Source organism: Pseudomonas sp. 57B-090624 (genome assembly GCF_003234055.1).
Classification (GTDB): Bacteria; Pseudomonadota; Gammaproteobacteria; order Pseudomonadales; family Pseudomonadaceae; genus Metapseudomonas; species Metapseudomonas tohonis.
Map to the genome: position 1 here is coordinate 1 of NZ_QKRU01000059.1, position 44,287 is coordinate 44,287.

A 44,287-nucleotide genomic window follows, 5' to 3' on the forward strand; every position below is an offset into this window, starting at 1 on the left:
GCGGCAACCTGACCCTTGAAAGTGGCGGTGCCATCACCTTCGAAGCGGTGAAGGACATGCACCAGGAGAGCCATGAGAAGAGCAAGAGCAGCTTCGTGTGGAACTCCATGGAGGGCAAAGGCAAGACGGATGAAACGGTCCTGCAGAGCCAACTGATCGCTCAGGGCGAGATCGCCATCAAGGCTGTCGATGGACTGAAGATCGATATCAAGGAGATCAACCAGCAGAGCGTCAGCCAGACCGTCGATGCGATGGTGGCTGCCGACCCGCAATTGGCATGGATTAAAGCGGCTGAACAGCGTGGAGATATCGATTGGCGGCAGGTCAAAGAAATCCATGACTCCTTCAAATACAGCAACTCGGGGCTTGGGGCAGGAGCCCAGCTAGTAATCGCGATCGTTATGGCAGTAGTTGTTGGGCCGGCTGCTGCCTCAGCTGTTGGGGGGGGGGTTGGTGGGGCTGCCGTGGGTGCGGTTGCCTCCTCAGCAGCTACCAAGGGAACCGTAGGCATCATCAACAATCGAGGCAATCTGGGGGCTACACTCAAAGATGTCACATCAAAGGAAAGCCTTAAGGATTATGCAGTTGCCGGGGCGACGGCAGGTCTGACTTCAGGCCTCTTCGATAAGCTGTTTGGTACCGAGACAAACCCTTTCACTAATAAGGTCAATAATGTTGATCTGGGAACCCTAGAAGGGATTGGAAACTTTGCAGGTAATCAGCTAGCCCAGAGCACTACCGCAGCAGGGCTCAATAAACTAATGGGGCGTGATGCCTCGTTCAAGGACGCTTTACAGACCGCTCTCTACAATACATTGGCCGCAGCCTCGTTCAACGCTTTAGGGGACTACACCAAGGGAAAAATAGCTGACGGCTCACCGCAGAAGATTGCTATTCACGCTGTTGTAGGTGGCTTGCTTAGTAAGGCGACTGGCGGCGACTTCAAGACTGGCGCAATTGCGGCTGGCGCCAATGAGGCTCTGGTAGTTCAGCTTGATGCTTTGGTGAATAGTGATCCCAAGCTGCTGGCAATGTCATCCCAGCTCGTCGGTGTGTTTGCAGCGGCAGCTGTTGGGGGAGATCTTGAGAAAGGTGCCTGGGTGGCACAGAACGCGACGCAGTATAATTTCCTCAATCATAAGGATGTAGAGGAGCTTAAGGAGAAAGCTGGGGCTTGTGATGGTGACAATTCGTGTGGTGAGTTGGATCGTGAGGCTCGCGAGCGCAGTCTGGTTAATCATAAGCGTTTGCTGGAATGCACAAGTGTAGGAAATTGTGCTGAAGTTCGAGCAGAGATAGATGCCGGCTCTAAGGCTATAGATAGCTTGGAGAGCCAGTTGCCAGACGGTGCTGCTAGTAAAATTCTTCGGTCTTATACGTTCATTGGGGGGGATAATCTTAATGATTGGACTCTCGCTGGTCAGTTGCACCTAGACTATATTTCTCAACTCTATTTCTCTAATGATCCTCGATGGATGGGAGAGGCTTCGAAATTTACAGAACAAACTGGCTTCAACCCATTTGGGATCAATCCCCTTGCGCTTAAGGGACTGAGTAAAGGTAGTACCGCCGGAACCAAGGCCGATATCGTCGAGCCATCCGGCTCCAAGGCTTCAGTAGGATCAACGACTCCGAAGTGGGATAATGCAGTTTCACGGGCGGATGGGGACTTCGGCCCAATAAACCAGCCATCGAAAAGCACAAAGGTTCCTGCGTTTTTCAACCCGCAGCAGTCGGCAATCGGGGCTCTGAGTAATGGGCGGATTCATATAAATGATTTGAAGAGTTTGGTCCCGCCAGGCTCACCTGATGGCTTTAAGCCATCGGCGACCATCTCAGATGGTAGTAAATTTAACTATATGATTGGAGGGCAGAAAGTTGAGATAAAATGGCATTCTCCGGATGCGAATGCTGCCGTCAAATTTCCAGGTTCAAACTCGGGATCTGGCTGGACTGCACAAATAAAAATTGGTGGGAAGCTTTTGGGGCAAGACGGGAGGCTTTACAGAAAAGCCTCCAATGAAACGCACATACCAGTAGATTTTTGATCATGAAAAATTCTGAATATTACCGGTTGTTACCCGAGGGAATGGCACCTGAAGCTGTTCGTCATGAAATCGAAACGCTTCTACAGACACAAGGTGATATGGAAGTGCTCCCGTTCATGGAGGCGCTTGACGAGTTGGCTGATCGCCAATGGCATACATATTCTTTATTGCCAGAGCCGCTGAAATCTCGTGTCGAACAGTTGATCATCTTATGTTGGCGAGACCAGCCAGAAGTAACCGATTATGCCTTGTCGATCGTATCTAAATTAGGACTGGTAGAAGCCTGGGAATTTCTTCTAGGGCTTGATAGGCAGGTGATGTCCATTGCCAGTCGAGAGGCAATTGAGGAGGCAGAAACTGAGATGTCCTCAACGATTGCGGATCCCTACAGTGGTATGCGTTGAGCAGGTGGATCAGCTTTCCCTGTCCTCCACTCTGATAGCGGGGTGAGTGGCTGCGGCTTGGCCAGTACGGTCAATCTGCTGCTGGGTTCTTGTGTCTGTTTCGCTGAGTAGTTCGACGAGCTCGTTTGAGCGCCTGCAGCTAAGCCCTCTTGCCTCATCATAAAAAAGCCCGGCATCCGCCGGGCTTCGTCATTTCAGAGGAACCGTTTCAGCGAGATATCAACGCCGCCGTTCCCGCCGCACCGAACAGCCCGGCGCTGACGCGGTTGAACCAGGTCTGGCCCTGGCCGGAGCGCAGGTAGCGGGCGGCGGCGTGGGCGCTGAGGCCGTAGAAGAGTTTGCAGGCGAGGTCCAGCACGGCCCAGGTGGCGATCATCACCGAGAGCTGGCCCAGCAGCGGGCGGTCGGCGCTGATGAACTGGGGCAGGAAGGCGGCGAAGAAGAGGATGTCCTTGGGGTTGCTGGCGGCGAGGCCGAAGGCTTTCCAGTAGAGGGCGCGGAAGCCCGGGTTGACCGGTTGCTCCTCGGCCGCCACCGGTTTGGCGGCGTTGCGCGATTGCTTCCAGCTCTGCCAGGCGAGGTAGAAGAGGTAGAGCGCGCCCACCAGCTTGAGTGCGCTGAACAGTTGCTCGGAGGCCAGCAGCAGGGCGCCGAGGCCGAGCGCGGAGGCGGCGAGCAGGCCGGTGGCGGCGCTGACGCCACCGAGGAACGCAGGCAGCGAGCGGCGGATGCCGTAGTTGAGGCTGTTGCTGACCATCAGCAGGGACAGGGGGCCGGGGATCAGGATCACCACCAGCGCGGCGCTGCTGAACAGCAGCCAGGTTTCCAGGCTCATTCGCTCGTCTCCGGGAAATGAAAAGGCCCTGGCGCTTCAGCGCCAGGGCCTTGGGGTGTTGCGGAGCGAGCTTACAGGAAAATGAACTTGGCGACGAAGATGGCGCAAAGTGCATACAGGCTGGGCGATACCTCGCGGTATTTGCCGGTGCAGGCCTTCATCACCACGTAGGTCACGAAGCCCAGGGCGATGCCGTCGGCGACCGAGAAGGTCAGCGGCATCATGATGACGGTGACGATCGCGGGGATGGTTTCGGTGTGCTCGTCCCAGTCGATGTGGGCCATGCCGCCCATCATCAGCATGGCGACGTAGATCAGCGCGCCGGAGGTGGCATAGGCGGGGATCATGCCGGCCAGCGGGGCGAAGAACATCGCAGCGACGAAGAGGATGCCGACGGTGACGGCGGTCAGACCGGTGCGGCCACCGGCGGCGACGCCCGCGGCGCTTTCCACGTAGCTGGTGACCGGCGGTACGCCGAGCACGCCGCCGAACACGCTGGAGGCGCTATCGGCCTTCATGGCCTTCGACAGGTTCTCGATGCGGCCGTCTTCCTTCACCAGGTTCGCGCGCTGGGCCACGCCCATCAGGGTGCCGGCGGTGTCGAACATGTGCACGAAGAGGAAGGCCAGGATCACGCTGATCATGGTCACGTCGAACGCACCGGTGATGTCCATGGCCATGAAGGTGGGCGCCAGGCTCGGCGGCATGGAGAAGACGCCGCCGAACTTGACGATGCCCAGGCCGACGCCGATCAGGGTGACGGTGAGGATGCTGATCAGGATGCCGCCGAACACGCGGCGGTATTCCAGCACGGCGATCATCAGGAAGCAGATCGCGGCCAGCAGCGGGGCGGGGGAGGTCAGGTCACCGATGTGCACCAGGGTGCTGGAGTTCGGTACCACGATGCCGGCGGTCTTCAGGCCGATGAGCCCGAGGAACAATCCGACCCCCGCGCCCATGGCGAAGCGCAGGCTGCTGGGGATGCTGTTGAGCAGCCATTCGCGGATGCGCGAGAAGGTCAGGATCATGAACAGCACGCCGGACAGGAACACCGCGCCGAGGGCGATCTGCCAGCTGTAGCCCATGGTGTTGACCACGGTGTAGGTGAAGAAGGCGTTGAGGCCCATGCCCGGTGCCAGGCCGACCGGCCAGTTGGCGTACAGGCCCATCAGGAAGCAGCCGAAGGCGGCGGCCAGGCAGGTGGCCACGAAGGCCGCACCGTGATCGATGCCGGCATCCGCCATGATGTTGGGGTTTACGAAGATGATGTAGGCCATGGTGATGAAGGTGGTGAGGCCGGCGGCCAGTTCGGTTCTCACGGTGGTGCGGTGTTCGGTCAGCTTGAAGAGGCGTTCAAGCAGGCCTTTGGCGGGAGGGCTCGCAGCGTACGTTCCTTGTTCTTGTTGTTTGGTGCTTTCCACAGCAGGTACCTCTCATTTAGTTGTTTTTAGCTGTTCGGCCGGCTGGTTACCTGGGTCCCTTGCGCAGCGAAAAGCCTGAGGTTTGGTGCCTCACGGGGCAGTGCGAGTTTTCTGACTTTTGGGTCAAAAAGTACGCAGTCGGATTATGTGTTTGTGTACAAAAAAGTCAATTAATGTTTGTCGGCTTGTGTGCAGCTTTTTGGGGGCATAGACTGCGCGAGCTGGACTGACCGGTAAGACCACAACAACAAAGCCTCCGGATCTCGCACAAGGGCGTAGCCGCGCCAGCGCTCCGGGGGCACCGCAACGGAGATTCCCCCCATGCTCAAGTGGTGCTCGCGCTCGATATTCCTGCAGGTCGTCATCGGCCTGGTCATCGGCATCCTCTGCGGTATCGGCTTCCCCGAGTTCTCGGCGCAGCTCAAGCCCCTGGGCGACGGTTTCATCAAGCTGATCAAGATGCTCATCGCGCTGATCGTGTTCTGCGTGGTGGTGAGCGGCATTTCCGGCGCGGGGGACCTGAAGAAGGTCGGTCGCATCGGCTTCAAGGCGGTGGTGTATTTCGAGGTACTGACCACGGTGGCGCTGCTGATCGGCCTGCTGGTGGCCTATGGCGGCGGGCTGGGGGTGGGCGCCAACATCGACCTCGGCCAGTTGCCGGCCGGCGATGCTGCGCTCTACACCTCGCGCACCGGCGACCTGCACGGGCCGGTGGACTTCGTCATGGGGCTGATCCCGGCGTCCGTGATCGGCGCCTTCGCCAGCAACGACATTCTCCAGGTGCTGCTGTTCTCGGTGCTGTTCGGCTGTGCGCTGAACCAGGTGGGCGAGGCGGCGTCGGGCGTGGCCCGGCTGATCAACGAGATGAGCCATGTGATCTTCCGCATCATGGGCATGATCGTGCGCCTGGCGCCCATCGGCGTGTTCGGTGCCATCGCCTTCACCACCAGCAAGTACGGGGTCGACTCGCTGCGCCACCTGGGCGGCCTGGTGGTGGTGTTCTATGCCACCTGTGCGGTGTTCGTGCTGCTGGTGCTGGGGACCGTGCTGCGGGTTGCCGGGCTGCGCCTGTGGCCGTTCCTCGGCTACCTGCGCGAGGAGCTGCTGATCGTGCTCGGCACCGCTTCTTCGGACGCCGTGCTGCCGCAGATCATGCGCAAGCTGGAGCACCTGGGCATCCGCAGTTCCACGGTTGGCCTGGTGATCCCCACCGGCTACTCGTTCAACCTGGACGGCTTCTCCATCTACCTGACCCTGGCCATCGTCTTCATCGCCCATGCCACCGGCACGCCGCTGGCGATGAATGATCTGGTCACCATCCTGCTGGTGTCGCTGGTCACCTCCAAGGGCGCCCACGGCATTCCCGGCTCGGCCCTGGTGATCCTCGCCGCCACGCTCGCGGCCGTGCCGGCGATCCCCGTCGTGGGCCTGGTGCTGGTGCTCTCCGTGGACTGGTTCATGGGCATCGGCCGCGCACTGACCAACCTGATCGGCAACTGCATCGCCACTGTGGCCATCGCCCGTTGGGAAAAGGACATCGACCTGGGTCGCGCCCGCAGCGTGCTGGCGGGCGAGCAGGGCTTTGCGTTCAAGGACCGCCTCGGCGCCAAGCCGACGGCGGATTGAGAAGGGTGTCGCCGGGCTGCATCATGCTGCGGCCCGGCCTGCCTGGTCCGGCTTCACAAGGAGGAAGGAACAGTGAACAGCTCATCGACCCTGGTGGGGTCCATCGTCCAGTCGCTGCGCGAGTCCATCGAGCAGGGGCGCTGGGCCGTCGGCGAGATGCTCCCGGGCCAGCGCGAACTGGCCGAGCAGCTGGGCATCAGCCGCCCCTGCCTGCGCGAGGCGGTGACGGTGCTGGAAACCCTCGGCATGGTCCGCTCGCTGCCCGGCAAGGGCGTCCAGGTGATGGGGCGCGAGGCTGCGGAACTCGCCATCACGGCGCCCCGCGACCACAGCATCGAGGATGTGATCCAGCTGCGTTATGCCCTGGAGCCCTTCATCGTCGGCCTGGTGGCGCAATCGATCGCATCGAGCGATCTCGACCGCCTGCGCCTGCGTCTGATGGACCTGCGCGATGCCGCGGAGGACGACGACATGGATGCCTTCGTCGAGGCCTATATAGGCTTCCATCAATTGCTCGGTTCGCTGACCACCAACCCCATCTTCCAGTCCCTGGTCACGCAGGCGGGGGCTGCGTTGGCCCGCAGCGATGCACTGCTGCGCCAGCGCGGTGACGAATTGCAGGAACGGGTGCGCGAGCACGAGGCCCTGGTACAGGCCATCCGCCGGCGCGACAGCCTGCTGGCCTCCTCGCTGATGCGTGACCACCTGGTCGCCGAGGGTCGCCGGATGGGGTTGCGCCTGGAGCTGCCGGAGGGTTCTAGGGCCCTGTAGGCGGGAGTCTGGGCGGGGTGGCAGTGCCTTTGTTCGGGCGGATTGTGTACAATGCGCACATTTTTCCGAGGCTTTCCCCGTTGGACGCTGGCAATACGATGCCGACTCAGCGTAGTGTCAGCCCTATTCCCGCTTTCGAATCCTTCTACGTGGGCCCCCATGAACGACGTTGAACACAGTTTGAAGAAGCCGCCGCGTGCCGCCAAAGGCACGCGCAATGGCACCCAGGATGAAGTCGTCTACGCACATATCTTCGAAGCCATCCTCGAACAGCGCCTGGCTCCGGCCACCAAGTTGAGCGAAGAGGCCCTGGGCGAGATCTTCGGTGTCAGCCGCACCATCATCCGCCGTGCCCTGTCGCGCCTCGCCCACGAGGGCGTGGTGCTGCTGCGTCCCAACCGTGGTGCCGTCGTGGCCAGCCCGGGGGCCGAGGAAGCGCGGCAGATCTTCTACGCACGTCGCATGATCGAGCGCGCCATCACCGAGCTGGCTTGCGTCAACGCCACCCCCGAACAGATCGCCGGCCTGCGCCAGATGGTCATCGAGGAGCGCGAGTGCTTCGCCCGTGGTGACCGCGGCATGGGCATCCGCCTGTCCGGCGAGTTCCACCTGAAGCTGGCCGAGGCCGCTGGCAACTTCACCCTGCTGGGTTTCCTGCGCAGCCTGATTTCGCAGACCTCGCTGATCATCGCCCTGTACGAGAGCAACAGCCGCACCCATTGCTCGGACGAGGAGCACGACAAGGTCATCGACGCCATCGAGTCGCATAACGTCGAGGTCGCCGTCGACCTGATGATGCGCCACATGGACAGCGTCGACGCCAAGCTCAACCTCGAAGGCGAAACCGCCTCCGATGACCTGCACGCGGTGTTCTCGCACCTGCTGCAGAGCAAGAAGAAAAGCACCCGCGCTTCCTCACGCAGCGCCTGAGCAGGGTGTGATGAAGAAGCCCCGCGAATGCGGGGCTTTTTTGTGGGCGGGTGGTTGGGTAGGTCGGGTGCAACTCGACGGTTTGGCACGGCGGCACCCGGCTTCTGTGAGAGCGGCTTCAGCCGCGAAACAGGGGACAGGTTGCTGGCTTCATCGCGAATGAATTCGCTCCCACGAGGTGGGCATGCGTGTGGGCTGGAAGGTCGCTTGGTGGATGAAAAGAGCGCCATCCACCCTGCACACCGGTCAGCTCCGTAGGGTGGGTGAAACCCGCGTGGCTCCAAGCAAGAGCCCGGATTGCACCCGGCCTGCCACGGCACGGCGCCGCAGGTTGGCGCCGAGCGTAGCGAGGCCCAACGCAGCGATGCTGGGCGGCGTTGCAGGTGCTTCACGTGGGAGCGGCTTCAGCCGCAAAAGATCCGCCGCCACGGGGTTGCGCGTGGCCGGATGTCCCATCGAGTGAATTCGCCCCCACGGGGCCGCGTAGAGGTGGTGCACAAAGAAAAGCCCCGCATGGGCGGGGCTTTCGGGGGCAGCGTTGGATCAGTCGCGGCGGTGCACGGAGCGGCCGGCGGCGAAGGTTTCCTTCACGCTGCGGTCGTCGCCGAGGATGGTCAGGGCGAAGAGCTTCTCCTCGATGGTCCTGGCCTGCTGCATGCGGTAGGCGATCAGCGGGGTGGCCTGGTAGTCGAGGACCACGAAGTCCGCGTCCTTGCCGCTGGCGAAGTTACCGATCTTGTCGTCCAGGTACAGCGCGCGGGCGCCGCCCAGGGTGGCCAGGTACAGGGACTTGAACGGGTCGAGCTTCTTGCCCTGCAGCTGCATGACCTTGTAGGCCTCGTTCAGCGACTGCAGCTGGGAGAAGCTGGTGCCGGCGCCGACGTCGGTGCCCAGGCCCACGCGCACGCCGTGCTCTTCCAGCTTCTGCAGGTCGAACAGGCCGCTGCCCAGGAACAGGTTGGAAGTGGGGCAGAAGGCCACGGCCGAGCCGGTTTCCGCCAGGCGCTTGCACTCGTCGTCGCAGACGTGGACGCCATGGGCGAAGACCGCGCGCGGGCCGATCAGCTTGTAGTGGTCGTACACGTCCAGGTAGCCCTTGCGCTCCGGGAACAGCGCCTTCACCCATTCGATCTCCGCCTTGTTCTCGGAGAGGTGGGTGTGCATGTACAGGCCCGGGAACTCGCCGAACAGCTGGCCGGCCAGGGTCAGCTGCTCCGGGGTGCTGGTCGGCGCGAAGCGCGGAGTCACCGCGTAGTGCAGGCGGCCCTTGCCGTGCCAGCGCTCGATCAGCTCCCGGCTGTCGGCGTAGCCGCTTTCCGGGGTGTCGGTCAGGTAGTCGGGGGCGTTGCGGTCCATCAGCACCTTGCCGGCGATCATGCGCAGGTCCAAGGCCTCGGCGGCTTCGAAGAAGGCGTCGACCGACTGCTTGTGCACGGTGCCGAACACCAGGGCGGTGGTGGTGCCGCTGCGCAGCAGTTCCTTGAGGAAGATGGCCGCCACGTCGGCCGCGTGGGCCTTGTCGGCGAAGGCCTTCTCGGTGGGGAAGGTGTAGGTGTTCAGCCAGTCCAGCAGCTGTTCGCCGTAGGAGGCGATCATGCCGGTCTGCGGGTAGTGGATGTGGGTGTCGATGAAGCCGGGGGTGATCAGGGCGTCGCGGTATTCGCGCACTTCCACGCCCTTGAGGCCGGGCAGCAGGTCGGCGGCATGGCCGACGCGGGCGACCTTGCCGTCCTCGATCACCAGCACGCCGTCCTCGAAATACTCGTAGGACTGCTCGACACCCACCTCGGCGGGGTCGGCGATGCTGTGCAGGATGGCGGCGCGATAGGCTTTTGCAGGGCTGGTCATGTTGAATCTCGTTCTTTCGTGATCTTGATGCCCCGTGTCGGGGCTCCGCGCAGGCGAGCACCGAGCCGAGGTGGCCCGGTGTCCTCCTGCATGAATCCTGGTGTCAGGCCTGTTCGCGGCGGGAAGAGGGCACCAGTTTGGCGACTGTTTCCCTTTTCTTCACGTCCTGGCCTTCTTCCTTCTGACCGAAGGTGGCGTTGTAGGTGGCGATGATCTCGCCGGCGATGGAGATGGCGATCTCCGCAGGCAGCTTGCCCTTCACCTCGGCGATGCCCATGGGGCAACGCATGCGCTGCACGGTTTCCGGGGCGAAGCCGCGGTCGCGCAGGCGGTGTTCGAACTTCACCCGCTTGGTCTTCGAGCCGATCAGGCCGTAGTAGGCGAAGTCATTGCGCTTGAGGATGGCCGCAGTGAGCTCCAGGTCGAGCTGGTGGTTGTGGGTCATGACGATGAAGTAGCTGCCGGCGGGCATGCGCTCGACCTCATCGACCACCTCGTCATTGATCACCTTCTCGACACCGGTGGGAATGGACGCCGGGAACTCGTTCTCCCGCGAGTCGATCCAGCGCACCTTGCAGGGCAGGCTGGCGAGCAGCGGAGCCAGGGCACGGCCGACGTGGCCGGCCCCGAACAGGGCGATATGTGCCTGGGGCTGGCCCATGGGCTCGAACAGCAGCACCGTGGCACCGCCGCAGCACTGGCCGAGGCTGGCGCCCAGGCTGAAGCGCTCCAGGCGGGTGTCCTGGGAACGGCTCCGCAGCATTTCGCGGGCGATCTCCATCGCCTTGAATTCCAGGTGGCCGCCACCGATGGTCTCGTAGATGCGGTCATCGCTGACCACCATCTTCGAGCCGGAATTGCGCGGGGTGGACCCGCGCTCTTCGATGATGGTCACCAGCACGCAGGCGTCCCCGCGTTGCTGGAGTTCGGCCAGGGCGCTGATCCAGCTCATTTGCTCAACCTCCAGGTACGCAGGGGCTTGGCGGAGCGCGACAGGCGCCAGACATCCTGCTCCGGGCGGCGCAAGGCGTCGGTCGGCTGGGCCGGTGCGGCCTGCTGTTCCGGGGTTTCGCGGCTGAAGGCGGGTTGGCTGTTCATCTCGGCTCCCGGCCCGCCGTCAGGCGGGCTCTACCTGGCTGGCAGCGGGCTTGTTGGCCGCCTGCTGCAGCTTCTTCATCTGCTCCACGCCCCAGAGCACGCGCTCCGGCGTGGCCGGTGCGTCTATGGCCGGCTGCGCCTTGTAGTCCGCCAGGCTGGCCACGGCGTCCTTGAGCGCACACCACACGGCGATGCCGAGCATGAACGGCGGCTCGCCCACGGCCTTGGAGTGGAACACGGTCTGCTCGGGGTTCTTGCGGTTCTCCACCAGCTTGACCCGCAGGTCCAGCGGCATGTCGGCGATGGCGGGGATCTTGTAGCTCGCCGGGCCGCTGGTCATCAGCTTGCCCTTGGCGTTCCACACCAGCTCTTCCATGGTCAGCCAGCCCATGCCCTGGACGAACGCGCCCTCCACCTGGCCGATGTCGATGGCCGGGTTCAGCGAGGCGCCGACGTCATGCAGGATATCGGTGCGCAGCATCTTGTATTCGCCGGTCAGGGTGTCCACCAGCACTTCCGCACAGGCAGCGCCGTAGGCGAAGTAGTAGAAGGGGCGGCCGGCGGCCTTCTCGCGGTCATAGAAGATCTTCGGCGTGCGGTAGAAACCGGTGCTGGAGAGCGAGATCTGGTTGAAGTAGGCGAGCTGGATCATCTCCTCGAAGGAGAGGAAGTGATCGCGCACGCGCACCTGCTCGTTGCGGAACTCGATGTCTTCGTCGGTCACCTTGAAGTGGTTGGCGAGGAAGTCCACCAGGCGCTTCTTGATGGTCTCGGCGGCGTTCTGGGCGGCCTTGCCGTTCAGGTCGGTGCCGCTGGAGGCAGCGGTCGGCGAGGTGTTGGGCACCTTGTCGGTGTTGGTCGCGGTGATCTGGATGCGGCCGATGTCCACCTGGAAGACCTCGGCCACCACCTGGGCGACCTTGGTGTTCAGACCCTGGCCCATCTCGGTGCCGCCGTGGTTCAGGTGGATCGAACCGTCGGTGTAGATGTGCACCAGCGCGCCCGCCTGGTTGAGGAAGGTGGCGGTGAAGCTGATGCCGAACTTGACCGGGGTCAGCGCCAGGCCCTTCTTCAGCACCGGGCTCCTGGCGTTGAAGGCGCGGATTTCTTCACGGCGCCGGGCGTATTCGCTGCTGGCCTCCAGCTCGGCGGTCATCTCCTCGAGAATGTTGTGCTCGACGGGCTGGTAGTAGTGGGTGACGTTGCGCTCGTCCTTGCCGTAGTAGTTGGTCTTGCGCACCTCCAGCGGGTCCTTGCCAAGGTGGCGCGCGATCACGTCCATGATCTCTTCGATCACCACCATGCCCTGCGGCCCGCCGAAGCCGCGGTAGGCGGTGTTCGAGGCGGTGTTGGTCTTGCAGCGGTGGCCGTTGATGGTGGCGTGTTCGAGGAAGTAGGCGTTGTCCGAGTGGAACATCGCGCGGTCGACGATGGAGCCGGAGAGGTCCGGCGAATAGCCGCAGTTGCCCGCCAGCTCCAGCTCGATGCCGGTGAGCAGGCCGTTGTCGTCGAAGCCGATGTCGTACTCGGCATAGAACGGGTGGCGCTTGCCGGTGATGGTCATGTCTTCCATGCGCGGCAGGCGCATCTTGGTCGGGCGACCCGTGAGGTGCGCGATCACCGCGCACAGGCACGCCGGGCCGGCCGCCTGGGTTTCCTTGCCGCCGAAGCCGCCACCCATGCGGCGCATGTCGATGACGATCTTGTGCATGTGCACGCCCAGCACCTCGGCCACCAGTTTCTGCACTTCGGTGGCGTTCTGCGTGGAGGTGTAGACGATCATGCCGCCGTCCTCGGTGGGCATCACCGAGGAGATCTGGGTTTCCAGGTAGAAGTGCTCCTGGCCGCCGATGTGCAGGTTGCCCTGCAGGCGGTTCTTCGAGCGCGCCAGGGCGCTGGCCGAGTCGCCGCGCTTGTGCTGGTGGCTGTCGAGGACGAAGTGCTTCTTGCGCAGCGCGTCGACCACATCGAGCACCGGCTCCAGGTCCTCGTACTCGATGATCGCGGCCATGGCGGCCTTGCGGGCGGTTTCCAGGCTGTCGGCGCCGACCGCGAGAACGACCTGGCCGACGTACTCGACCTTGCCGTCCGCCAGCAGCGGGTCGCCGGCCACGACCGGGCCGATGTCCAGCTGGCCGGGAACGTCCTCGGCGGTGATGGCGATGGCCACGCCGGGGAAGGCGTAGCAGGGGGTGGTGTCGATGCGCAGGATGCGGGCATGGGCGCGGTCGCTCATGCGGGCATAGACGTGCAGCTGGTTGGGGAATTCCAGGCGGTCGTCGACGTACACCGCTTCGCCGGTGACGTGCTTGGGCGCGCTCTCGTGCTTGACGCTCTTGCCGACGCCGGTGGTGATGTCGGCGCGGAACAGCGCGGCCAGTTCTTCCTGGGATTTGATCTTGTGGTGGTTAGACATGCTCTGTGCCTCCAACGTCTGCTGCGCCCGCGTGAACGGTGATGGGCGCGATGTGCAGATTAAGCCTGCGGTGCTGCGCTTCCTGGCCAGCAATTGCCGGGATCGGCGCTTGGTGCGCGACATGCTTGAGATCACACATAGGCAGTCACCCGGGTTTCGACCTCGGGGGCCTGCAGTTCGAGGAAGAATTTGCGCAGCAGGTTCTGCGCGGCCAGCAGGCGGTATTCCTTGCTGGCACGGAAGTCGGTCAGCGGGGTGAAGTCCTGGGCCAGGGCCTCGCAGGCACGTTCGATCACGCCGGGGTACCAGGCGGCGCCCACCAGCGCGGCTTCGCAGGCGGCGGCGCGCTTGGGAATGCCGGCCATGCCGCCGAAGGCGATGCGGGCTTCACGCACCACGCCGTCCTCGATCACCAGGTTGAAGGCGGCGCAGACGGCGGAGATGTCGTCGTCCAGGCGCTTGGACACCTTGTACGCGCGGAACGCCTGGTTGGTGCGGGCGCGCGGCACGAGGATCTTCTCGATGAACTCGGCTTCCTGGCGCACGGTGACCTTGTAGTCGAGGAAGTACTCGTCCAGGGGCAGGGTGCGGGTCTGGTTGCCCTTGCGCAGGACGATCCTGGCGCCGAGGGCGATCAGCAGCGGCGGGGCATCGCCGATGGGCGAGGCGTTGCCGATGTTGCCGCCGAGGGTGCCCTGGTTGCGGATCTGCAGCGAGGCGAAGCGGTGCAGCAGTTCGCCGAAGTCCGGGTACTCGCGGGCCAGGGCGTCGTAGCAGTCGGAAAGCGCGGTGGCGGCGCCGATCTCGATGAAGTCGGGGCCGATCTCGACGCGCTTCATGGCGTCGATGTGGCCGACGTAGATCATCACCGGCAGCTCGCGGTGGAACTGGGTGACCTCCAGGGCCAGGTCGGTGCCGCCGGCCAGCAGGCGGGCCTGCGGGTTGGCGGTGTAGAAGTCGGCCAGGTCGGCGACGGTCAGCGGCACCAGGCAGCGCTTGTCACCGCTGTTGAGCTCGGCGGTCTCGCGCGGGGCGATGGCCTGGAGCTGGGCGACGGTCTGGGCCTCGAAGGCGTCGAACTGGTCCGGCTGCTTCTGGCAGCAGGCCTGCTCGGCGGCGTCGATGATGGGGCGGTAGCCGGTGCACCGGCACAGGTTGCCGGCCAGGGCTTCCAGGGTCTGGGCCTTGTCGTAGCCATCGCTGTTCTTCTGCAGGGCGAACAGCGACATGACGAAGCCGGGGGTGCAGAAGCCGCACTGGGAGCCATGGCAGTCGACCATGGCCTGCTGCACGGAGTGCAACTGGCCCTTGTGCTTGAGGTCTTCCACGGTGATCAGCTGCTTGCCGTGCAGGGACGAGACGAAGGTCAGGCAGGAGTTGAGGGTGCGATAGCGGATGCGATCCCCCTGCAGCTCGCCGACGACGACCGTGCAGGCGCCGCAGTCGCCCGAGGCACAGCCCTCTTTGGTTCCGGGTTTGGCCAGGTGTTCACGCAAGTAGTTGAGCACGGTGACGTTGGGATCGAGATCGCGCTCGGTGCGCAGCTCCCGATTGACTAAAAACTGGATCAAGGACGACCTCCAGGCACTTTATTGTTTTTACGAGGGCTCGTATGGCGGCGAATTTAGAATCCCCTGACTTTCTGGTCAATAAATATTTGACCCAAAAGTCAGAAAATCTTCACGCCAATGGGCTATGAAGCCGGCGCGCCCGCTCTGGCACGGCAAAGTTGCTTAATCCGTGCCAGTCATCTGCAAGTGTAGAAACGCCGACGCCCCCATGCGGGGGCGTCGGTCGAAAGGTCGGGCGGGACAGAGGTCAGGCGGCCTGCTGCGACTCCGTCAGCTGGTGCTCCTCGCCGGCGTAGTAAGCGCGTACGCGGGGGTCCATCACCGCGCGCCAGAGCGGGGGGATCAGCGCCAGGACGATCATCCCCGCGTAGCCGTTGGGCAGTTGCGGGCTGTCGTCGAAGTGGCGCAGCACCTGGTAGCGGCGCTTGGCGTAGGCGTGGTGGTCCGAATGGCGCTGCAGGTGGAAGAGGAACAGGTTGGTGAGCAGGAAGTTGCTGTTCCAGGAGTGCGCCGGGCTGGTCCGCTCGTAGCGGCCGTTCTCCAGCTTGCGCCGGTGCAGGCCGTAGTGCTCCACGTAGTTGACGATCTCCAGCAGGGTGAAGGCCATGGCCGACTGGCCGAGGAAGAACAGCACGCCGAGCCAGCCGAACGCCAGGCCGAAACCTGCGGTGAAGGCTGCACTGATGGCGTACCACCAGATCAGCTCGTTGCGCCAATGCAGTGCAGGCAGGCCCTTGCGCTTGAGGCGCTCGGCCTCCAGGTGCCAGGCATTGAGGAAGTTGTGCTTATAGGCATGGGGCAGGAAGGCATAGAGGCTCTGGCCGTAGCGGGAGGAGGAGGCGTCCTCGGGCGTCGACACATGGACGTGGTGGCCACGCACATGCTCGACCTTGAAGCCCCCGTAGCAGACCGCCGCCAGCAGCAGGCCGCCGGCGTTCTGCTCGATCTTCGGGTCCTTGTGGATCAGTTCATGGGAGACGGTGATGCCGATGGCGCCCATCACTGTGCCCACCGAGAGCAGCCAGCCGAGGCGGCCGACCCAGTTCCAGTCCTCGTGGTGGATGAAGACCCAGCCGCTCCAGGCCAGCATGCCCAGCAGCAGCGGCACGGTGGCCAGGCTCAGTACCTGGTAGTAGTCCTGGCGCTCCATCTCCGGCACCTGCTCGGCTTCGTCCGGGTTGGCCGGGTCGCGGCCGACGATGGCGTCGAGGATCGGGATCACCCCGAAGACCACGGTGATCACCAGCCAGGGCCACGCATTGGGATGGCTGCTGTCCAGCGACCAGTAGAAGCTCATGGGGATCCCGGCAATCGGGATCAGCCAGATCCAGTAGCCGACCTTTTTCAGGGCGAGCATCCAGTTGGAAGGCAGGCGTTCGAACATGGGTGGTCTCCGCGTCGAGGTGGGTGGGTTCTTGTAAGATTGTCAGACAATCGTGCGCCTCCCAGCCTCGCCCGGCGACCGACCTTTAGGTCTGAATGCCCGCTTGTTGTCACCTTTGCGGGGTAACACCCTGTGTTACACTTCGCCCCCTGCAGCGTTCCGCTGCGGGCCGCAAACCCTTGTAGTTGCTGCGTTCCCGGGCTTTCGCCAACGCCGGAGCTATCGCCGAGGGCGCCTTACGGACATCCCCAGCCTCCATGACCGAAGGAAAACCATGACGTTCAAGGCACCGGACAGCCTCGCCGAACAGATCGCCCACCACCTCGCCGAGCGCATCATCCGCGGTGAGATGAAGGCCCGCGAACGGATTCAGGAACAGAAGGTCACCCAGTCCCTCAACGTCAGCCGCGGCTCGGTGCGCGAGGCACTGCTGATCCTCGAGCGTCGCCACCTGATCAACATCCTCCCGCGCCGCGGGGCGCAGGTCTCCGAACTCACCCCTCATCACGTGCAGAGCCTTTATGCGTTGATGATGGAGATGTACATCCTGCTGGCCAATGCCGTGGCCCAGCGCTGGCGGACCGATGACGACCTCGTACCCTTCCGTGCCATCCAGCTGCGCCTGGAGGAGTGCCTGAAGGAGCACGATATCGGCAACTTCGTCGATGCCAGCTTCGACATCATGCGCGCCGCCTATCCCTTCGCCGACAACCCCTACCTGGAAGAGACGGTGGAGAATCTGCTGCCGGCCATCAGCCGCACCTACCACCTGGCGCTGGAGCAGCGCAAAGGCGAGATGGCCCAGTTCATGCTCGCCTTCGCCGAGCTGCTGCAGGCGGTGATCGCACGCGAGCCGGCGCGTATCCGCGAGGTACTGCTCGCCTACGGCCAGCACAACTGCCAGCTGGTGCTCGCCGCGCTGGCCGGGCGCTGATCGTTCACTGACCGAGGGAGGCAGGGATGCGGCTCAAGTGCATCAAACTGGCGGGGTTCAAATCCTTCGTCGACCCGACCACGGTCAGCTTCCCCAGCAACATGGCCGCAGTCGTCGGCCCCAACGGCTGCGGCAAGTCCAACATCATCGACGCCGTGCGCTGGGTGATGGGCGAAAGCTCGGCGAAGAACCTGCGCGGCGAGTCGATGACCGACGTCATCTTCAACGGCTCCAACACCCGCAAGCCGGTGGCCCAGGCCAGCATCGAGCTGATCTTCGACAACTCCGACAACACCCTGGTGGGCGAGTACGCGGCCTTCGCCGAGATTTCCATCCGCCGCCGGGTCAGCCGTGACGGGCAGAACACCTATTTCCTCAACGGCACCAAGTGCCGCCGTCGCGACATCACCGACATCTTCCTCGGCACTGGCCTGGGCCCGCGCAGCTACTCGATCATCGAGCAGGGGATGATCTCCAAGCTGATCGAGGCCAAGCCCGAGGATCTGCGCAACTTCATCGAGGAAGCCGCCGGCATCTCCAAGTACAAGGAACGCCGCCGCGAGACCGAGAGCCGCATCCGCCGCACCCACGAGAACCTCGCGCGCCTCACCGACCTGCGCGAAGAGTTGGAGCGCCAGCTCGAACGCCTGCACCGCCAGGCCCAGGCCGCCGAGAAGTACCAGGAATACAAGGCCGAGGAGCGCCAGTTGCGCGCCCAGCTCGCCGCCCTCAAGTGGCAGGCGCTGAACGAGCAGGTGGGCCAGCGCGAAGCGGTGATCGGCAGCCAGGAAGTCAGCTTCGAGGCGCTGGTGGCCGAGCAGCGCAGCGCCGACGCCAGCATCGAGCGCCTGCGCGACGGCCACCATGAGTTGTCCGAGCGCTTCAACCTGGTCCAGGGTCGTTTCTATTCCGTGGGCGGCGATATCGCCCGGGTCGAGCAGAGCATCCAGCACGGCCAGCAGCGCCTGCGCCAGTTGCAGGACGACCTGCGTGACGCCGAACGTGCGCGCCAGGAAACCGAATCCCACCTCGGCCACGATCGCACCTTGCTGGCGACCCTGGGCGAGGAGCTGGAAATGCTCGCGCCCGAACAGGAAGTCAGCGCCGCCGCCGCCGAGGAAGCCGCCGCCCAGCTGGAGGAAGCCGAGACCGGCATGCACGCCTGGCAGGAGCAATGGGACGGCTTCAACCAGCGCAGCGCCGAGCCGCGCCGCCAGGCCGAAGTGCAGCAGGCGCGCATCCAGCAGCTGGAGCAGAGCCTGGAGCGCCTGATGGAGCGCGAGCGCCGCCTCAACGACGAGCGCGCCCAGCTCGCGGCCGATCCGGAAGACGCCGCCATTCTCGAGTTGAGCGAACAGCTCGCCGCCGGTGAGCTGCAACTGGAAGAGCTGCAGGCCGCCGAAGAGGCCCAGGTCGAACGCCTGGAGCAGCTGCGTGAGGAGCTGCAGCAGGCGACCCAGGCCCAGCAGCGCGCCCAGGGCGAGCTGCAGCGCTTGAACGGCCGTATCGCCTCACTCGAGGCCTTGCAGCAGGCTGCGCTCGACCCCGGTACCGGCACCGCCGAATGGTTGCGCGGCCAGCGGCTCGACCAGCGCCCGCGCCTGGCCGAGGGCTTGCGCGTGGAAGCGGGTTGGGAGCTGGCGGTGGAGACCGTGCTCGGCGCCGACCTGCAAGCCGTGCTGCTGGATGATTTCAACACCCTCGACCTGAGTGGCTTCACCCAGGGCGACCTGCGCCTGGCAAGCGCCGGCACCGGAGCTGCCCGCGTCCCCGGAAGCCTGCTGGACAAGGTCGAATCCGCCGTCGACCTGACGCCCTGGCTGGCGCGGGTTCGGCCCGTGGACAACCTCGATCAGGCCCTGGCGGCCCGCACGACGCTGGCTGCCGACGAGAGCCTGATCAGCCGTGACGGCTACTGGGTCGGGCGCAATTTCCTGCGGGTGCGCCGTGCCAGCGAAGCCGAGAGCGGCGTATTGGCCCGGGGCCAGGAGCTGGAGCGCCTGCACGCCGAGCGCGACGAGCAGCAGGCCGCCCTGGAAACCCTCGAGGAGCGCCTGCAACAGCTGCGCGACCACCAGCGCCAGCAGGAGGAAAGCCGCGAGCAGCAGCGTCGCCGTGCGCAGGACGAATCCCGTCGTCTCGGTGAGCTCAAGGCGCAATTGTCCGCCCAGCAGGCCAAGGTCGAGCAGCTCACCCTGCGTCGCCGCCGCCTGGAGGCCGAGCTGGCCGAGCTGGACGAGCAGCGCGCCATCGAGCACGAGCAGCTCGGCGAATCGCGCCTGACCTTGCAGGACGCACTGGATGCGATGGAGACCGACACCGAGCAGCGCGAGAAGCTGCTCGCCGAGCGCGACAACCTGCGCGAGCGCCTCGACCGTATCCGCCAGGAGGCCCGTCAGCACAAGGACCATGCCCACCAACTGGCCGTGCGCGTCGGCTCGCTGCGTGCGCAGCACGACTCCACGCGCCAGGCGCTGGAGCGTTTGAGCCTGCAGTTCGAGCGCCTCGAAGAGCGTCGCGAACAGCTCAGCCTGAACCTGGAGGAGGGCGCCGCTCCGCTGGAAGAGCTGCGCATGAAGCTTGAGGAACTGCTCGACCGGCGCATGGGCGTGGAGGAAGAGCTCAAGCTCGCGCGCCTGGCCCTGGAGGACGCCGACCGCGAATTGCGCGATGCCGAGAAGCGTCGCACCCAGGCCGAGCAGCAATCGCAGCTGCTGCGCGGCCAGCTGGAGCAGCAGCGCATGGAGTGGCAGGCCCTGAGCGTGCGTCGCAAGACGCTGCAGGATCAGCTCCACGAGGACGGCTACGACCTCCACGGCGTGCTTGCCACGCTCCCCGGGGAGGCCAGCGAAGCGGCCTGGGAAGAGGAACTCGAACGCCTCGCGGCGCGCATCCAGCGCCTCGGGCCGATCAACCTCGCGGCCATCGACGAGTACCAGCAGCAGTCCGAGCGCAAGCGCTACCTGGACGCCCAGAACGACGACCTGGTGGAGGCGCTGGAGACCCTGGAGAACGTCATCCGCAAGATCGACAAGGAGACGCGCAACCGCTTCAAGGAGACCTTCGACCAGATCAACTCCGGCCTGCAGGCGCTGTTCCCCAAGGTCTTCGGGGGTGGCCACGCCTACCTGGAACTGACCGGGGAGGACCTGCTGGATACCGGTGTCGCCATCATGGCGCGGCCGCCGGGCAAGAAGAACAGCACCATCCACCTGCTTTCCGGTGGCGAAAAGGCGCTCACCGCGCTGGCCCTGGTATTCGCCATCTTCCAGCTCAATCCCGCGCCGTTCTGCATGCTCGACGAAGTGGACGCGCCACTCGACGATGCCAACGTCGGACGTTACGCAAGGCTGGTGAAGGAGATGTCGGAGAAGGTCCAGTTCATCTATATCACCCACAACAAGATCGCCATGGAAATGGCCGATCAGCTGATGGGCGTGACCATGCACGAGCCGGGATGCTCGCGCCTGGTCGCGGTGGACGTCGAGGAGGCTCTTTCCCTCGTAGAGGCCTGATCGGGCGGGGGTGCAACCTTTTCGCCCGGAGGGCCGTGAAGCCTCTATCAGAGGTTTCTCTGCTGGGCTGGCCGTGCTAGCTTAATGCCCAATTTTGTCGCACGTGGAAAACGCCATTCAGAACATGGAGTTGGGCGCCACGTTTTCAGAGGACCGGATGTCCTTTCTTCATCATCATCAGAATATTTTTGACCAGGGGACACAGGATTAATGGATATCGGTCTGCGCGAGTGGCTGATCGTCATCGGCATCATCGTAATCGCCGGCATTTTGTTCGATGGCTGGCGCCGCATGAGCGGCGGCAAGGGAAAACTCAAGTTCAAGCTCGATCGTAGTTTCTCCAACCTCCCTGACGACGAGGAGGACCCCGCCCTGGTCGGTCCGGTACGCGTCAAGGAGCGTCACCAGGAGCCCTCTCTGGACGAGGAGGACCTGCCGCCCATGAGTGCCAAGGAGCTGAACAAGCGCCGTGGCAGCGAGCCGCACCAGGGTGACCTCAATCTCGACGAGCCGGTGCCGACCCTGCTGACCCCGGTCGACGATGTAGCCCCGGCCAAGGGTGCCAAGAACGGCAAGGCCCACGCCCCCGCCCAGGACCTGCCCCCGGTGGAGGAGGTGCTGGTGATCAACGTGGTGGCCCGCGACGGTGACGGCTTCAAGGGCCCGGCCCTGTTGCAGAACATTCTCGAAAGCGGCCTGCGCTTCGGCGAGATGGACATCTTCCATCGCCACGAGAGCATGGCCGGCAACGGCGAGGTGCTGTTCTCCATGGCCAACGGCGTCAAGCCCGGCACCTTCGACCTGGACGACATCGACCATTTCAGCACCCGTGCGGTCAGCTTCTTTCTCGGCCTGCCCGGCCCGCGCCACCCGAAGCAGGCCTTCGACGTGATGGTCGCCGCGGCCCGCAAGCTGTCCCAGGAACTGAACGGCGAGTTGAAGGACGACCAGCGCAGCGTGATGACCGCGCAGACGATCGAGCATTACCGCCAGCGCATCGTCGAATTCGAACGCCGCAGCCTGACTCACAAGCGCTGAACCACAGGATCCATCGAAAGAGCAGCTCAGGCTGCTCTTTTCGTTTGCATAGAAAAGAGCACGAACCATGACCGACGCCCAGACCGCCGCCCAGCGCATCCACCAATTGCGTGCCGAACTGGATGAGCACAACTACCGCTACTACGTGCTGGACGAACCCAGCGTGCCCGATGCCGAATACGATCGCCTGTTCCGCGAGTTGCAGGCCCTGGAGGCCGAGCATCCCGAACTGGTGACGCCGGAGTCGCCCACCCAGCGCGTGGGCGGTGAAGCCCTCAGCGCCTTCGGCGAGGTGCGCCACGAAGTGCCCATGCTCAGCCTGGGCAACGCCTTCGAGGAAGAAGACCTGCGCGCCTTCGACCGCAGCGTGCGCAGCGGCCTGGGGCTTTCCTCCGGCGACCTGTTCGGCGGTGGCGCCGAGGTGGAATACAGCTGCGAGCCCAAGCTCGACGGCCTGGCGGTCAGCCTGCTGTATCGCGACGGGCAACTGGTGCGCGGCGCCACCCGGGGCGATGGCAGCACCGGTGAGGACATCAGCGCCAACGTGCGCACCATCCGCAACGTACCGCTCAGGCTCAAGGGCGAGGGCTGGCCTGCCGTGCTCGAAGTGCGCGGCGAGGTGTACATGCCCAAGGCCGGATTCGAGGAGCTCAACGCGCGCCAGGCGGAAAGCGGCGGCAAGACCTTCGCCAACCCGCGCAACGCCGCAGCCGGCAGCCTGCGCCAGCTGGACCCGCGCATCACCGCCAGCCGCCCGCTGGAGTTCTGCTGCTACGGCATCGGGCAGGCCAGTGGCGAGCTGCCGGCCACCCAGGTCGGCATGCTCGAGCAGCTCAAGGCCTGGGGCGTACCCATCAGCCGCGAGCTGAAGCTGGCCAAGGGGGTCGAGGCGTGCCTGGCCTACTACCACGACATCGGCGAACGCCGCATGGGCCTGGCCTATGACATCGACGGCGTGGTGTTCAAGGTCAACAACATCGAGGACCAGCAGCAACTGGGTTTCCGCGCCCGCACCCCGCACTGGGCGCTGGCCCACAAGTTCCCCGCCCAGGAGGAACTCACCGAACTGCTGGACGTGGAGTTCCAGGTCGGCCGTACCGGTGCCGTCACTCCGGTGGCACGGCTGAAACCGGTCAAGGTGGCCGGCGTCACCGTGGCCAATGCCACCCTGCACAACATGGACGAGGTCGCGCGCCTGGGCTTGAAGATCGGCGACACCGTGATCATTCGCCGCGCGGGTGACGTGATCCCCCAGGTGATGCAGGTCGTGCTCGAGCGCCGCCCCGAGAACGCCCGCGAGGTGCATGTACCCGAGCAGTGCCCGGTGTGTGGCTCTGCCGTGGAGCGCACGCAGCTGGTCAAGCGTGCCAAGGGCAAGGAAACCACCAGCGAAGGCTCGGTCTACCGTTGCGTCGGCCGCCTGGCCTGTGGTGCCCAGCTGAAGCAGGCGATCATCCACTTCGCCTCCCGCCGTGCGCTGGATATCGAAGGCCTGGGCGACAAGATCGTCGAGCAACTGGTGGATACCGGGCTGGTCGCATCGCCGGCGGACCTGTTCACCCTGACCTACGACCAGGTGGTGGCGCTGGAGGGCTTCGCCGACCTGTCGACCCGCAACCTGCTGGCGGCGATCCAGGACAGCGCCAGGCCGACCCTGGCGCGCTTCATCTACGCCCTGGGCATTCCCGATGTGGGCGAAGAGACCGCCAAGCTCCTGGCCCGCGCCCTCGGCTCCCTGGCGCGCATCCGCCAGGCGCTGCCGGAGGTGCTCACCTACCTGCCTGACGTGGGCCTGGAGGTCGCCTTCGAGATCCACAACTTCTTCAGCGACGCGCACAACCTCAAGGTCATCGACGACCTGCTGGCCCGGGGTGTGGTGCTGCAGGAGGAGGGCGAGCTCAGCCCCGAGTTCGCCGCCTGCGCCAGCCTCCCGGGCTTCCTCGACAAGCTCAACATTCCCTTCATCGCCGCCACCGGCGCGGAGAAACTGGCGGCCAGGTTCGGCAGCCTGGAGGGCGTGATCAAGGCCGACTGGCTGGACCTGCGCCAGGTGGAGCGCCTCAACGAGAAGGCGGCCAAATCCCTGCGCGACTTCTTCGACCAGCCTGCCAATGCCGAGCGCGCCACGCTGATCGAGGCGCAGCTGCGTGATTTCGGCATGCACTGGCAGAGTGAGAAGAAAGTCGTGGAAGGCCTGCCGCTGGCCGGGCAGACCTGGGTGCTGACCGGCACCCTGGAGGTGATGAGCCGCGATGTGGCCAAGGAGAAGCTGGAGGCCCTGGGTGCCAAGGTGGCCGGCTCGGTCTCGGCCCGTACCCATTGCGTGGTGGCCGGCCCCGGCGCCGGTTCGAAGCTGGCCAAGGCCACCGAGCTGGGCGTGCGCGTGCTGGACGAGGAGGCGTTCCTGGCCGAGCTGAAGGGGATGGGCGTCTCGCTCTGATCCGCCGGGGCTCCCCGCAAGCGCGGGGCGTACCTAAGGCGCAAATGAAAAGGCCGGGCATCTGCCCGGCCTTTTCGTTGCCGATCCCTTACTTGTTCACGGCGTCGCTGAGGCCCTTGGCCGGCACGAACTTGACGACCTTCTTGGCCGCGATCTCGATGCTCTTGCCGGTCTGCGGGTTGCGGCCGGTACGTGCCGGGCGCTCGGTGATCTTCAGCTTGCCGATGCCCGGCAGGGTGATTTCATCACTGTTCTCCAGCGTATCGCTGACGATCTCGCTCAGCTGTTCCAGCACGGCGCGCACGGCGGCCTTGGTGGTGTCGGTGGCTTCGGCGATGTCTGCGATCAGTTGGTCTTTGGTGATTGCCATGGTGTAGCTCCAGTGGGTGTGGGTTCGGCTCGCTGCCGCGCCGGGATCGCCGGCGCGGATTGAGACCCGCGCCTGCGCTGAAAGTGCAATGGTAGCGGGCCCGGTGGCGAAGCCGGCGGCACGCTAGCACAAAAGCCGTGTCAGGCCGGCGACGAAGTGTTTCCGCTCATCGCCAGGATGCGGCGTGACGGGGCCGACAGGCCGTTCCGGGCCGTCTACGCTTGCTGTTACATCGCCATGACATCGCGGAGATCCACCATGCTACGTGCCTTTGCCGATCTGGGGTTTCGCTGGAAGATCGCCCTGCCGATCCTGCTCCTGGTGGTCCTCCTGGTGCTCATGGGCGGCCTGGGCATGCAGGGCGTGTCCCAGGTCGCGGACTCCAGCAAGCAGCTGACCAATCGCTACCTGCCGGCCATCAGCCTGTTGCTCAATGCCGACCGTGACCTCTACCAGGCCTTCACTGCCGAGCGCAGCCTGCTGGATGAAAGTGCCGGGGCGCACATCGACCAACTCAAGGCCGACCATGCGGAAAACCTGCAGCAAGCCTATGACCGCGTGCACAAGTACGCCGAAATGAGTACCGGTGCCGACGCGCGCCAACTGATCGCTCAGTTCGACAGCGGCTTCGAGAAGTGGAAGGTCACCTCACTCAAGGTGGTCCAGCTCGCCGCGTCCGACCCGGATGCCGCCAGCGCCCTGAGCTTCGGCGACAGTGAAAGCCAGTTCCAGGCCATGCGCGATGCCATCGACAAGCTGGGCGAGCTCGAAGACAGCGCGGCCAACGCCGAAGGGCTGCGGGCGATCGCCATCGGCGAGGCGCGCAGCTGGCAGCAGGGCGTGATCATCGTCATCGGCCTGGGCATCTGCCTGGTGCTGGTGATCGGCTTCCCCACCCTGGTGACCCGGCCGCTGCTCCGCCTGCTCGAGCGCATCGAGCAGATCGCCGATGGCGACGGCGACCTGCGGGTACGGCTCGATGTCACCTCGCGTGACGAGCTGGGCAAGCTGAGCCATGCCTTCAACCGTTTCCTCGACAAGCTGCAGCCCTTGATCAGGGAGGTCGGCCGGGTGACCGGCGAGGTGGCCGACTCGGCGCAAAGCCTGGCCGGGCTCGCGGCCGCCAACGATCGGCTGATCAGCAGCGAGCACGCCGCGGTCGACCAGGTCAGCACCGCCGCTACCGAGATGAGCGCAGCCGTCCATGAGGTCGCGCGCAATGCGCAGAACGCCGCCGATGCCGCGCGCTTCGCCGAGAACCAGTCCCGCGAGGGGGCGCAGGTCGTGGGCGCGACGATCAAGGCGATCCGCCAGCTCGCCCAGGAAGTGGAAAGCGCCTCCACCACCATCGGCACGCTGGAGCAGGAGACCGCCAACATCGGCGCCGTGCTGGCCGTGATCAAGGGCATCGCCGACCAGACCAACCTGTTGGCGCTCAACGCGGCCATCGAGGCAGCAAGGGCGGGCGAGCAGGGCAGGGGCTTCGCCGTCGTGGCCGATGAGGTCCGCGCCCTGGCCGCAAGGACCCAGGACTCCACCAAGGACATCCAGCAGATGATCGAGCGCCTGCAGGTCGGCGTACAGAACGCGGTGAAGGCCATGCACTCGGGCAGCGTCCAGGCCCGTGACAGCGTCGAGCGTGCCGCAGGTGTCGACCAGGCGCTCTCGGACACCGGCGACTCGGTGCAGCGGATCAACGACATGGCCGCGCAGATCGCCACCGCCTGCGAGGAGCAGAGCAGCGTGACCGAAGAGATCGCCCGCAACATCAGCGACATCCGCGACCTGTCCAACGAAGCCGCGCAGACCTCCGAGCAGAGCACCCAGGCGAGCCGGCACCTGTCCGAGCTTTCCAGTGGCCTCGCGAGACTGGTCGGGCGCTTCCGGGTATGAGCCGCAAGTGCTTGTAACGGAAATGTTTTTAGCAGTTGTAAGTTGGCGAAGAGCCGGTACAATGGCGCGGCTCGCCGATCTGGCGAGCTGCGTTATGGTGGCCCTGCCGGTCCCCCCGCAACGATTACCCGTGAACCTGGTCAGATCCGGAAGGAAGCAGCCACAGCGGGAACATTGTGTGCCGGGGTGTGGCTGGTAGGGTCACCCCCATCTCCCAGCGCTGCGATTCACCGGTAGCGCGACACGATTCTCTCTATCTCCCCCGATGTCCGCATGCGCGCCAGTGCACGCACGATCTCGTTCGCCGGTATCTCGGGTGCATTGCGCACCAGGCAGGCCACGGGTTCCTCCTCCAATACCGCCACCACCGCCAGGCGCTCGCTTGCCGGCATGCCGCGGTTGAACCATTTCAGCGCCAGCTCGCTGCTCACCGCATAGTCGTAGCGGCCCGCGCCGAGCTTCTGCAGCACCAGGCCCTGGTTGCGCGCGTCGTCCCGTTGCAGGGTGCCGTTATCGAAGCGCTGCTGCAGGCTCGGGTAGGCATAGCCCAGCACGGTGCCGATGCTCTGTGCCGGCAAGCGCTGCGGGTCGACGGGAAGCGCGTTGTCGGGAGCGCTCACCAGCAGGTCGCGCTGCACCAGGATCGGCTCGCTCCACAGGTAATTCACGCCCAGGTCCCCCATCCAGTTGGGGCTCACGTAGCAGCGCACGTCGATGTCGCCGTGCTCCAGCGCCAGCTGGACGCGGGTGCGCGGCAGCACGTCGACTTCCAGGGGGCGGCCGAGGCGCTGGCTCAGCCCCTGGATGATGTCGAAGAGGATGCCGCCGGTCAGCTCGTTGCCCTCGATCTGAGCCACGGGCATGGCCCAGCTGTCCACCGCGGAAAAGCGCAAGGGTGCCGGCTCGGCGAAGGCCAGTGCGCTGGAAACCAGCAGCGGGAGGAGGAGCAATGGACGCATCGGGCTCCCTCGCAGGGGCGTGGAGGAGCGTTCACAATGCCCCTAGTCTCATCCGATGAAAATAGAGCACTTCGCATCGGATGCAATTTGCGGTTTGCTCCGCTAGCATTAGCCCCTTCCGATTTCCCAGCTGCGACGGTTTTCAATGAGTTATCAGGTTCTTGCACGTAAATGGCGTCCGCGCTCGTTCCGCGAAATGGTCGGCCAGACCCATGTGCTGAAGGCCCTGATCAACGCCCTGGACAACCAGCGCCTGCACCATGCCTACCTGTTCACCGGCACCCGTGGCGTGGGCAAGACCACCATCGCGCGCATCCTGGCCAAGTGCCTGAACTGCGAGACCGGCATCAGTTCCACGCCCTGTGGCCAGTGCTCGGTGTGCCGCGAGATCGACGAAGGCCGTTTCGTCGACCTGATCGAGGTGGACGCCGCGAGCCGTACCAAGGTCGAGGACACCCGCGAACTGCTGGACAACGTGCAGTACGCGCCGAGCCGTGGTCGCTACAAGGTCTACCTCATCGACGAAGTGCACATGCTCTCCACGCACTCGTTCAACGCGCTGCTCAAGACCCTCGAAGAGCCGCCGCCCCATGTGAAGTTCCTGCTGGCCACCACCGACCCGCAGAAGCTGCCCGTCACCATCCTTTCGCGCTGCCTGCAGTTCTCCCTGAAGAACATGCCGCCGGAGCGTGTGGTCGAGCACCTGACCCACGTCCTGGGAGCCGAGAACGTGCCGTTCGAGCCCGATGCCCTGTGGCTCCTGGGGCGTGCCGCCGACGGCTCGATGCGCGATGCCATGAGCCTCACCGACCAGGCCATCGCCTTTGGCGAAGGCAAGGTCCTGGCTGCCGACGTACGCGCCATGCTCGGCACGCTCGACCATGGCCAGGTCTATGGCGTGCTCCATGCGCTGCTGCAGGGCGATGCCCGTGGCGTGCTGGAGGCCATCCGTCACCTGGCCGAGCAGGGGCCGGACTGGAGCGGTGTACTCGCCGAGATCCTCAACGTGCTGCACCGTGTCGCCATCGCCCAGGCCTTGCCGGACGCGGTGGACAACGGCCAGGGCGACCGTGATCGCGTACTGGCCCTGGCCGAGGCATTGCCTGCCGAAGACGTGCAGTTCTATTACCAGATGGGCCTGATCGGCCGTCGTGACCTGCCCTTGGCGCCGGACCCGCGCGGCGGCTTCGAGATGGTGCTGCTGCGCATGCTGGCTTTCCGTCCAGCGGATGTGGACGGCGCTCCGAGGGTCACGCTAAAGGACCCGGGAATCAGCAAGGCCACGGCTGATTCCTCGAACACCCCAGTGGCCGGCGCCAGCATCGTGGCGCCGGTTGCTCCCGTATCCCCCGTCGCGACGGTAGCGGCTCCCCAGCCGGTTGCCGAGCCCGTGGTCGCGCCTGCTGCCGTCGTACCGGCCCCGGTCGCGCCGGAGCCGGTGGCTGCGGCTCCCGTCGTCGAAACACCGGTTGCACCCGCCGTGGTCGAGGCGGCTCCCGTCGCGGAGACTGCGTCGCAGCCAGTGGCCGAGCCGGTCCAGGCCGCTCAGCCCGCTGTCACCCCGGCCGAAGTGATCGACCTGCCGTGGGAAGAGCGTCCGGCCGAACCTGCGCAGGCCGCGACTGCCACCGTCGAGCCTGTACCGGTGGAGGAGCCCATCGAGCTGCCTGCTCCGGCGGTGGAGATTGCCGCTCCCCTCGCCGAGCCTGTTGCCGAATCACCTGCCGTGTCACAACCCGTTGCCGCCCAGGCGCTTCCCGAGCCCGTCGCCATCGACGATGCGGACGACGACGAGCCGCCGCCCGGCGACTATGACGACTACTACGAGGCCGATGTCGACTCCATCGCCTACATGGACGAGCTGCCGGTCGCCGACCCCGAGCCTGTCCTGGAGCCTGAGGTCGTACCCGCCGCGCAGCCCGCCACCGGCCTCGCCGCCGAGTGGCTGGACCTGTTCCCGCGCCTGGGCATCAGCGGCCTCACCGGCAACATCGCGGCCAACTGCACCCTGGTCTCCGTGGAGGGCGATGTCTGGCGCCTGCACCTCGACCCGGCGCAGAGCGCCCTGTTCAACGCCAACCAGCAGCGTCGTATCAACGATGCGCTGAACCAGTACCACGGGCGTACCCTGGTTCTGGAAGTGGAGGTGCGCAAGCCCGAGCAGGAAACCCCCGCCCAGGCCGCCGCCCGCAAGCGCGCTGCCCGCCAGCGCGACGCCGAGGAATCCATCGCGCTCGACCCGCTGGTACAGAAGATGATCGAACAGTTCGGCGCGAGCGTTCGCCCGGACACCATTGAACCCCTTGACCGCTGAGGACAACCATCATGATGAAGGGTGGCATGGCAGGCCTGATGAAGCAGGCCCAACAGATGCAGGAAAAGATGCAGAAGATGCAGGAAGAGCTGGCCAATGCCGAGGTCACCGGCCAGTCCGGTGCCGGCCTGGTGAGCGTGGTGATGACCGGTCGCCATGACGTCAAGCGCGTCACCCTCGACGACAGCCTGATGCAGGAAGACAAGGAAATCCTCGAAGACCTGATCGCCGCCGCCGTCAACGACGCCGTGCGCAAGATCGAGCAGAACAGCCAGGAAAAAATGTCCGGCATGACGGCCGGTATGCAACTGCCGCCCGGCTTCAAGATGCCCTTCTGATCAAATAGCTCCAAGTGCCAAGCCGCAAGCTTCAAGCAGAAGCGCGTGGCCTGGCACGATTTTCCCGACTCTTTCCAGCTTCCAGCCTTCTTCTTTGAGACTTCTCGATGAGCTTCAGTCCGCTGATCCGCCAACTGATCGACGCCCTGCGCATCCTGCCCGGTGTAGGGCAGAAGACTGCCCAGCGCATGGCGTTGCAGATGCTCGAGCGTGACCGCAGCGGCGGCCTGCGCCTGGCCCAGGCGCTGACTTCGGCGATGGAAGGCGTGGGGCATTGCAAGCAGTGCCGCACCCTCAGCGAGGACGACCTCTGTCCGCAATGCGCCGACCCGCGCCGCGACGATTCGTTGCTGTGCGTGGTGGAAGGGCCGCTGGACGTGTTCGCCGTCGAACAGACCGGCTACCGTGGGCGTTTCTTCGTGCTCAAGGGGCACCTCTCGCCCCTCGATGGCCTGGGCCCGGAAGCCATCGGCATTCCCGAACTGATGGCGCGGGTCGACGCCGGCGCCTTCAGCGAAGTGATCCTCGCCACCAACCCCACGGTCGAAGGTGAGGCCACTGCCCATTACATCGCCCAGTTGCTGGCGCCCAAGGGCCTGATCGCCTCGCGCATCGCCCACGGTGTACCGCTGGGCGGCGAGCTGGAGCTGGTGGACGGCGGCACCCTGACCCACGCCCTGGCCGGCCGCCGGCCCATCGGCCTCTGATCCGGCCTCGCGCGGGAGGCGTCTAGCCCGTCCCCGGATCGCCCGCGGACTGCTCGCAGCTCCACAGTTCAAGCGCCGGTTGGCTCGCCGTTGGTGGGCCGAGCCAGTCACTCAGTGGGCGACAGCGCTGGTTGATGCACAGCAGATAGTCCCCCGCTTCTGGGGTGCGACCGACGCGCAGTGGCTGCAAGGGTGGCATCTGCCGTTGGTAATGCCAGCTGCCCTCACGCAGGACGGCGCCCTCGGGAATCTCCATGCCGGCACCGGAGCCCTTGACCCGCGCTTCGCCGAGCAACAACCCCTCGGCGGTGACGCGGTAGTCCTCCTCCCAGCGGATCTTCTCGATGGTGTGGGTCCAGGCCAGGGTGAAGGACGGCACGGGCATCTCCGCCCACACCGCCCCGGCCATGCCCAGGCACAAGCCGATCATGTCGTTCTCGCCCCGGCACGCCGGGCACGCCAGAGGTGCTGGGCGACGAACAGGGCGCTGAGGGCGAAGCCCACCTCATCGCTGATGGGCGTGGCGAGGATCAGGCTGGCACCGGCAGCGAAACCCAGCCCGCGTTCCCACCAGGCCAGGCGGGCGTGCAGGAAGCCGGTGAACGCCGCCCCCCAGATGCCGATGGCCAGCACCGCCTTCGCCACCACATACAGCGTCGCCAGCAGGCTGTCGCCCTGCAGCATCAGCGCGGGCGAGTACACCGCCATGTAGGGGACGACGAAGCCGGCCACGGCGATGCGCACGGCCCACAGGCTGATCTTCAGGCCGCGCTCCTTGGCGATGGGCGCAGCGGCGAAGCAGGCCAGGGCCACCGGCGGGGTGAGGTCGGCCATGATGCCGAAGTAGAAGACGAACATGTGCGAGACCACCAGCGGGACGCCCAGGTCCAGCAGGGCGGGGGCGGCGATCGAACTGGTGATGATGTAGTTGGGAATGGTCGGGATGCCCATGCCCAGCACCAGGCAGGTCAGCATGGTGAGCACCAGCGACAGGAAGAGGTTGTCCTGGCCGATGGCGAGGATGTAGCCGGCAAAGGTGGACGCGACTCCGGTCAGCGACACCACCCCGATGATCACGCCGACCAGGGCACAGGCGATCCCGACCGGGACTGCGTGGCGCGCACCCTCCACCAGGGCGTGCAGGCACAGGGTCAGCGTTTCGCGGCCGCCTTTGACGAACCAGCACGCCGCCACCAGCAGGCCGATGACGCCGAACACCACGCCGATGCCGAGCTGGAAGAAGCCGGCGCAGAGCACGCCCAGGGCGATCCAGAAGGCGAAGCGCAGCGCCTTGGACGATACCCGCAGGATGATCGCCGAGCCGAGGATGACCATGGCCGTCAGCGCCAGGCCGACGGTGCCGGAGAACAGCGGCGTGCGGCCGGAGAACAGCAGGTAGATGAGGATCAGCAACGGGATCAGCAGGAACCAGCGCTCCCGCACCGCCTTCCAGGGGTTGGGGCATTCATCCTTCGGCAAGCCCCTAAGGTCCGCACGGCGGGCTTCGAGGTGCACCATCCAGAACACCGAGGCGAAATACAGCAGCGCCGGGATCAGCGCCGCCTTGGCCACCTCGAAGAACGGCACGTTGATGGTCTCGGCCATGATGAAGGCCACGGCGCCCATGATCGGCGGCATGATCTGGCTGCCCATCGACGCGGTCGCCTCGACCCCGCCGGCGAAGGCCGGGCGATAACCGAAGCGCTTCATCAGCGGAATGGTGAACTGGCCCGTGGTAACCATGTTGGCCACGCCGGAGCCGGTGATGGTTCCCATCAGGGCGGACGACACCACCGACACCTTGGCCGGCCCGCCGACCTTGTGGCCGAACAGGCCCATGGCGAAGTCGGTGAACAGCCGGATCATCCCGGCCTGCTCGAGGAAGGCCCCGAAGAGGATGAACAGGAAGATGTAGGTGGCCGAGACATAGGTCGGTGTGCCGTACAGGCCCTCGGTGCCGAACGACAGCTGGTTGACGATCTGGTCGAGGCCGTAGCCCCGGTGCATCAGGTCCCCCGGCAGGTACTGGCCGAGCATGCCGTAGGCCAGGAACAGGGCACAGATGATCGGCAAGGCGATGCCCATGACCCGCCGTGCGGCCTCGAACACCAGCAGGATCAGGCTCAGGCCGACGACCATGTCGCCCGTGGTCAGGTCCCCGGAGCGCTGGATCAGGTCCGCCTCGAACACCCATTGGTAGATCGCCGTGGCCATGCCGGCCAGGCCCAGCAGCCAGGCCAGCGGTTGCCAGGGGCGGCCCTTGCCGAGCCCCGGGTAGCTGATGAACACCAGCAGCAACAGGAAGCCGACGTGCACGGCACGCAGCACCTGGGTCGAGACCGGGTGAAAGGCGGCAGTGACGATCTGGAAGATGGAAAACAGCAGCGCCACGGCAAAAAGCGCCTTTGGCCAGTCGGAAGGACTGGCAGCCAGGCCGTTGTCTTGTTCACTCATGGGGTGAAGCCTCATCACGACATCGATGCGAGAAGCAGGGGCCGGCGCCGCAACGCCGTGCCCCGGTCCGCGTCGCGTTCCGGCTCAGGGCAATGCCGGAGCGCTGCGCGCCGGGGAAGGCGGAGGGGCGACAGCCCGGGTCCGGTCCGGGCTACAGGGCGCCCACTTCCTTGTAGTAGCGCTCGGCACCGGGGTGCAGGGGGATGGGCAGCTTCTGGGTGGCGTTTTCCAGCTTGATGTCCTTGGCCGCAGAGTGGGCGTTGCCCAGGCGATCCAGGTTCTCGAACATCAGCTTGGTCATCTGGTAGGCCACCTCGTCCGGCACGCCGTTGTGGGTGACCAGGATGTTGGTGATGGCCACGGTGGGGACGTCCGTGTCCTGGCCGTCGTAGGTGCCCGCCGGGATGGTGGCCGCCTGGTAGGCGGCGTTGTCGATCTTCGCCGTGACCTCCGGCGGGATGGCCACGAAGCGGATCTTCATGGTCGAGGCCAGGTCGCGGATGGCCGCCATGCCCAGCCCGGAGGATTGCAGGGTGGCATCGAGCTGGCGGTTCTTGATCAGCTCCACCGACTCGGCGTAGGGCAGGAACTCCACCTTGCCCATGTCCTCGTAGGTCAGCCCGGCGGCCTTGAAGATGGCGCGGGCGTTGAGCTCGGTGCCGGACTTCGGCGCGCCGACGGAAATGCGCTTGCCCTTCAGGTCCGCCAGCGAATGGATGCCCGACTCGGCGTTGGCAACGATCTGGATGTAGTTGGGGTAGGTCCCGGCGATGGCGCGGATCTTCTTCAGCGGAGCCTTGAAGCCGGCATCCTCCACGCCGTTCCAGGCATCAGCGACCGAGTCCCCCAGCGCCAGGGCCAGTTCGCCACGCCCGGCTTGCAGCAGGTTGAGGTTCTCCACCGACGCCTTGGTCGCCTGCACCGACGTCTTCGACCCGGCGATGCCGTTGCTGTACAGCTGGGACAGCGCCACGCCGATCGGGTAGTACACACCGCTGGTGCCGCCGGTCAGTACGTTGATGAAGGTGGGCGCAGCCAAGGCCGCAGTGCTGGCCGTGAAGGCCGCGGCAGCAGCGAACAGGCTGAGTTTCTTGGTCAGTCGCATGGAGGTCTCTCCGTCGTTGTTGGATTTATGCAGAGCTACACCTTAGACGACGTCGGCCGGCCACGAGCAGGCGCGAACATCACCCGCCGCGCAGGAACGCCGGTGCAGCTCACAACGAGGGACAGGGACGGCAAGAAGGCGGCGAAGGCAGGCCTCCGGCGTGCTGCCGGGGGATGGGCGTCTATACGCGTGCTGACCTCTTGTCGTTGTCATGACTGCGGTATCGGCAGTATCGAGCGCGGTAACCCAGCCGATACTGCAGGTGCCTTGCCAGCCATCGCAACGTCTGCAGCTCGGCTTGTGGAGTCAGAGGAACGTGATTGGCTGGGGGGAAACTGTCTATCGGCTGTCTCTGGTACGCATGAATCCGCTCGCCAGGGGCGCGGCCGAGCGCGGGGGTGCATGGCGGAGCGCCCCCTCCAGGTCCGCCCCACGCAAGCCAGTGAGGGACGCGCGGCTACGGCGCTCCCACCTCAACACGCACAAGGGATGCCTTGACCGATGGCAGCGGCGTCAGTCGCCGTGATCAGGCTCAGCCCCTCGTCCAGCCAGCCGGTGACGCCGCCGAGCATCTCCTTCACCGCGAAGTCCAGCCCGGCCAGGCGCACGGCGGCGCGGTGCACGCCGTTGCAGTGGGGGCCTGCGCAGTAGACGACGAACAGCGTGTCACGCGGGTAGCGGGCCATGAATTCGGCGGTCATCAGCCGATGGGGGATGTTGATCGCGCCCGGCACATGGCCGGCGGCGTAGGCTGCTTCGCCACGCACATCGACCAGCACGTAGTCGACCTCGCCGGCCTGCTGGCTGGCATGTACGTCCGAGCAATCGGTCTCGAAGGCCAGGCGCTGGGTGAAGTGGGCCAGGGCCGCATCGGGAGCGGCGGCGGGGAACTGGCTGATGAGGCTGGGCATGGTGGTTCTCCATCGGTTGGTTTGATGGCGCCACTGTATCCAGCGGCCTTCCTGCTCTACAGTGGCGGGCAGGACAGTGACTGGTAGGTTTCCGCCAAATTGAACGACGACCCCGGCCTGGTGGCCATCCTCGCCTACGACGGCCTCTGCACCTTCGAATTCGGCATCGCCGTGGAGATCTTCGGCCTGCCTCGGCCCGAGTTCGATTTTCCCTGGTACCGCCACTGCATCGTCGGCCTGGACGACGGCCCCATGCGCGCCATGGGCGGCATCCAGGTGCTGGCCGATGCGGGCCTGGAGCGCCTGGCCGAGGCGCATACCATCATCGTTCCCGGCTGGCGCGACCGTGCCGAGGCACCGCCCGAACGGCTGCTGAGTGCACTGCGCGACGCCCATGCCCGTGGCGCGCGGCTGGTGTCCATCTGCTCCGGCGTTTTCGTCCTCGCCGCCAGCGGCCTGCTGGATGGCCGGCGCGCCACCACCCACTGGCGCTATGCCGAGGAGCTGGCGCGACGCTTCCCCGCCATCGAGGTGGACCCCGAGGTGCTCTACGTCGATGCCGGCCAACTGATCAGCTCGGCGGGCAGCGCCGCCGGCATCGACGCCTGCCTGCACCTGGTGGCGCGGGATTTCGGCACCCAGGTGGCCAATACCGTGGCGCGACGCCTGGTGATGTCGCCCCAGCGTGCCGGCGGGCAGGCGCAATTCATTCCCGCACCCGTGGCCCGTGCTCCACGAAACGATCTTTCGGCGTTGATGCAGTGGGCCCGGCAGCACCTGCACGAGCCCCTGGAAGTAAGCCAACTGGCCCGCCGCGTGGCCATGAGCGAGCGCACCTTCCTGCGCCGTTTCAGCGAGGCCACCGGCATGACGCCCAAGGCCTGGCTGCAGCACGAACGCCTGGCCCGTGCCCGCGAGCTGCTGGAGAGCGGTGTCGACGGCAGCGAGCGTATCGCCGAGCTGTGCGGCTTCCGTTCGGTGGAGAGCTTCCGAGTGGCCTTCCGCAACGCCGTCGGGCTCCCGCCTTCGGTCTATCGGGAGCGCTTCGGAGCGGCGCATACGTCCTGATCGATGGCGCATGTCACGCCTTGAAAACCAAGCAAGCGCTCGGTAAGTTTCTCTGACTCAAACAGGGAGCCACACCATGTCCGCTTGCCAGGAATACTTCGACCCCTCCCATCAACTGGTGCGCGACTCGGTGCGCCGCTTCGTCGAGCGGGAGATCCTCCCGCACATCGGCGACTGGGAGGAGGCCGAGGAATTCCCCCGTGAGCTCTACCTCAAGGCCGGCGCCGCCGGAATCCTCGGCATCGGCTACCCCGAGCAGTACGGCGGCAGCCACGAGGGCGACCTGTTCGCCAAGGTGGCGGCCAGCGAGGAGCTGATGCGCAGCGGCTCCGGCGGCCTGGTGGCCGGGCTGGGCTCCCTGGACATCGGCCTGCCCCCGCTGATCAAGTGGGGCCGCCCCGAACTGCGCGAGCGCATCGCCCCGCAGGTGCTGGCCGGCGAGAAGATCATGGCCCTGGCCATCACCGAGCCGTCCGGTGGTTCGGATGTGGCCAACCTGAAGACCCGCGCGGTGCGCGAGGGGGACTTCTACCGCGTCAATGGCAGCAAGACCTTCATCACCAGCGGCGTGCGCGCCGACTACTACACCGTGGCAGTGCGCACCGGCGGCGACGGCTTCGGCGGCGTCAGCCTGCTGCTGATCGAGAAGGGCACCCCCGGCTTCAGCGTGGGCCGCAAGCTGAAGAAGATGGGCTGGTGGGCCTCCGACACCGCCGAACTGTTCTTCGAGGATTGCCTCGTGCCGGCAGGCAACCTCATCGGCGTCGAGAACATGGGCTTCGCCTGCATCATGGCCAACTTCCAGTCCGAGCGGCTGGCCCTGGCCATCATGGCCAACATGACCGCACAGATGGCCCTGGAAGAAGCCGAGCGCTGGGCCCGCGAGCGGCAAGCCTTCGGCAAGCCCATCGGCAAGTTCCAGGTGCTCAAGCATCGCCTGGCGGAAATGGCCACCCAGGTCGAGGTCTCCCGCGAGTTCACCTACCGCCAGGCGGCGAAGATGGCCGCCGGCAAGAGCGTGATCAAGGAAATCTCCATGGCCAAGAACTTCGCCACCGACGTGGCGGACCGGGTCACCTACGACGCCGTGCAGCTGCTCGGTGGCATGGGCTACATGCGCGAGAGCCTGGTGGAACGGCTCTACCGCGACAACCGCATCCTCTCCATCGGCGGTGGCTCGCGGGAGATCATGAACGAGATCATCAGCAAGCAGATGGGGCTCTGATCCCGCCCGCGCGAGGCGCCCATCGGATGGCCTTGCGCGAGGCCCTGCGCCTCGTTATATGATGATCGAAATTCAAATCGGGCCCGCGGGCCGAGCGAGAAGGAAAAGCGCCATGAGCGAATCGAGCCGTGAAGAGAAGCTGCAGGCCTGGCTGGAAGCCGAGCGCGCCATGTGCGCGCGGCTCAAGCCCGGCACCCTGAGCATGTCCGAGGTGGTGCAACTGAGCCCGCGAGAGTTCTTCGACGGCATCGGCCGGGGCGACCTGCCTTCGCCACCGATAGGTGAACTGATGGGCTTCGTGCCCATCGAATGGTCAGAAGAGCGCTTCGTGTTCCAGGGCGTTCCGGATGCCCGTCACTACAATCCCCTGGGCACCGTGCATGGCGGCTATGCGGCGACCCTGCTGGATTCCTGCATGGGCTGCGCCATCCATATGCACGTCAAGCCGGGGCAGGGCTACACCACCACCGACCTGCGCATCAGCTACGTGCGGGCCATGACCGTGAACACCGGGCCGGTGAGGGCGGAAGGGCGCATCATCCACGTGGGCCGCTCGACCGCACTGGCCGAGGGCCGCATCTATGACGTGGACGGGAAGCTCTATGCCACCGGCTCCACGACCTGCTTGATACTTGGAGGGAAATGATGAACTCGCAACGAATCGTCGTCACCGGCATGGGGCTGGTTTCGCCCCTGGGCTGCGGCGTGGAAACCGCCTGGCAGCGCCTGCTGGCTGGGCGTTCGGGCCTGCGTGCCCTGCCCGAAGACACCGTGCGGGATCTCGCGACCAAGGTCGGCGGCAGCGTACCGACGCGGGAGGAAGACCCCGAGGGTGGCTTCGACCCCGACAGTGCTGCCCCGCCCAAGGAGCAGAAGAAGATGGACCGCTTCATCCTCTTCGCCCTGGCCGCCGCCGATGAAGCCTTGCAGCAGGCCGGCTGGGTCGCCGACAGCGACGAGAAGAAGGTCCGTACCGCCACGGTGATCGGCTCCGGCATCGGCGGCTTCGGTGCCATCGCCGACGCCGTGCGCACCACCGACAGCCGTGGCCCGCGACGCCTGTCGCCTTTCACCATTCCCTCCTTCCTGGTCAACCTGGCCGCCGGGCACGTGTCCATCCGTCATGGCTTCCAGGGCCCCATCGGCGCCCCGGTGACCGCCTGCGCCGCGAGCGTGCAGGCCATCGGCGATGCGGCGCGGATGATCCGCTCCGGCGAGGTGGACATCGCCCTGTGCGGCGGCGCCGAGGCGTCGATCGACCGCGTGGCGCTGGCCGGCTTCGCGGCAGCCCGTGCGCTGTCCACCGATTTCAACGACCATCCCGAGCAGGCATCCCGGCCCTTCGACAGCCGTCGCGATGGCTTCGTCATGGGGGAGGGCGCCGGCATGCTGGTGATCGAATCACTCGACCATGCCCTGGCACGTGGCGCCACGCCCATTGCCGAACTGGTGGGCTACGGCACCAGTGCCGACGCCTACCACCTCACCGCAGGGCCGGAGGACGGCAGCGGCGCCCAGCGTGCCATGCGCACCGCCATCGCCCAGGCCGGCATCGAGCCGCGGCAGATCCAGCACCTCAACGCCCATGCCACCTCCACGCCGGTGGGCGACAAGGGTGAGCTGGCGGCGATCAAGGCTGTATTCGGCGCGGAGGGTGGGATCGCGGTTTCCGCCACCAAATCCGCCACCGGGCACCTGCTTGGCGCTGCCGGTGGGCTGGAGGCGATCTTCACCGTGCTGGCCATCCGCGACCAGGTGGCACCACCGACCCTGAACCTCGAACAGCCGGACGAAGACGCCGCCGGCGTGGACATCGTCCATGGCGCGGCGCGGCCGATGACCATCAACTACGCGCTGTCGAACGGCTTCGGTTTCGGCGGGGTGAATGCCAGCGCGCTGTTCCGGCGCTGGATGGGTTGAACGGAGCGGCCCTTGCGGCCGCTCATGGGCATCCTGGCGGCGGGCTCAGGCCTTGCCGCCTTTCTTCTCTTCCAGGCGTGCGGTCAGGTTGCTGCAGGCGTCGTCGAGAATGCGCTTGGACAGGGCCTCGTCCGCGACGCTGCGGGACAGGCTCAGTGCGCCGACCATGGTGGCGACCATCGCCATCGCTTCCTGCGGGTCACCCGTTTCCTTCTCGATCATCCTCAGCAGGTTGCCCACCACCTCGTCGCTGATGGGGCTGGCCTGGCCGCGCTGGCCCAGTTCGGACGACATGGTCGGCAGCGGGCAGCCGGCGTCCGGGTGGTCGCGGTGTTCCGGCGAGAGGTAGCGCTTGAACAATGTCTTGAGCGGCTCCGGCTTGGCGAGCACCTTAGCCCACTGGCCGCTGGCGTCGTTGGCCGCCGCGCGCAGGGCTTCCTGCACCAGGGCATCCTTGGACTTGAAGTGGGCGTAGAAGCCGCCGTGGGTCAGGCCCAATGCCTTCATCAGCGGCTGCAGGCCGGTGGCGTCGATGCCGTCCGCGCGGAAGCGGCGGGAAGCTTCCGCGATGATGCGTTTGTGGGTTTCGGCCTTGTGGTCTTCCGAGTAGCGCATGGCAGTGGCCTCAAATTCCGGGCGTTAGTATGGCGATTGTAATTCCATATTCACCGCCTGTATGCAGTTGCCGTCGCAGCAATGCCGATGGCCGACGAAAGGGGAGGCGCATTCGCACCTCCCCGGCGCATCACTCGACGCTTTCCAGCAGCGTGGCCACGCCCTGGCCGCCACCGATGCATTGGGTGGCGATGGCGTAGCGGCCGCCGGTGCGCTTGAGCAGCGAGGCGGCCTTGCCGGTGATGCGTGCACCGGTGGCGCCCAGCGGGTGCCCGATGGCCATGCCGCCGCCGTCGAGGTTGACCTTGGCGATGTCGATGTCCAGTTCGCGGATGCAGGCCAGTGCCTGGCTGGCGAAGGCTTCGTTGATCTCGAACAGGTCGATGTCATTGACCGACAGGCCGCTGCGCTGCAGCAGCTTGCGGGTGGCGTGCAGCGGGCCCATGCCCATCACCTCCGGTGCGCAGCCGACCACAGCCACCGCCTTGATGCGCGCGAGGATGTCCAGCTTCCAGCGCCGGGCGAATGCCTCGGTGCAGACGAACACCGCCGCCGCGCCATCGGTCAGCGGCGAGGCGGTGCCGGCGGTCACGCTGCCACCGAACGCCGGCTTCAGTTGGGCCAGGGCCTCGGCGTTGGTGCCGGGGCGGATGCAACCGTCTTCGGTAACCGGGCCGTCGGGCGTCTCGATGGTGATGATTTCGTCCTGCAGCAGGCCGCGCAGGCGCGCATCGGCAGCCTTCCCGTGGGACTGCATGGCCATCGCCTCTTGGTCCACGCGGCTGATGGCGTAGCGCTCGGCGACGATCTCGGCGGTGTGGCCCATGGGGATATAGGCCTGGATCTCGCCACTGGTCAGGCGCGGGTTGGGCGAGATGTTGAAGCCGCCCATGGGCACGCGGGTCATGGATTCCACGCCGCAGCAGATGAAGGCCTCGCCGGCGTCGAGCTGGATCTGCCCGGCGGCGAAGTGGATAGCGGTCATGGACGAGCCGCAGAAGCGGTTCACCGTCGCCCCGGCCACGCTCTGCGGCAGGCCGGCGAGGAAGCCGACGATGCGTGCCAGGTTCATGCCCTGTTCGGCCTCGGGGTAGGCGCAGCCGAGGATCAGGTCCTCGATCTCGTTGGGGTCGATGTCCAGGCGATCCACCAAGCCTTTTACGACCTGGCCGGCGAGGTCGTCCGGGCGGATGTTGATCAGCCCGCCCTTCTTGGCGAAGTGGAAGGGCGAGCGGGCGAAACCGGCGATGACGATGGATTGCATATCTCGGGTCCTTGCTGGTTGGGCCGGGCGGAGCCGGCGGGAGCGCCGGGGTTCGAGCGATCCGATGGGGCGCGTGCTTAGGATGATATGCGTAATTCAAACGCTTGTATATTACGGGTGTAATCCAATCGTCGGCTGGACGGGGGGCCTTGCCTCAGGCGCGCTCGGGCCGCAACACGCCCTGCAATGCGACGAGGATCAGGCCGATCAGGACCAGCGCGAACCCCGTGGCGGTCGCCACCAATCCGAAGTGGCGCGCCGACACCCCCGCCAGCAGCGCCGGTACGCAGAACGCCAGGTAGCTGATCACGTAGTAGGTGGCCATCAGCCCGGCGCGCTCATGGGCATGAGCCAATGGCATCACGCTGCGCAGCGCGCCGAGGAAGCCCGAGCCGAAGCCACCGCCGGCCACCAGCGAGGCCACCAGGAACAGCCACAGCCAGCCGGCCTGCACGGCCACCAGCATGGCGCTCACTCCTAACAGCAGCAGGGCGGTGGCGATGCGCAGCACCTGCTGCGCCGTGTGCTGGCGCAGCCACAGGATCGACAGGGCGCCGCTCAGGGTCAGCGCCGTTACCGCCAGCCCGCCCACCAGCGCCGAGTTGGAATCGGTGGCCGCGCGGATCAGCGACGGCGCGAGCGACAGGTAGAAGCCGCCCAGGGACCAGACCGCGACGTTCACCGGCAGCGTGCGCCACAGCGCGCCTCGGGCCTGGGGCGGTACCTTCAGGGTCGGACGCAGCGAGGCGATGGCACCCGGGCGGCGCGAGATGGATTCCGGCAGCCACCACACCAGCAATGCCTGGGCGGCGAACACCAGCAGCAGGACCAGGTAGACCAGGTGCAACGGCCAGGGCGCCCACTCCACCAGCATTCCGCAACCCAGCGCGCCGCACGCCATGCCCAGCTGCGGCGCCACGCTGTTGAACAGCGGCCCGCGCTCGGGGTTGCGATCCAGCAGCGCCGCCCCCAGCACGCTGGTCGCCATCCCCGTGGCGAACCCCTGCATCACCCGCGCCGCCAGCAGCCAGGCGACGCCATCGGCCTCGATGAACAGCGCCATCGCCAGCATCTCCAGTAACAAGGCAGAGAGGATCACCGGCCGCCGGCCCAGGTAATCGGACAGCTTGCCCAGGGTGAGCAGCGCCGCCAGCAGGCTGAAGGCATAGATGGCGAAGACCAGCGTCAGCATCGCCGGGCTGAAGGCCCAATGTGCCTGGTACACCGGGTAGAGCGGGGTGGGCGCGCTGGACGCGGCCAGGAAACTCAGCAGCGTGCTCGCCAACAAGGCGATGCCGCTGCGGGCGTGGCGTTGGTCGAGGCAGGTATCGGCGGTCTGGACCATGATGGGCTCACTAAAGCTAAGACATTGCGTTTGCGCAGTCTGCGCGCAGAAATTCCTTAACGCAAATTCTTTGTGTTAAGGTCCGCCGCCATGGCCATCAAAGAAAACCGTCGCACCGGTGGGCGCAGCGCCCGAGTGCAGGAATCCATCCACGCCGCCGTGCGCGCACTGCTCGACGAGCGTGACCGCGCCGACCTCACCGTCCCGCAGATCGCCGCCCGCGCGGGCGTCACGCCCTCCACCATCTACCGCCGCTGGGGCGACCTCTCCGCTTTGCTCGCCGACGTCGCCCTGGAGCGCATGCTCCCTGGCGAGCCCCAGGACACCGGCACCCTCGCCGGCGACCTGCACGCCTGGGCCGAGCAATACCTCGACGAGATGAGCTCCGAGCTCGGCCGCACCCTGATTCGAGATGTCGTCTCAGATCTGGCCGGCGACTACCCCGGCCAATGCGCCGACCTCGTCCGCTGCCAGCTGCAACTCATCCTCGACCGCGCCGCCCAACGCGGCGAAGCGGCCCCCAGTGCTGATCAGCTGGTCGACGCCGTGGTCGCCCCGATGATCTACCGCATCCTCTTCGCTCCACAGGCCCCCAGTGCCGAGCAGGTGAGGGGATGGGTGGATGGTGCGCTGAACAATTCCAAACCCCGGAAATGAACAAGGCCCCGTGAGGGGCCTTGTTCATTTACTCAGCGGTTACTGCCAGTTCGCGGCGATCACCACCTCCAGCTGCGCCCTCTGCTCGGGCGTCAGGTTGGAATTGCCACCCGCAGGCGGCGCGAAGGCCGCCATGGAGTTGACCAGGTTCTGCACCTGGCTGTCGAGCAGGGTCTTGCCGTCGCCGGACTTGATGGTCTCGATGTGGTTCGAGGTGCTGGAGTACCAGTTGCTGATGGTGACCTTGTCGGGGGAGTCACGCAGGGTCAGTTCCAGGTTGCTGCCGTTGCGTTGGAGCCAGATGTCGTTGGCGGAAATGCCTTCGCTGAAGAGAAGGGTGTCGTTGCCGCCTGCATCGGCTACCAGGTCCTGGCCATCTCCTTTGGCAAACAAGTAGGTGTCATTACCGTAGCCGCCAGTGAGGCTGTCGTTGCCTTCCCCGCCATCGAGGATGTCGTTGCCGGCTGTACCGCTGAGCACATCGTTGCCTGCCATGCCTTTGAGGTGCACGGCGTCATTGCCGAGGGGAGCGAACTTGTCGTCGCCGGCGGTGCCGGTGACACCGAGCTCCATTTCCAGGCTGTTGACAGTGCGAGTGGTGCCATCGGCGAACTCGATCTTCTCGACCCGTCCGTAAGCGTTGGTATACCAGTTGGTGAAGGTGATGCTGTCGGTGGCGCTGTAGTGCAGGGTGAGGTTGCTGCCCTCGCGGGTCATGCGCATGCCGGAGACGGCAATGCCTTCCCCGAAGCGGACGACATCGACATCGGTGCTGTTGGCAGCCGTGTAGTAGAAAGTCTCGGCCAGGGTGTCCTGGCCATCGCCCAGGTTGAAGACATAGGTATCAGCACCGTCATAGCCGT

Annotated in this window: 36 protein-coding genes and 1 other RNA gene; 19 read left to right on the forward strand and 18 right to left on the reverse strand. The window is 65.6% G+C overall.

The genetic code is table 11. From position 1 onward, the window contains the following. A partial coding sequence (locus DMX10_RS23795) for a DUF637 domain-containing protein (RefSeq protein ID WP_178083003.1) occupies positions 1–2,048 on the forward strand: 2,048 nt, incomplete at its 5' end. Between the two features lie 2 nt (positions 2,049–2,050). After that, entirely contained in the window at positions 2,051–2,452 is a 402-nt protein-coding gene (locus DMX10_RS32605; protein WP_146603056.1) for a hypothetical protein, read from the forward strand. A gap of 208 nt (positions 2,453–2,660) precedes the next feature. On the opposite strand, the gene DMX10_RS23800 is transcribed toward DMX10_RS32605, so the two are convergent. After that, the gene (locus tag DMX10_RS23800) at positions 2,661–3,287 is read right to left on the reverse strand and encodes a LysE family translocator (RefSeq protein ID WP_111263411.1); all 627 of its coding nucleotides are present in this window, start codon (positions 3,285–3,287) and stop codon (positions 2,661–2,663) included. A gap of 71 nt (positions 3,288–3,358) precedes the next feature. After that, on the reverse strand, positions 3,359–4,708 hold the full coding sequence (locus DMX10_RS23805; RefSeq protein ID WP_043243483.1) for an NCS2 family permease: 1,350 nt from the start codon (positions 4,706–4,708) through the stop codon (positions 3,359–3,361). Between the two features lie 321 nt (positions 4,709–5,029). Here DMX10_RS23805 and DMX10_RS23810 point away from each other — a divergent pair, with 321 nt between their 5' ends. The 3 genes from DMX10_RS23810 (at position 5,030) to DMX10_RS23820 (ending at position 8,035) form a co-directional block, all read left to right on the forward strand. Continuing rightward, complete coding sequence (locus tag DMX10_RS23810; protein ID WP_111263412.1) at positions 5,030–6,334, forward strand: C4-dicarboxylate transporter DctA; 1,305 nt, start codon at positions 5,030–5,032, stop codon at positions 6,332–6,334. 72 nt (positions 6,335–6,406) lie between these two features. After that, positions 6,407–7,105, forward strand: coding sequence for a FadR/GntR family transcriptional regulator (locus tag DMX10_RS23815; RefSeq protein WP_111263413.1), 699 nt, complete (start codon positions 6,407–6,409; stop codon positions 7,103–7,105). A gap of 159 nt (positions 7,106–7,264) precedes the next feature. Then, positions 7,265–8,035, forward strand: a complete 771-nt coding sequence (locus DMX10_RS23820) for a GntR family transcriptional regulator (protein WP_111263414.1) — start codon at positions 7,265–7,267, stop codon at positions 8,033–8,035. A 543-nt stretch (positions 8,036–8,578) separates the two neighbouring features. Here the strand turns inward: DMX10_RS23820 and guaD are convergent. From guaD to DMX10_RS23845, 6 genes are all read right to left on the reverse strand, one after another. After that, the gene (gene guaD, locus DMX10_RS23825; protein WP_111263415.1) at positions 8,579–9,883 is read right to left on the reverse strand and encodes a guanine deaminase; all 1,305 of its coding nucleotides are present in this window, start codon (positions 9,881–9,883) and stop codon (positions 8,579–8,581) included. 103 nt (positions 9,884–9,986) lie between these two features. Continuing rightward, complete coding sequence (gene xdhC, locus DMX10_RS23830; protein WP_111263416.1) at positions 9,987–10,835, reverse strand: xanthine dehydrogenase accessory protein XdhC; 849 nt, start codon at positions 10,833–10,835, stop codon at positions 9,987–9,989. Continuing rightward, entirely contained in the window at positions 10,832–10,981 is a 150-nt protein-coding gene (locus DMX10_RS32835; protein WP_158545624.1) for a hypothetical protein, read from the reverse strand. The genes xdhC and DMX10_RS32835 overlap by 4 nt, the downstream gene beginning before the upstream one ends. Before the next feature lie 19 nt (positions 10,982–11,000). Continuing rightward, positions 11,001–13,397 (reverse strand): xanthine dehydrogenase molybdopterin binding subunit, encoded by a 2,397-nt coding sequence (gene xdhB / locus DMX10_RS23835; protein ID WP_111263417.1) that lies wholly within the window; start codon positions 13,395–13,397, stop codon positions 11,001–11,003. Between the two features lie 131 nt (positions 13,398–13,528). Next, positions 13,529–14,968 (reverse strand): xanthine dehydrogenase small subunit, encoded by a 1,440-nt coding sequence (xdhA, locus tag DMX10_RS23840; RefSeq protein ID WP_111263418.1) that lies wholly within the window; start codon positions 14,966–14,968, stop codon positions 13,529–13,531. Between the two features lie 247 nt (positions 14,969–15,215). After that, positions 15,216–16,352 carry an alkane 1-monooxygenase gene (locus DMX10_RS23845; protein WP_111263419.1) on the reverse strand — a complete coding sequence of 379 codons (1,137 nt, stop codon included), beginning with the start codon at positions 16,350–16,352 and terminating at the stop codon, positions 15,216–15,218. 274 nt (positions 16,353–16,626) lie between these two features. Here DMX10_RS23845 and DMX10_RS23850 point away from each other — a divergent pair, with 274 nt between their 5' ends. The 4 genes from DMX10_RS23850 to ligA all read left to right on the forward strand — a co-directional run bounded on the left by DMX10_RS23850 (position 16,627) and on the right by ligA (position 24,279). Next, positions 16,627–17,286 carry a GntR family transcriptional regulator gene (locus tag DMX10_RS23850; RefSeq protein ID WP_111263420.1) on the forward strand — a complete coding sequence of 220 codons (660 nt, stop codon included), beginning with the start codon at positions 16,627–16,629 and terminating at the stop codon, positions 17,284–17,286. Positions 17,287–17,312: 26 nt separating this feature from the next. Then, complete coding sequence (gene smc, locus DMX10_RS23855) at positions 17,313–20,801, forward strand: chromosome segregation protein SMC (RefSeq protein WP_111263421.1); 3,489 nt, start codon at positions 17,313–17,315, stop codon at positions 20,799–20,801. Positions 20,802–21,011: 210 nt separating this feature from the next. Then, positions 21,012–21,839 carry a cell division protein ZipA gene (gene zipA / locus DMX10_RS23860; protein ID WP_111263422.1) on the forward strand — a complete coding sequence of 276 codons (828 nt, stop codon included), beginning with the start codon at positions 21,012–21,014 and terminating at the stop codon, positions 21,837–21,839. Positions 21,840–21,906: 67 nt separating this feature from the next. After that, the gene (gene ligA / locus DMX10_RS23865) at positions 21,907–24,279 is read left to right on the forward strand and encodes an NAD-dependent DNA ligase LigA (protein ID WP_111263423.1); all 2,373 of its coding nucleotides are present in this window, start codon (positions 21,907–21,909) and stop codon (positions 24,277–24,279) included. 88 nt (positions 24,280–24,367) lie between these two features. Here ligA and DMX10_RS23870 read toward each other — a convergent pair whose 3' ends face one another. Continuing rightward, a complete protein-coding gene (locus DMX10_RS23870) occupies positions 24,368–24,709 on the reverse strand; it encodes an HU family DNA-binding protein (RefSeq protein WP_256604854.1) in 342 nt (113 codons plus the stop codon). A 198-nt stretch (positions 24,710–24,907) separates the two neighbouring features. Between DMX10_RS23870 and DMX10_RS23875 the strand changes: the two genes are divergently transcribed. After that, positions 24,908–26,542, forward strand: coding sequence for a methyl-accepting chemotaxis protein (locus DMX10_RS23875; RefSeq protein WP_111263425.1), 1,635 nt, complete (start codon positions 24,908–24,910; stop codon positions 26,540–26,542). 104 nt (positions 26,543–26,646) lie between these two features. Next, positions 26,647–26,743, forward strand: an RNA gene (gene ffs / locus DMX10_RS23880) — signal recognition particle sRNA small type. Positions 26,744–26,769: 26 nt separating this feature from the next. On the opposite strand, the gene DMX10_RS23885 is transcribed toward ffs, so the two are convergent. Then, positions 26,770–27,501 carry an ABC transporter substrate-binding protein gene (locus DMX10_RS23885; RefSeq protein WP_111263426.1) on the reverse strand — a complete coding sequence of 244 codons (732 nt, stop codon included), beginning with the start codon at positions 27,499–27,501 and terminating at the stop codon, positions 26,770–26,772. 145 nt (positions 27,502–27,646) lie between these two features. Between DMX10_RS23885 and dnaX the strand changes: the two genes are divergently transcribed. The 3 genes from dnaX (at position 27,647) to recR (ending at position 30,860) form a co-directional block, all read left to right on the forward strand. Beyond that, positions 27,647–29,815, forward strand: a complete 2,169-nt coding sequence (gene dnaX / locus DMX10_RS23890) for a DNA polymerase III subunit gamma/tau (protein WP_111263427.1) — start codon at positions 27,647–27,649, stop codon at positions 29,813–29,815. Between the two features lie 11 nt (positions 29,816–29,826). Continuing rightward, on the forward strand, positions 29,827–30,153 hold the full coding sequence (locus DMX10_RS23895; RefSeq protein ID WP_111263428.1) for a YbaB/EbfC family nucleoid-associated protein: 327 nt from the start codon (positions 29,827–29,829) through the stop codon (positions 30,151–30,153). A 107-nt stretch (positions 30,154–30,260) separates the two neighbouring features. Then, on the forward strand, positions 30,261–30,860 hold the full coding sequence (gene recR, locus DMX10_RS23900; protein WP_111263429.1) for a recombination mediator RecR: 600 nt from the start codon (positions 30,261–30,263) through the stop codon (positions 30,858–30,860). 22 nt (positions 30,861–30,882) lie between these two features. Here recR and DMX10_RS23905 read toward each other — a convergent pair whose 3' ends face one another. The 4 genes from DMX10_RS23905 to DMX10_RS23920 all read right to left on the reverse strand — a co-directional run bounded on the left by DMX10_RS23905 (position 30,883) and on the right by DMX10_RS23920 (position 35,330). Beyond that, positions 30,883–31,290, reverse strand: coding sequence for a DUF1850 domain-containing protein (locus DMX10_RS23905; RefSeq protein WP_111263430.1), 408 nt, complete (start codon positions 31,288–31,290; stop codon positions 30,883–30,885). After that, on the reverse strand, positions 31,287–33,314 hold the full coding sequence (locus DMX10_RS23910) for a TRAP transporter permease (protein WP_111263431.1): 2,028 nt from the start codon (positions 33,312–33,314) through the stop codon (positions 31,287–31,289). The genes DMX10_RS23905 and DMX10_RS23910 overlap by 4 nt, the downstream gene beginning before the upstream one ends. Positions 33,315–33,465: 151 nt before the next feature. Then, on the reverse strand, positions 33,466–34,419 hold the full coding sequence (locus DMX10_RS23915; RefSeq protein ID WP_111263432.1) for a TAXI family TRAP transporter solute-binding subunit: 954 nt from the start codon (positions 34,417–34,419) through the stop codon (positions 33,466–33,468). A gap of 473 nt (positions 34,420–34,892) precedes the next feature. Beyond that, on the reverse strand, positions 34,893–35,330 hold the full coding sequence (locus tag DMX10_RS23920; RefSeq protein ID WP_111263433.1) for a rhodanese-like domain-containing protein: 438 nt from the start codon (positions 35,328–35,330) through the stop codon (positions 34,893–34,895). Between the two features lie 99 nt (positions 35,331–35,429). Here DMX10_RS23920 and ftrA point away from each other — a divergent pair, with 99 nt between their 5' ends. From ftrA to fabF, 4 genes are all read left to right on the forward strand, one after another. Beyond that, a complete protein-coding gene (gene ftrA, locus DMX10_RS23925) occupies positions 35,430–36,398 on the forward strand; it encodes a transcriptional regulator FtrA (RefSeq protein WP_111263434.1) in 969 nt (322 codons plus the stop codon). A gap of 76 nt (positions 36,399–36,474) precedes the next feature. Further along, positions 36,475–37,623 carry an acyl-CoA dehydrogenase family protein gene (locus DMX10_RS23930; protein WP_111263435.1) on the forward strand — a complete coding sequence of 383 codons (1,149 nt, stop codon included), beginning with the start codon at positions 36,475–36,477 and terminating at the stop codon, positions 37,621–37,623. 112 nt (positions 37,624–37,735) lie between these two features. After that, positions 37,736–38,269: a PaaI family thioesterase gene (locus tag DMX10_RS23935; protein WP_111263436.1), complete on the forward strand. Its 534-nt coding sequence runs from the start codon at positions 37,736–37,738 to the stop codon at positions 38,267–38,269. Beyond that, positions 38,269–39,543 carry a beta-ketoacyl-ACP synthase II gene (gene fabF / locus DMX10_RS23940; protein WP_111263437.1) on the forward strand — a complete coding sequence of 425 codons (1,275 nt, stop codon included), beginning with the start codon at positions 38,269–38,271 and terminating at the stop codon, positions 39,541–39,543. The genes DMX10_RS23935 and fabF overlap by 1 nt, the downstream gene beginning before the upstream one ends. A gap of 45 nt (positions 39,544–39,588) precedes the next feature. Here fabF and DMX10_RS23945 read toward each other — a convergent pair whose 3' ends face one another. The 3 genes from DMX10_RS23945 to DMX10_RS23955 all read right to left on the reverse strand — a co-directional run bounded on the left by DMX10_RS23945 (position 39,589) and on the right by DMX10_RS23955 (position 42,767). Further along, positions 39,589–40,158, reverse strand: coding sequence for a TetR/AcrR family transcriptional regulator (locus DMX10_RS23945; RefSeq protein WP_111263438.1), 570 nt, complete (start codon positions 40,156–40,158; stop codon positions 39,589–39,591). A 130-nt stretch (positions 40,159–40,288) separates the two neighbouring features. After that, entirely contained in the window at positions 40,289–41,422 is a 1,134-nt protein-coding gene (locus DMX10_RS23950) for a thiolase family protein (RefSeq protein ID WP_111263439.1), read from the reverse strand. A 154-nt stretch (positions 41,423–41,576) separates the two neighbouring features. Next, the gene (locus DMX10_RS23955) at positions 41,577–42,767 is read right to left on the reverse strand and encodes an MFS transporter (RefSeq protein ID WP_111263440.1); all 1,191 of its coding nucleotides are present in this window, start codon (positions 42,765–42,767) and stop codon (positions 41,577–41,579) included. A gap of 90 nt (positions 42,768–42,857) precedes the next feature. On the opposite strand from DMX10_RS23955, the gene DMX10_RS23960 reads away from it, so the two are divergent. Further along, complete coding sequence (locus DMX10_RS23960; protein ID WP_111263441.1) at positions 42,858–43,424, forward strand: TetR/AcrR family transcriptional regulator; 567 nt, start codon at positions 42,858–42,860, stop codon at positions 43,422–43,424. 39 nt (positions 43,425–43,463) lie between these two features. Here the strand turns inward: DMX10_RS23960 and DMX10_RS23965 are convergent. Beyond that, on the reverse strand, positions 43,464–44,287 hold an 824-nt coding region (locus DMX10_RS23965), incomplete at its 5' end, for a calcium-binding protein (protein WP_218281337.1).

Bases quoted from the DNA above. Each gene is read 5' to 3' on its own strand.
- DMX10_RS23845 (WP_111263419.1), bottom strand. From the start codon at position 16,352: ATGTTCGAACGCCTGCCTTCCAACTGGATGCTCGCCCTGAAAAAGGTC.
- fabF (WP_111263437.1), top strand. From the start codon at position 38,269: ATGAACTCGCAACGAATCGTCGTCACCGGCATGGGGCTGGTTTCGCCC.
- recR (WP_111263429.1), top strand. From the start codon at position 30,261: ATGAGCTTCAGTCCGCTGATCCGCCAACTGATCGACGCCCTGCGCATC.
- guaD (WP_111263415.1), bottom strand. From the start codon at position 9,883: ATGACCAGCCCTGCAAAAGCCTATCGCGCCGCCATCCTGCACAGCATC.
- ligA (WP_111263423.1), top strand. From the start codon at position 21,907: ATGACCGACGCCCAGACCGCCGCCCAGCGCATCCACCAATTGCGTGCC.
- DMX10_RS23910 (WP_111263431.1), bottom strand. From the start codon at position 33,314: ATGAGTGAACAAGACAACGGCCTGGCTGCCAGTCCTTCCGACTGGCCA.
- DMX10_RS23885 (WP_111263426.1), bottom strand. From the start codon at position 27,501: ATGCGTCCATTGCTCCTCCTCCCGCTGCTGGTTTCCAGCGCACTGGCC.
- DMX10_RS23960 (WP_111263441.1), top strand. From the start codon at position 42,858: ATGGCCATCAAAGAAAACCGTCGCACCGGTGGGCGCAGCGCCCGAGTG.
- DMX10_RS23950 (WP_111263439.1), bottom strand. From the start codon at position 41,422: ATGCAATCCATCGTCATCGCCGGTTTCGCCCGCTCGCCCTTCCACTTC.
- smc (WP_111263421.1), top strand. From the start codon at position 17,313: ATGCGGCTCAAGTGCATCAAACTGGCGGGGTTCAAATCCTTCGTCGAC.
- xdhC (WP_111263416.1), bottom strand. From the start codon at position 10,835: ATGAGCTGGATCAGCGCCCTGGCCGAACTCCAGCAACGCGGGGACGCC.
- DMX10_RS23930 (WP_111263435.1), top strand. From the start codon at position 36,475: ATGTCCGCTTGCCAGGAATACTTCGACCCCTCCCATCAACTGGTGCGC.
- DMX10_RS23800 (WP_111263411.1), bottom strand. From the start codon at position 3,287: ATGAGCCTGGAAACCTGGCTGCTGTTCAGCAGCGCCGCGCTGGTGGTG.
- DMX10_RS32605 (WP_146603056.1), top strand. From the start codon at position 2,051: ATGAAAAATTCTGAATATTACCGGTTGTTACCCGAGGGAATGGCACCT.
- DMX10_RS23850 (WP_111263420.1), top strand. From the start codon at position 16,627: ATGACGTTCAAGGCACCGGACAGCCTCGCCGAACAGATCGCCCACCAC.
- zipA (WP_111263422.1), top strand. From the start codon at position 21,012: ATGGATATCGGTCTGCGCGAGTGGCTGATCGTCATCGGCATCATCGTA.
- DMX10_RS23905 (WP_111263430.1), bottom strand. From the start codon at position 31,290: ATGATCGGCTTGTGCCTGGGCATGGCCGGGGCGGTGTGGGCGGAGATG.
- DMX10_RS23935 (WP_111263436.1), top strand. From the start codon at position 37,736: ATGAGCGAATCGAGCCGTGAAGAGAAGCTGCAGGCCTGGCTGGAAGCC.
- DMX10_RS23875 (WP_111263425.1), top strand. From the start codon at position 24,908: ATGCTACGTGCCTTTGCCGATCTGGGGTTTCGCTGGAAGATCGCCCTG.
- dnaX (WP_111263427.1), top strand. From the start codon at position 27,647: ATGAGTTATCAGGTTCTTGCACGTAAATGGCGTCCGCGCTCGTTCCGC.
- DMX10_RS23915 (WP_111263432.1), bottom strand. From the start codon at position 34,419: ATGCGACTGACCAAGAAACTCAGCCTGTTCGCTGCTGCCGCGGCCTTC.
- DMX10_RS23810 (WP_111263412.1), top strand. From the start codon at position 5,030: ATGCTCAAGTGGTGCTCGCGCTCGATATTCCTGCAGGTCGTCATCGGC.
- DMX10_RS23920 (WP_111263433.1), bottom strand. From the start codon at position 35,330: ATGCCCAGCCTCATCAGCCAGTTCCCCGCCGCCGCTCCCGATGCGGCC.
- DMX10_RS23945 (WP_111263438.1), bottom strand. From the start codon at position 40,158: ATGCGCTACTCGGAAGACCACAAGGCCGAAACCCACAAACGCATCATC.
- DMX10_RS23820 (WP_111263414.1), top strand. From the start codon at position 7,265: ATGAACGACGTTGAACACAGTTTGAAGAAGCCGCCGCGTGCCGCCAAA.
- DMX10_RS23955 (WP_111263440.1), bottom strand. From the start codon at position 42,767: ATGGTCCAGACCGCCGATACCTGCCTCGACCAACGCCACGCCCGCAGC.
- DMX10_RS32835 (WP_158545624.1), bottom strand. From the start codon at position 10,981: ATGAACAGCCAACCCGCCTTCAGCCGCGAAACCCCGGAACAGCAGGCC.
- xdhB (WP_111263417.1), bottom strand. From the start codon at position 13,397: ATGTCTAACCACCACAAGATCAAATCCCAGGAAGAACTGGCCGCGCTG.
- DMX10_RS23895 (WP_111263428.1), top strand. From the start codon at position 29,827: ATGATGAAGGGTGGCATGGCAGGCCTGATGAAGCAGGCCCAACAGATG.